Here is a 57,671-nt window from a genome sequence, read left to right as displayed (position 1 = left end):
TTACCGATGATGCTCTCTTCCACCGCCGCGTGGGCCGCAGCCGTGTTAGCCAGTTCAAAGCGATGCAGCGGCAGGCCTGCAGCTTCTCCGACCGGAATGGCACCGTCGGCGATGGCCGCATTGATGTCCTTGGCGGCGTCGTGCACCGCCGCCATGCCAACGGTGTAGAGCAACACAAACTGGTAGCGGACGTTGAGGCTGAAGTGCCTGCGCACGTCCAGGGTCACCTGATCGCCGCCGTTGTTGGCGTAGACCGCGATGGAGCCGCGGTTGCGGATTACAGCCAGGTCGAGTTCCGCGTTCTGCGCGGGCGCCACCTCCACGATCTGGTCGACGCCCTCGGGAGCGATCCGACGGATCTCCGCGGCCGCGTGGCTTTCCCGGTAATTGATGACGTGATCAGCGCCGGCGGCCGTGACCAGCGCAGCCTTCGCCGGTCCACTCACGGTCGTGATCACAACAGCGCCGGCCCACTTGGCGAGCTGGATCGCCGCATGGCCCACGGCGCCGGCCCCTCCAGCAACGAGAACTACCTTGCCGTCCAAGGCTCCCGGGCGCAGCCGCCGCGGGCCGTCCTCGGCGATGGTCAGGGCCCTGTGGGCGGTGATCGCGGGAACGCCCAGGCTTGCGCCGAGATCGAACCCGGCATTCTCCGGCAGCGGAAAGACCCGCTCGGCCGGCAGGACGGCGAACTCCTGGGCTGTCCCGCCGTCGGAGCGCTGGTAGGCGGCCAAGGCCACCCAGACCCTGTCACCGACGTGGAGATGCTCGACGCCCGGCCCGACGGCGTCCACCACTCCGGCGCCGTCTTGGTTCGGCACGACCTCCGCGAAGGGCAAGGGCTCGCCCGGTCTGGCGCCGCGGCGCGACTTCCAGTCGGTGGGGTTCACCGCAGAGACCACGATCCGCACGCGCACCTCCCCACGCCCAGGGTCGCGGGTCTCGCGGTCGACGAGTTCGAGAACAGACGCATCACCCGTGGCACGGTACACGATTGCTTTCATACTCAGACCTAACGCCGTCCTGGACCGAAAATTCCCGCCGTGTCGAGATAAACTGGACCGATCATGATCGGTGCCCTGCTCCGTATTTTGGCCTGGTTCGTCATCCTAGCGACCTTCCTCTCGGCCTGCGCGCCAACGAACAGACTCGATGAGGCCACCGTCGATCAACCGATCCGGACCTCCTCGGCCCCGCCGGCCGCACGCGATGACGTCCCCGCTCCTCTCCGGCCCACGTCCCCCACCCCGACGCCGGTTCCCACGCCGCCCCCGGCGCCCCAGGCGTTCGCCCTCAACCTCTACCAGGAGGGGGACTTCGTGCCGCAGTACACCTTTGAGTGGTGTGTAGCGGCGAGCATCCAGATGATGCACAACCTCATCGACGACACCGGGGCCGGCACGTGGACAGATCGCGTCCAGCAGGGGGAGCTGTGGGAGATGGCGCGTGCACGGTCGTTCAACTCGTTCAACGGTGCCAACCCCTTGGGTTGGGCGGAGGTGCTGAACGAGGTCGGGATGGGGCCGTACGCCGTCGTGAGCGTCGCCGATTATGAGGAGGCGCTGCAGACGGCGGCGCGCGCCATTGCCGACACGGATCGGCCGGTCGGGCTGGTCATGTGGCGCGGCCGCCACGTATGGGTGATGAGCGGCTTCGAGTCACGCGGCGATCCCGACGAGTTCCCGGAGTTCCCGGTCACTGGCATCCGCGTCCAGGATCCGCTCTACCCGTACGGCGATGACCAGTGGGGGCCGTCCCCCGCGCCCGACGCCCTGCTCACCCCCGAACAGTTGGCGACGCAGTTCGTCGTACGCGAGCCGCGACGCTGGAGCAGCGACATTCCGGCTGGCTACATGCTGGTGTTGCCGATCGCCAAGGCCTGATCAGCCCCTGATAGCCCTAATTCCCTGATGCCGACCCATGAAGGTTCCAAGGACCTAGCGGCTGCTCTTGAAATCTGAAGGGCGCTGGCCACAAATGGTCGCAGACCAAACACCCGAGGAGGTCACCATGACGGTCACGTTCAACCACACCATCGTCTACTCAACGGACAAGCGCCATTCGGCGGAGTTCCTGGCCAACGTGCTCGGACTGCCGAAACCCCAAGCCATGTGGTCTTTCATGACCGTGCCCCTCGACCACGGAGTGGCCCTCGATTTCGCCACGGCAGTCGGGCCCATCTCCCCGCAGCACTACGCCTTCCTGGTCAGCGAGGAGGACTTTGACGGAATCTTCGCAAGGATTCAGTCCCAGGGCATCCCCTACTGGGCAGACCCGGGACGGTCTCGCCCGCAGCAGATCAACCACAACGACGGCGGACGTGGCGTCTACTTCGTGGATCCTGACGGGCATTTCCTCGAAGCGATCACGCGTCCATACGGTTCGGGTGCTGCGTGAAGTCCTGGCTGGGTACGCTGACAGCCGCCGTGGCAACTCGCCCTATGTGATTGGATCGGAGCGCCGTAGTTGCCACCAGGTCTGCCTGATTGGAACGGCCCGTAGAGCCCCATCTGTCGTCATTTGGGAAGGCTATGCGCCTGATGCCTGTGTGCAGCGAAACTCTTCCGCGCGGGTTGGTCTGAACATCGCCCAGCCCACGAGAAAGGAAGCACCGGACACACGAACGGCCAGCCATAACTGAACGGGGCTCCGGCGGAGCGGTTCGGACGTCCCCCACACCGGGTGTGGACAGTGTCCACAGGGCCATAGGGCCCCATAAGGCCCCTGAACAGGGAAAACGCGTGCCCGAGGTGGGACTCGAACCGGGTTCCAGCCCTTGAATTTCCGTCACTCCCCCGCAAACATCGCCAATCCGACCCAATCCGGCAACAGCACAGCCCAGTCCGACACCCAAAGTGTGGACACTGTCCACACCCCCAATTCTCCCCACCAGAGGCCTCCCCCAAACTGCCGAACGCCGCATCGACAGGGTGCGGCGCTTCTTTTGCCCTGAAAAACTTGATCTTGCTGGAGAAGTACAACCGCGGCTGCAACCGGGTCCTGCCCGCGCCCGTTACCGAGTCTCGGGCACGCAGCACCGCATGCTCAGCCTCTAGTCCCTCCATCACCACGTCACCTCCCTTCAAACCATTCATGATGTGTTTGTCGGACCGCTGCATGACCGGGCAGCGTCCCTTCAGACGCCGACCCCCAACGAGTCGTTCTCGGGCTGGACGAAGACCTTCACCGACCCGCGCCTGTGCGCAGCGATCGTGGACCGACTCACGTTCAACGGCGCGATCATCGAAACCGGCACAGACTCCTACCGCCTCGCCCACACCAAGCAACACCCCACGTGACGGGCGAGGAACCTTCACCTCCGTCAAGTCCTTAGCGGTGGTGTGCCGAGATTCGAGCAGCTTGAATAATGACAGGAATCAGATCGACCTGTAATGATGAGCCTGGCGCCGACTCTCTGGCCGGGCGTTCAAATAGCTGGCACTTCGCTAGCTGGGGGAGATTCACACATGTTTGAAGTCGAAGCGACCAAAGACGGCCACGAACACCGTGTCATCGATAGGGCCACCGACGTCTACCTGAAGTGGCTAGTCGCGGGCGGCCCCTATTTCACGGAAGTTTTCAAACTCGTGCACTCCGAAGGAAGTATTCCCTTTACCACGGTGCGTGCGGAAGGCGTGGACCCTGAATCAGGGCTGCCCTACTTCGTATTTAGGTTCTTAACCTTTGGTAGTGCGCCCAAGGCGCACAGAAATACTCAAGACCTGGTCAACCGCACCTTCGATAATGAAACCGAAAAGCGGCACTGGATGAATGTCGCAGCAGAAGCCCTTCTGGTTTTTGGATGGGCGTATAACGGACTGAAAGCTCCACATCCGAGCTACACCCGCGTTGACCTCGATGGGAAAATTTACATTCTTAAAGACTTCGGTTACACCCTCAACTCGAAATAGGGTTAGCGCCGTGGCCGTGGACAGGCTGACCTCCAACGGCGCCGCCATTGAAACCGGCACAGACTCCTGCGGCCTCGCCCGCACCATCGCCCACCAAACCGTGGGCTAGACGGCGGCCCTGGTCAACACGCGAGAACGCTGTATGCCCTCAGCTTTCTCGCGGGTGTGGTGGCCGCCGTGCCAGTGTTGAGCCTTGGGAAGGCTCGGCTGACGACGGACCTACCTAGTTGCCGTGGCCCCGCTGGCCGGAGTCCGTCCTTTGCTGCAGGAGCTCGATAAACAGGCTCAAGTCACTGCCGCTCTGCCCATAGTCGGCGAGGGTCGTTGCAAGCCGGGGGCGGCAAGCGGTGTAGACGTCAGTGCCTTCGCTTGTCTCGGAGAATCTAACTTCGATGACCTCACCCCAAGTCCAAATATTGCCTCGGACGTAGACATCTACTCCTCCGGGGACTTCCTCAGCTCGAGAATATCTCTTCTGGCTATGCACGATTGCATGAATCTCTTGGCGCAGGGCCTCCGATCCAATGCCCACTTTTAGGGACTTGGTCGCCTTCACGCCTTCAATACGGATTCCCTTGGCTGCAGCGGCTGTCCGAGAGCGCTGGTTGCGGACTACAGCTATCGGGCTCAGCACAATGAGTACTAATAGGCACACCCCAAGGAGTCCTAGGAGTGGTAAACCCCATTCGGGAACGAACCACTCTTGCCCCAAAAAGGCCTCCTTCGCGAGACCCTCATGCTACGCCCAGCGACGGATGTCGGGGACGTCATTATTTCGGGGTGAGTTTCCCGTGGCTGTCTTTACTGGTCCTGAAGCAGGCCGTCTCAGTGGTCCTGAAATAGGTTGACATGCCCACGTTGTCTTCTGCTTTGGTTTCGCCATCGCGAATAGGCGGAACCGCCCCGATTGCGGTTCATAAGTTAGGCCTTCACAAGCGCCGGCGTCTCATCGTTCGCGGTAGTGCCCGAACCGAGGTAGCGCTCGGTGCTGACTGGGCAGTGGCCAAGCCCGCCGCCCTGCCCCCGGCGGCGGAAGTTGATGACCTGGCCGGTTCTGCCGCACCCGCAGGTGCCGGTCTCGACGTCGCCCATGTCGTCGGTGAGGAGGAAACCGGGGTAGCTGGTGCTGAGGGCGTCCAGTACGGCGATGGTGCCGGTCTCCCCCGGGGCGATCTCCTTGGCGCTTTGGCCAGGGTCCCGGATGGAGATGTAGCACCATGGCGGAACGTGCTTGCGATGCAGGTGGCATTCGACAGCGAGCATGTTCGACTCGATCATCCCGTACATGTCGCGCACGTTCACCGTACGCACGCCGAGCAAGTCGTGGCACCGTTCCCGAAAACTCTCATTAGGGATGGCCTCGGCTGTGTGCCGCTTCCAGCCCCCGAGAGTGATGATCATGCTGAACGGGTCCAAGCGCACACTGATATTCTCCCGCTCAAGGAACTGGAGGAGCCGACCGATGAGGAACGGCGGACTGACGATGTGGCGTGTCATATGTCCCTCCCATCGGCGCAGGTGCTCCAGGGCCTCCCCGGCGTCGAAAGCCTGGTCGGCAACGAGATATGCGTGGTGGTCGAAGACGCTGTTTAGGATGTTTAAGTCCTTGAGCAGTCCCATCTCCGAGGCTTCCGGGTCCGACGGGTTCAAGAAAAGTCCCGCGCCCCCGGACAGGCTGAAGAACGCCCGGTAGGTGCCGAGCAGGGCGACCAGCGCCAGGGTCATTGTCTCGCTGTTGCGGGGGACGACGGAAGGGACACCGCGGGTTCCGCTGGAGCGGGTTTCGGTCTCGACGTCGGCCAGGGAGCAAGTAAGCAGCACCTTGGCGTCGGGACGCTTGAACATGCCGACCGGCAACAGTGGCAGGGATTGCAGGTCGTTGATGTCCTTGATCGTGGCGGGGTCGACTCCCAGAGCGTCACACTGGGCGCGGTAGAAGCCGTTTGCGGCCTGATGGTAGATCGCGGCGTCCCGCAGGACGTCGGTGACCGACCGGGCCCAGTCCTCAGGGGACTGGACGTAGGCCTTGGACACATTCCCCAGCATCTGCGGTAGGGAGAGCATTGCGTCACCCCTCGGTGAGTGCGAATCGATGAATGCGGTTTGCGCCGCAGGGTCAGCCGTACCGACGCAATTCGGAAAAGAAATCCTCGACCACCCGGAGCTGGCCACTGCCGGCAAGTTCGTCGTAGACGTACTTGCCGACTGCCAGGTCGAGCACGCCCAGTCCGAACGGCGAGAACACAATAGGGCGGTCGTCCGTCAGCGAGACCCTGCCTTCCATGACGTCGGCCAAGGTGCCGTCCACGAAGTCCCTGTTGCCGACCTTCTGCTCCGCGAGGTGGGCCGACGTCCCGGCTTTCAGGCAGTGGTCGACGTCGTCGAGGATGTTGGTGGACGCCAGCAGGATCTCAGGGGCCAGATCGCGCAGGGACACGTGCAGCACCAGCGGATTGTGCGCGAACCACTTCGTATCGTGCACGTGCGGCTGGCCGGCCACCGTGGCGAACACGACGAGGTCGCTGCTTCTGATCAGCTGCTCGGGGCCGTCGTGCACGGTCACCCGGGCACCTGTACCGCTGCGCTCGAGATAGCCCTTGAAGCCCTCCTCACTCTCACCTGAGAGGTCGAACACCCCGATCTCGTCGAAGGACCAGTCGGCGGCCTTCAGGAAGGTGTGGATGTAGCGGGCAATGAGGCCAACGCCCAAGAACCCTATGCGCCGGGGACGCCCGCGTCCCCGGCTGAGCCAGTCGGCAGCAGCGGCGGCAGATGCAGCGGTCCTGGAGGCGCTGATGATGGAGCCCTCCATGCAAGCCAAGGGGTACCCGGTTGCCTGGTCGTTGAGGATCAACACCGCAGAGGCGCGCGGAATTCCCGATGCCACATTGTCCGGGAAGCTGGAGACCCATTTGATGCCGTCAACCTCTACTTGTCCGCCGACCGAGGCCGGCAGGGCGATGATGCGCGAAGTAGGCCGGTCCGGGAACCGCAGGAAGTAAGACGGGGGGTTCACCGAATCTCCGGCTGCATGCACGCGGTAGGTCTGCTCGACCAGCTCGATGACCTCCTTTTCCCGTCCCTGGAGCACCTGCTGCACCTGGGCCCCTGAGATGACCGCGAAGGGCGGAACCGTCTTCGGCTCTGCGGCCGCTGCGGCAGGGGAACTGGCAAGCTCTGTCATCGTGCACCGTCCTGGTTGTGGTTGTCGAGATCGAAAATGTTGCGCGGCTCGGCCATGCCCACAAGAATCTCCCGAGGCCCCTCATAGGCCTCGCGGCTATGCGCCATGCGGATGTTGTCGACCAGCATGAGGTCCCCCGTCTCCCAGGGGGTGCGGAGGGTATGGGCCTCATAGACCTCGTTCAGGAGGGCAACGATTTCCTCACCGATCGGCTCTCCGTTGCCGAAGCGGGTGTTAAACGGCAGCCCATCAGGACCGTAGACGTCCACCAGGTATTCCCGCACCTCGGGTGCGGTCGTCCATTCGCTCAGGAACGCAACCTGGTTGAACCAACAACGTTGGCCGGTCGCCGGGTGCCGAACCACGGCAGGGCGCCGTTGCCGGGTGCGCAGCTCCCCATCGGGCTGCCACTCGAGCTCGATCACGTGCGCCCGGCAGTAGCTCTCGACATCCGCGCGGTCTGAGACCCCGAACGCCTCCTCATAGGAGGCACCGATGTCCCCGTTGTAGCTGCGGGCGAGCAGCCACCCCTGGCTTTCGAACCGACGGACGATGTCCGGCGGCAGGGCATCGAGCACGACACTGGCGTCAGCCACACCGGTCACCCCACCGACACTGGGTGCCTGAAGGCAGGCGAAGAGCATCAGGCCGGGGAACTCGAGCGCGTAGCTGAGCTCGTGGTGCATGCACATCGGCTGGTTCGCGGGCCATGCCAGGGATGAGTACACGCCGTCCAAGTAGGGCTGCCTGGCGGCGAAAGCCTCCCGGTCCGGCATGAGGCCGCCTGAAACCAGCCGTTGGAAGGTATCGGCCACTTCGGCTGGATCACGGAGGCCCAGACCGCGGACCAGGACGGCGCCGTGCTCATCCACCGCCGCACGCAGCGCCTCTCGGTTCTCTTCGGCCCACAGCACGGGGTCGTGGCCGTTCTCGACGATGAGCAGCGGCACCCGGCCGGCTTGGCGTTCCACGTCGAACTGGATCCTGGGTGTAGGAGACGACATCAGAGGTCCTTTCGTTTCATGGGTAGCGGGTGGGAGAGGCCAACCGGTCCTCCTGCCGGGGCAATGGAGTCGGGCTCCGCGACGGCTCCCGCCGTCCGCGGGTCCGGCGGAACGGCTGTGTCCGCGGGGGACGAGGCTTCGAGCAGGGTCGCCAGGTCTGCCAGGATGGGCGTCTGCATGATGTCCTTGATCGACACTGCGCGCTTGAGCAGTACCGCGAGCTTCACCGCGGACAGCGAGGTCCCGCCCAGTGCAAAGAACGAGTCCTGCGCGCCGATCCGGCCCATCGGCAGGCCGAGCACCGTCGCCCATGCTTCCGCAAGCCGCTGCTCGGCCGCCGAGAGGGCGTCCGTGGCAGTGCCGGCCTCGGGAATGACCTCGCGCGCCATGCGGGTCAAAGCCTTCCGGTCGATCTTCCCGTTGCCGGTCAGGGGCAGGCTCTCCTGCCACCTGTACGTCGAAGGAACCATGTAGCCCGGTACCCGGGCAGCCATCTCGCTGCGGATTTCGTCGACCTCGAGCGGCCCGTTGCCGGAGTAGAACGCCACCAGGAACTTGGACTGCCCGGCGCCCTCACCGACGACGACGGCGCCGTCGCGGACGGCGGGAACCCGCAGCAGCGCGTTTTCGATGTCGCCGATCTCGATGCGGAACCCGGAGATCTTGACTTGGTTGTCCCGCCGCCCCAGGTACTCCAGCTTGCCGTCCGGGGACCAACGGCCGTAGTCGCCGGCCCGATAGAGTCGCGCGCCGTCCACGTAGGGATCGGTGGAGTAGGCCTGCGCGGTGCGCTCCGGGTCGTTGATGTAGCCGCGGCCCACGCACACTCCGGAGAAGGCTATCTCGCCCGGTGCTCCAAGCGGCACAAGGCGCTGCCGCTCGTCGAGGATGTGGATCCGGACGTTCGGGATTGGCGGGCCAAGTGGCACGGAGCCGCCCGGGGGCACTGCACTCAACACTTCGTGGTTCGTGTCGTCAGAGGTTTCCGTCAGCCCGTAGGCGTTGACCAGCTTGACGTCCGGCATCACGTCGAACCAGCGGCGGACCAGCTCGCGCTTTAGAGCCTCCCCTGTGGCCGAGACGCAGCGGAGGTGCGGCAAGGCGCGAGGCCTGCCGCCCAGGTACGCCACCACGGCGTCCAGATACGACGGAACGACTTGGAAGACCGCCACCGCGCCCCGTTCCACCGTGTCGATGAACCGCTCGACGTCGAGGATCCGGTCCTGCCCGACGATGAGCGTGCGGCCGCCGACGAGCAGCGCCGAGACCAGTTGCCACAGCGAGATGTCGAAGCACTGGGGTGCGGTCTGGGCGACGACGTCCCCGGAGCGGATCCCCAGGTCCTCGATCTTGGCGTACAGGTGGTTCACCATGCCGTCGTGCTCGCACATCGCGCCTTTCGGCTCGCCAGTGGACCCGGAGGTGAAATAGACGTAAGCGAGCTGATCGGGACGAATCTCCATGCCGAGGTCGTCGGCGGGATGCCCCTCGGCCTCGATGTCCTCGAACAAGAGCTTCGTCACTGCAGGCATTCCTTCCAGTGCCTCATCGAGGGTGGTGGTGCTGCCGCCTTCGGTGAGCACCACCCGGGCCCCGGCCCGCGTGAGCGTTCTGGCGATTCGGTCGGCCGGGAAGTGCGGCTCGATCGGCAGATATGCGCCTCCGGCTTTGAGGATGCCGATCACAGCGGCCATCCACTCCAGATCCCGTTCGGCGACGACTGCCACGATGTCCTCCGCGCGCAGCCCGCGCGAGAGCAGACCACGGGCTATACGGTTGGCGCGGGCGTTTAGCTCCGCGTACGTCCACTCCCGCGCGTCCTGAACGGCCGCGATTCGTTCGGGACGCTGCCGGACACGCTCCTCGAACAGCTCGTGGAAGCGCCGCTGGGGCCGGGGCCGCTCGGGCCCGGCGAGCTGCTCAAGCTGGAAGCGCCGCTCCTCCTGGCCGACTAGGTCGGTGTCCAAGGGATCCGCCCCCGGGTCCGCTACCACGCCACGGAGCGCGGCGAGGTAGTAGCCGGCGATGCGGCGGGCGGCATCTGCGTCGAGAACATCCCCGCGGTACTTCAGGCGAAGCACCTCGCCGATGGCCGCGTGTCCGACCGAAATATCAAGCACGATGCCCTCCGGCAGCTCGAAATCGTCGTCCCGAAGACCGCCGAACACCACTTCGTAGCCCGGGGCGGCCGGCTCGTGACTAGCCTGCCCGGGGGTGGACTGCTCCGTACGGGCCCGGATTTGGCGGCCGTTCGCATCGGAGACGAGGGCTCGCCAGGACCGGTGCACCAGATCCAGGGTGCACTGCCAAGTCCCGAACGCGTCCTTGCAACCGGTCGTGACCTCTGTTTCGCCGGACAACGCATGGAGCACTCTCGAGTGTGCCGCCAGCCAGATCGAGCCGGGAGCCACCTGCAGGCTCTGGGCCAGCGTCCGCACGGCCTCGCACAGGTCCTGTGGCACAGCCACTTCGATCCGGCCCTGACCCGGCTGGCGCTCTTGCGTCCACCTGGGAATCGCCGTCAGCGCGGCACCCGCGGGCGCGGTTCGGTCTTTGCCCGGGCCCGACGAGCCGCCGGCGGTGCGGCAGGTCAACGCAGAGGTGGTGGTCATGATCAGGGCCTTTCCAGCGCGAGGGGGGACGTGGCGTCGGCTCGGGCCTCTTCGGCCGGGTTCCCGGCCCACAGGGATCCGCGGGTGAGCGTGGTCCCCTTCATGACGAAGGAGTCGGCGCCGACGACCGCGCCGTCTTCGACGGTCACGCCGTAGTGGACGAACGCGGAGACGCCGAGGGTGACATCGTCGCCAACAACGATGTGGTCCGACTTGAACATGCCGTCTTCCTGGGAATGGGATTGGAGGGTGGTGCCGGCGTTCAAGGTGCAACGGGAACCGACTGTGACCAAGGTCCGCTCGATAATGCCGCAGCCGTCGTCGAAGACCCGGCTTCCGATCCGTACGCCGAGCAAACGCCAGACCAGCGGCTTGAACGGCGTCCCGTTGAGGAGGCTTGCGTATCGGCTCTGCAGCGACATCTTCCAGTACCGCTCGTGCCGCCACATATAGGGGTTGTAGATGGAGCAGAGCTGGGGCTGAAGCGGTTTCAGTCCCCTGACGAGATTCTCGATGCCGATGGGGACCAACAAGCCAACCACGAGCATCAGGACAAAGGCCGCGCTGAGGGCAAGGAAACTGAACTGATCGGACAATTCGAGGGCGGCGAACATAATGATCGTGGCCAGTGAGATGTTGAGCCACCGCACCAGCATCAAGAGGGCCATCGTGCGCACGTTGTGCCTGTTCTTGGCTGCCAGGTTTCGACGGAAGTGCGCACGGTTTGAATACTCATCGGGGAGGGCGTCCCGGAGGACCGAGCGGGGGATCTCGAACGGCGGTGACCCGAGCAGACCTACGTCGTGGCGCAGCGGTCCGTCGAGGGGGACCATCACCTTGGTCGCGAGCAGGCAGTTGTCCCCGGTTCTGGCCCCGGCAGGGAAGAGCACGGCGTTGCCCAGGAAGTTGTGTGCGCCGATCGCCGCCCGGCTGACCTTGAACGACGTCGCCGAGAAATCGGTGTTCATAAACGACACCCCGTCGGCGATCATCGTGCCGCTGCCTATCGTCGAAAGGAACGGGCTGTCGTGTTTGAACCCCGTGCCCAGGTTCGCGCCGGTCTGCTGGACCTGCGGCTGCTTGTACCCGATGGCCCGCAAGTAGTGCACGACGTACGAGCTGTCGCCGAACAATCCCGTCAGCATGGGCTTGTTGGTCATTCTCAACACCGACCGCTCCGCCGCGTGCCGCAGGCCGAACAGCGGATACACCGTGTCCGGCTTGACGGCGAGTTGAACCACCCGCGGGACGGTGGTGACGATGAGCAACGATACGACCGTGCCACCGAAGACAGCAAGAGCGGCATAGGCAATGGCGTCGGCGTAGAAGACCCAGTCGGTGAACGCGAACGCCTGCGTCTCCAGGAGTGCCGCCACGTTGGGGTTCGCCATGACGACCAACACGACAACCTGGCCTAGCAGAATACGGCCAAAGCCAATCGTGCTGATCAGCTGGGAGGTGGCGAACCATCCCCGGCGCCAAGGCGAGTAGGGCCTGGCCTCGACTCCGCCATAATCCACCTCAGTGCGCCTGCCGGGCGACCCGTGCCACCGTTCGCCGGCGGGCACGGACTGGCCGGTGTACAGGGTGGACCGGTGGCCCAACTGCGACCCATCGCCCAATGCGGTGCCGATATCCAAAACGCTCCCCTCGCCGACGATTACGTCCCGGCCCAGCGTCAGCGCGCCGAGCTGGATGACGCCGCCGTGGGCGCGGTAGCCGTTCAAAACCGCGTCCTTGCGGATGACCGTCCCTTCCCCGATCGTGAGGAGGTCGGTGCAGACCGGCAGGCGGTTGGTCATGATCGTCACGTTGCGGCCCACCTTGGCGCCCATGGCCCGCAGGTAGAAGGTGGTCAGCGGAGACCCCCTCAGTAACACCAGCGGGGAAGTTCGCATCAGGGTCTTTACCAGCCAGAACCGGAAATAGGCCAAGCTCCACAGTCGGATTTCGCCGGGGCGGAAACGCCCAAGGATGATCCACTTTGCCGCCACGGGAAGGATGCACATCAGCACGAACACTGCCGCGGTATAGACGGTCGACCGGAGGTAGATCGCCCAGAATTCTGTCCCGGCGCCCGGCCCAGCTTCCGGGTACACCCACTGGTACCAACCGACCGTGAGCAGTCCGGCGATCACGCAGTAGCCGAGGTAGACGAGTACCTGCAGGGCGCCGCAGGTGACGTACTCCCAGGTCCGGGCGTCCATGGCCGCCGGAGCCTCCGGCACCGAAGCCACGGCCGGTGAGGACTCCTGCAAGCGGTCCTGCTGCGGGGGAACCTGCAGGGCCGCGGCGAGGGCAGAGACGCTCGGGTTACCGTAGACATCCTTCATCGAGACCGCCGGTAGGTCCGGCTGCTTACGCATGCGGGCGCAGAACTTCGCCATGACCAGCGAGTCCGCGCCCAGGTCCTGGAAGAAGTCGGCGTCCATCGGGACCTGCTGCCTGCCGAGTACGTCGGCGAGCACCTCGGCCAGCCGTTCCTGCACCTGAACCGTCGCCGATGCCTCCTCCGCCGGCGCCAGGGCCGCGGCCAGCGCGGAGATTGTCGGGTTCTGGTAGATGTCCTTGATGGACACGGCAGGCAGGTCCGGCTGCTTGCGCACGCGGGCGCAGAACTGCGCCATGGTTAGCGAATCCGCGCCCAGGTCCTGGAAGAAATCGGCCTCCACTGGCACATTCTCAATGTCCAGCACGCCGGAGAGCACCTCTGCCAACCGGTCCTGGACCAGGATCTGAACCGTCACCGACGCCACTTCCGCCGGTGCCAGAGCCGCGGCCAGCGCCGAGATCGTTGGATTCTGGTAGATGTCCTTGATCGACACCGCTGGCAAGTCCGGCTGCTTGCGCACGCGGGCGCAGAACTGTGCCATCAGCAACGAATCCGCGCCCAGGTCGTAGAAGAAGTTGGCGTCCACGGGGACGTCGTCCTTCTTTACCACCGACGCCAGAAGTTCCGCCAGCCGGCGCTCCAAGGCAACGGCCGTACCCGTGGCCGGAACGGCCGGAGAGCCGTTCCCGGCCGGAGCCGCGGTTGCATCAGGAATGGGGAGATCGATGGGAGATGTGGAACGCGGAGCGCCCTGCAAGTTATCGAGACGCATTTTCACTGCACGAAATTCCCTAAGGCCGCGGTTGCGGCGTAACCGGCCACCGCTTCACGTGACGGGTGCTGTGGCTCCGACACTGGGTCGGACCGTCGGCCCGGAGCCCCTGCCAAATCGTCGGGGGTTGCCAGCACTTCGGCGCCGAAATGATCGTGCACCCAGTCAGGGTTGTAGACAGTGTCCAGGTAGGGTCGGCCCATGTCCGGGGAAATGGCCACCGCCGTCAGGTCCTGGGCGTCGTGTTGGGTGAGCCAAGACGCGGCGCCGTGGACCACGGTCCCGGTGGAGCCACCGAGCGTGAAGCCGGCAGCGGCGAGGCGGTGGCAGGCGCGCACCGTGTCCAGTTCTTCGACCATCACCACGTCATCGATCAAGGCCTCGTCGAGCTGCGGCGGCCGCACACTCATGCCGAGTCCCGGGATCAGGCGGGGGGCGGGCTGGCCGCCGAACGAGACCGATCCTGCGGCATCGACCGCGACAATCCGGACATCCGGCCGGTGCTCACGGAAGTACCGCGCGCAACCCATCAAGGTCCCCGTTGTCCCTGCTCCCACGAACAGCACGTCCAGGTCGGGGAACTGATTGGAGATCTCGGGGGCAGTCCACCGGTAGTGCGCTCCCCAATTGCCGGGATTGGTGTACTGGTTGAGCCAGATGTACCGCTCGTCGGACGCACATAGGTCCCGCACGTGGTTGAGCCGGGCTCCGAGGAAGCCGTCGACGGGATCCGGTTCGGTGACCAGGTCCACCTGTGCCCCGAGCGACTCCATAAGTTGCTGGGTTGGCTGGTTACAGCGCGGATCGATCACACACACGAAGCGGTACCCCTTGCTGGCAGCGATCATGCTGAGCGCGACGCCGAGGTTGCCCGATGAGGACTCCACGAGGATGGAGCCAGGGCTGATCAACCCCTCCCGCTCGGCGCGCTCGACCATCTCCCGCGCGGGCTTGAGCTTGATGGAGCCAGCGAAATTGAACCCCTCAATCTTCAGAAAGAGGCGGCAGCCCAGCACCCCCTCCAGGTCGACGAACAGGCTCTGCTCGTTAAACAGGTGCGGATCCCTGATAATCGGCATGATCTCCCTCGTTCCCTTCCACGAGCGTGGTCAGGGATGGGGGAGGCTCCTGCCAGCTTGTGTGTGTGACGGGAGGCGGACATCTTCGTCCGGACCCTTCTACTTTTCAAGAAATGCCGCGCAGAGCGGCACAAGCGGAATACTGCGGCCGCCGCTATTTCCCCCAGCAGCAATACCCGGCTTCCCCACCGCGGATACTCCGAATTGCGGTTGAGGCTTCAAACCTCTGTTTCGACAGTAGCCAAGTTTCGTGGCCAACCGCAATGACTTCGAGCACCTGTATCCACCCCCCGAGTACCTGTATCCAAGCCCCCCGAGTACCTGCTTTCCCGCACTCGCGGCCCCGATGATAGCTAGCGTAGGCGCGCGCTCCTCGTCCTCAGATGGCGAACCTCCCAGTCTTCCGCCCGCCTTCTCAGTGAGCCCTACCAGCGCTAAACCGGGAGAAGCAGTAACGGTTACATCTTGCTAGATCCATAAGCGTCAGGAGCATCGTGAATTGCTTGTCCGCCAGTGGATCCCTTACCGCCCACCCTCGGGTCACAACGACTGCAGGAACGCCATGATGTCGCCAGCGAGGAGCGCGGGTTCTTCGTGGGGAGCGACCACGATAAGCCGTCCCTCGTCATTCCGGTACGGCCGGAAGGGTCCCCTGATCCCTTACCGCAGCCGGCCAAAGATATCTGAGGATGTCCTCGATTGTATGTCGGGTGCTTATCCGTCCGAGGCACTGGAGTGGGCTGATTTCGGCGAGCTGTTCTACTCATTTGGACGAGTTCTGCTGTGGGCCGCCATCCTCGGCTTCGCCAATGTGATGGGTCTCATGGTCGCTTCGGTTTGGCTAGGTCACCGGCGGCTGCAGCGCAAGAAACAGCAGGGAACAACAACGACGGGACAACGAGGACTGGGCCAAGCGCCGTCAGGGCGGTGTGTCGCCAAATACGACAGCTTCCCGCTCCGAGCACCCCCGGGGACCTCTAACCGTTCCGCACAGAAATTCCTCAGGCGATCCATACGGAGGACACAGTCGGCGAGCCCACCATTGTTCGAACCGGAGTAGCCGCGAACGCRACGGCGACCGCGACTTACCGGAGCGTCGGTGGCGAGCGGCGAKACCTTTAGCCGAAAGAGGACCGGCACTTATRCCGRCTAAAGATGTGAGGCTCAATGATCACTTTGCGCAAGCACCTACTCCCTCCAGTCCCCCAGACAGGCTGCTGTCGACGCAAGCCTGTACCTCTGAAACCGMGGCCTCCACGTCCGGCGGCGTGACCAGTAGATCCGCCGGTTCAAGCCCCGAACAGTGAGGTGCCCCCGATGTCCCCAAACGCGACCCACGCTTCTGGACCCGTGAACACGCTCCCTTAATCATGCTCGGCGTCGGACTCGTCCTGGTGATGATCGCCGCCGGGATAGTCCAACTGGATGTGAAATGACCAAATGCGACACGAGAGAGCTCCGGACGATGAAATGTTCCATCGCTGACAATTCACGAAGTACCTGCAAGAAAGGAACAATGGAAATGAATACTTCGAATCAGTGTCCCGTTGCTGGCTGCGGTGAGACAGGCGTGAAGTTATCGCCTCATCACGACCCGTTCGAACTAATTACCTTTGACACTGATTCCGTGGCAAGGGTTTCCTGGCGTCTGAACTCCCACAATGACCCCACATCAAAAGCAATCGCGTCCCTACTGGCACTGGAAGCGAGCGATGAATGCTCGTCACCCCTGGAGCAGTGAAACTGAGACAGACGCCCGGCGGAGAAGTGAGGGGAAAACCGAAATCCAAGGGTCCCGGTGTAGACCAAGCTGGACACATCGCCAGCCTTTAGTCGCCGGGATAATGCTTTTGCCGATGCCGGCCGCGCGGGCGGAGGGTTTGAGACCATTTCCTTGCTTGATCGAGGCCAGAAAGCGGATACCTGCTGGAGACGTCGAACTCAAATACATATCGAATCACCCTGAAATAGGTGTTGCTTCGATCGACAGAATCCCCCGGGGGCTAAACAGCACATCCAAGTCCATGACCGGGCCCCCATCGGATACGCCCTCGTATCCTCGAACGACCAAGACCTTACCGCCCGGAAGAATGCCCCTGGTTGCTCTTGGAGTGTCGTCGGAGAAGACGTTCACGGACCAGGGACTCGCCGGTGCAGACCGGGCACACCTCGGGCTCAAGGAAGCGCTAGCCGCTTGACCGTCAACAAGACGTATCAAGTTATGCGCTTACCTGCAACGTCGCCATGAACAGTCATGACATCAAGAAATGCAAACCAGCAAAGGCAGCACCGCTCCAGGTTCGAGGCGATGGTCGTCGTCTCCTCCTCCGTCGGCATGGCCGCCGCAATCCTTGCCAAACGCGCCGCTCGCCTCGATCAACGTCGACCACGTCCTGATCGACGACGGGAACCTGGCCTCCGCCGTGCGCCGCATTGTTCCCGGCGGCGTGGATGCCGCCCTCGAACTCGTCGGCACCCCGACCCTGCGAGACACGCTGCACGCCATCCGGGTCCACGGCATCGTCTGCTTCACCGGCATGCTCTCAAACCAGTGGACCATCCCCGACTTCTACCCCATCGACTACATTCCACGGGGCGTCCGACTCACCTCCTACACCGGCGGCGCCGCCGACCTCCCCGGCAGCGTGCTCCAGGAATTCCTGCAAGCCGTCAGCGACGGCACCGCAACCGTGCCCATCGGCAAGGTCTACGCCCTCGATGACATCGTCCAGGCCCACACCGACATGGAGGAAAACCGCGTCAGCGGAAAACTCGTCGTCACCACCTAAGACCCACCACTTGATCGCCACTGCCGAATCATTCGGACACCGCACTATCGCAAAATCACGGTGCGGTTGCCCATGACCAGGATCCTGCCCTCGCAGTGCCAGCGGACGGCGTTTCGAAGGGCAGCGCATTCAGCGTCCCGGCCAACCCGAACCAGGTCCTCGGCGGTGTACGTGTGGTCCACCTCGATGACCTGCTGGGAAATGATCGGGCCCTCATCCAGTTCGGCGTTGACGTAATGCGCCGTGGCGCCGACGGTCTTAACGCCTCGTTCATACGCCTGGTGATATGGTTTGGCGCCCTTGAAGCTGGGCAGGAACGAGTGGTGGATGTTGATGGTTTTGCCCGTCAGCTTGGCCGACAACTCATCGCTGAGGACCTGCATGTAGCGGGCCAGGACCACCAGTTCCACATCGAACTCGTCCACAAGTTCCAGCAGGCGTGCTTCCTGTACCGGCTTGGTTTCCTTGGTGACCGGCAGGTGGAAGAACGGGATGTTGTGCCACTTCACCAGTTCCTCGTGGTCCGTATGGTTGGAGACGACAGCCACGATTTCGACCGGAAGGTCGCCGGTGCGGGCTCGGAACAGCAGGTCGTTCAGGCAGTGTTCGAATTTGGACACCATCACCAATACCCGGCGCTTACGGCCGTGCGGCTCAAGCTGCCAGTTCATGGTCCACGTCTGGGCCAGCGGCGAGAAGTCCCGGCGCAGTTCCTCGGTGCTGAACGCCTCGGTCCCGGCGGCGAAGTGCACGCGCATGAAGAACTGCTGGGCCTGGCGGTCGCCGAAGTGCTTTGAGTCGATGATGTCGCAGTCGTGATCGAGCAGGTAGCCGGTGATCGCGTGGACGATTCCCGGGGACTCGGCACAGTTGACGGTCAGAATGTGTTCGGTTTCCATGGCTCAGATTCCCCGCTGAGCATTCTGCTCGGAAACGACATTTTGATCGGCTTCTACCCTCTCGCCGGCGAGGTCCTTCTGAAACTCCGCGTAGCGGGCCAGGTGGGACGGACGCTTGCGCAGGATGAACCAGGCGATGCCGAGGAGGATGAACCAGACCGGGGTGACCAGCAGGGCCAGCAGCGTGTCGGGTTGTGTGGTCAGCGCCCACAGTACGAAGGCAAAGAAGGCGAAGACGCTCCAGACCATCGGGATGCCACCGGGCATCTTGAACTTGGACGCGTCGTGGAGCTGAGGGCGGCGCTTTCGAAAGGCAATGTAGCTGGCCAGGATCATGGACCAGACGAAAACGAAGCAGACCGCGGCAACCGTGGTCACCATCTCGAAGGCCTTGCCGATGTCCTGCCCCGCGTACATCAGGATGACGCCGGACAGGAGCAGGACGCAGGAGAGGAACAGGGCGTTCTGCGGGACCTTGCGGCGGGACAGCCGACTGAAGACGCCGGGGGCATCGCCTTCCTGGGCCAGGCCGTAGACCATGCGTGAGGTGGAGTAGATGCCTGAGTTGGCCGAAGACATGGCCGAAGTGAGCACCACCAGGTTCACAATGGTGGCAGCAGCGCCGAGGCCCGCGAGGGAGAACATGGCGATGAAGGGGCTGTGCCCGGCACTGAACTGGGTCCAGGGGGTGACGGACATCAGGATGATGAGGGCGCCCACGTAGAAGAGCAGGACACGGATGGGGATGGAGTTGATGGCCTTGGGCAGGTTCTTCTCCGGATCCTTGGCCTCGGCAGCGGTGGTGCCAACCAGTTCAATGCCCACAAAAGCGAAGACGGCGATTTGGAAGCCGGCTACAAAGCCCATGAATTCGTTCGGGAAGAACCCGCCGTGGCTCCACAGGTTGGTGAAGGTGGCCGGGCCGGCGTCGGACTGGAACCCGCTGAAGATCATAAACAGGCCAACAATGATCAGCGCTGCAATGGCAATGATCTTGATCAGCGCAAACCAGAATTCGGTTTCCCCGAACGCCCTCACAGTAGCCAAATTCAAAAGCAGCAGGATGCCGATGGTCACCAGACCGGGGATCCACAGCGGCAGCCCGGGCCAGAGTTCCTCCGAGTAGGCGGCGATGGCGATGACGTCCGCGATGCCCGTGATCACCCAGCAGAACCAGTAGGTCCAGCCGGTGAAGAATCCGGCCCAAGGGCCGAGCAGGTCCGCGGCGAAGTCGCTGAAGGACTTGTAATTCAAGTTGGAGAGCAGGAGTTCGCCCATGGCCCGCATGACGAAGAACAGCATGAAGCCGATGATCATGTAGACGAAGATGACGGACGGGCCGGCGGCCGAGATGGTTTTGCCGGAGCCCATGAAGAGGCCGGTGCCGATGGCGCCGCCAATCGCGATCAGCTGGATGTGCCTGTTGCTAAGCTGCCGCTCCAGGTGGGGCGTGCCCACGGTGGTGATGGTTTTAGTGCTCACGTGCTGCTCCTCGAATCGATGCTGGCTGGAGTGCCGTTGGGGAAGACGCGGGGCCCGCTTCATTGGGGACCGCATCGAGGTTGTTGAAGCTGTAGAGGTGGATGCCTGCGATGCCGGGCTGTCCTTCTAGCCCGGCCATCAGGGTGCTGGGTGAGTATCGGTCCCGGCTGAGGAGCTTGCGCGCCAGCGGGCCCTTGCGGCTCAGGAACTTCAGGGAACTTCCGACACCGATCTGGGCGGCCAGGTTGACCAGCCTGGTCCGCTGTACGGGCCCCGCCACGCCTGCCCAGAGGGGCAGGTCCAGACCTTCACGGCGCATGAGCGCCGCATAGTCAAGGATTTTTGGGGCGGAGAAACACATCTGGGTGACGATGTGTGCGGCCAGGTGCTGCTTGGCCACGAGCGCGTCCACCAGGTCAAGGGCGGTCACCGACGGGTGGCCTTCCGGGTAGCCTGCCACGCCTGCGCGCATAAGGCCGCCGGTGTATTGGGCGATGTCTTCGAGCAGCGGCAGGGCCGAGTCGTACGGACCGGCGGCCTCCTTCCGGTCGCCGCCGATCACAAACACCTCACCGATCCCCGCCATGTCGCAGTCTCGGAGAATTCCGGTCAGCTGAGACCGGCTCTGCACACTGCGGGCAGCCAGGTGTGGGATGACGTTGTAGCCGAGCATGCTCAGCTCCACCGACGCGCGCATAGTCCCTTCGACGCTGTGGTGCGGCAGGCAGGTCATGGTCAGCGTGGTGGTCAGCGGAACCATGGACTGGACCTGCTCAACGATCCCGGCCGATGGGATAATTTCGATTCTTATAGGGAACATCTTTGGTCCTTTCTAGGTATCGGGATGGTCAGCTGGCGTGCGCCGCGAGCAGTGAGCTGGCTTCCTGGCGGGTGCTGCCGGAGCTTTCGATGTGGGCAAGCTGGGCCGGGATTTCCCAGCCCTTCTTGCGCATCGCGGTGGCCCAGAGCCGTCCGGCCCGGTAGGAGGAACGCACCAGCGGCCCGCTCATGACGCCGAGGAAACCGATCTCGTCGGCTTCCTGCTGGAGGTCCACGAACTCCTGCGGCTTGACCCAGCGGTCAACCGGCAGGTGCCGTTCGGACGGGCGCAGGTACTGGGTGATGGTGATCAGGTCGCAGCCTGCCTCGTGCAGGTCCCGGAGAGCTTCGGAGATTTCCTCGCGGGTCTCGCCCATGCCCAGGATGAGGTTGGACTTTGTGACCATGCCGAGCTTGCGGCCCTGCGTGATGACATCCAGCGACCGTAAGTCAGGGATCAGGAGTTCGACGCCGGTGCCCGGGTTGAGTTCGTGGATCTTGCGGACCGTTTCGGCGTAGAGCCAGACGCCCTCGTCCGCGAGGTCATCGCGGGCCACCCCGGTGACAGTGGCGTAGCGGAGCTGCATCGCCTGGACCGACCGGGCCACCTTGGTGGGTTCGAAAACGTCCACGGGGGAGGGCTTACCGGTGTCGATCTGGCAGAAGTCGCAGCGGCGGGTGCATTCGGAGCCGCCAATCAGGAAGGTGGCTTCCTTGTCTTCCCAGCACTCGAAGATATTGGGGCAACCGGCCTCTTCACACACAGTGTGGAGGCCCTCTTTCTTGACGAGGTTCTTGAGTTGGACGAACTCTGGACCCATCTGGACCTTGGCCTTGATCCAATCCGGCTTGCGTTCCACCGGGGTGGCCGCATTGCGCTGCTCGATACGCAGCATTTTCCGGCCTTCTGGTGCCAGTGACATATGTGTTTCCTTTGCATGTGCGCCGCTCGTGGCGGCATCAGGGTTCTAGGCGTGCTGCTAATGGACGTGCTCAGGCGACCTGAGGCGGCTACCACTGCGTGTAGAGGCTGGAGGCATAGAGAATCACTACGAGACCGGCAAGGCCGATGGCACCAACGAGCCACGCCTCACCGAACCTGTGGCTCCGCCCGTTTCTGCGCTTGGCCGGCGCTGTGCCGGCCGGTTGATGCCCGTACTTTCTGGACTGCTTGGCTCTGTTCATGTCCGTCTCCGTCCTAGCACTCGACCACGTTCACGGCGAGGCCGCCCATCGCGGTCTCCTTGTACTTGGAGCTCATGTCCCGGCCGGTCTCCCGCATGGTCACGATGACCTCGTCGAGGGACACCCGGTGCGAGCCGTCGCCCCACAGCGCCATTTTGGCGGCGTTGATGGCCTTGGCTGCGGCGATGGCGTTGCGTTCGATGCAGGGGATCTGCACGAGGCCGCCGATCGGGTCGCAGGTCAGGCCCAGGTTGTGTTCCATCGCGATTTCCGCGGCGTTTTCCCGGTAGTCCGGATCGTGGTCACGGCCTTCTTTCATGAGGCGTTCGTGCCAGTCGGGCGCACGACGGCGGACCTTGAGTCCGCCGGGCAGCAGCCCCTCACGCTTGAGGCTGACCTCGACGCAGCCTTCCATCACCGAGTAAATGTGCAGAAGACCTTCACGGATTTCCTCTTCCGTCCGGCTGTCCTCTTCGTTGACCCTCATCACCTCGCTGATGCTCCACGAAGTCTTCCGGCAGTGTTCCAGCAGCTCCGCGGCCGTACGGAACGGCAGCGGCAGTTCCTTCTTGGATTCCTCGAGTTCTTTCTGCGCGGCGTCCTCCTCGCCCTCGCGCACGATGAAGCCGCCGCCCACGGAGAAGAAAGTGACGCTGTGCAGGACCTCGCCGTCAGCACCGGACACGGTAAATGTCATGCCGTTGGTGTGCCGCGGGAGAATGGTCAGGGGGCGCAGGATCATGTCCTTCACGCCATAGGGCAGCTGCACGGAGCCTGCCAGCTGCAGCTTCCCGGTCTCGGCGATCGCGGCGAGCCGTTCCTCCACTTCCTCGGGGAGGATCAGTTCGGGGTGGAAGCCTTCCAGCCCGAGCAGGATGGCAGTCATGGTTCCATGGCCGTGGCCGGTGGCGGCGAGGGAACCGAACAGGTCCACCCGCAGCGACGCCACCTCTGCCAGCTTGCCGAGGGCCTTGAGTTCTTCGGCAAACACCGCTGCGGCCCGCATCGGTCCCACCGTGTGGGAGCTCGAGGGCCCTATTCCGATGGAAAAAAGGTCAAAGACTCCAACAGCCATTGTAGGTTCCTTACTTGGTCATGCTTCGAATGTCGGTGGTTGGGCCCGCCGAACCCCCAATGCTTCGACGGGCTCAACCACCTGGACGGGCTATAAGGAGGGGTAGAGCGGGTGGGCGGCGGCGAGGGCCTCCACCCGGGATCGCAGACCGGAGAGGTCGGCGACGGCGTCGGCGATCAGGGCCTCCGCGATGATATCCGCAACCTCTGCGAAGGCCGCCTCGCCGAAGCCGCGGGTGGCCAGCGCGGGGGTGCCGATCCGCAGCCCTGAGGTGACCATCGGCGGGCGCGGGTCGAACGGGACGGCGTTGCGGTTGACCGTGATGTCGATTTCCGCGAGCCGGTCCTCGGCCTGCTGACCGTTCAGTTCGCAGTTGCGCAGGTCCACGAGGACCAGGTGAACGTCGGTGCCGCCGGAGATCACGTTGATCCCCTTCGCGGTGACGTCCGGCTGGACCAGCCGGTTGGAGAGGATGATGCCGCCGCGCGGACCGGCGAGGGTCTTGTGCGTGGTGGAGGTGGTGACGTGGGCGTGCGGCACCGGGGAGGGGTGCAGCCCGGCGGCGACGAGCCCGGCGAAGTGGGCCATGTCCACCATCAGGTAGGCGCCCACCGAGTCGGCGATCCGGCGGAACTCGGCGAAGTCCAGCTGCCGGGCATAGGCGGACCAGCCGGCCACGATCAGCTGCGGCTTGTGCTCCAGGGCCAGGCGCTCCACCTCGGCCATGTCGATCCGGTGGTCCTCTTCGCGGACCTGGTACGGGATGACGTTGTACAGGCGGCCGGAGAAGTTGATCTTCATGCCGTGCGTCAGGTGCCCGCCGTGGGCCAGGTTCAGGCCCATGATGGTGTCGCCCGGACGGATCAGGGCGTGCATGACCGAGGCGTTGGCCTGCGCGCCGGAGTGCGGCTGGACGTTGGCGTACTCGGCGCCGAACAGGGCCTTGACCCGGTCGATCGCCAGCTGCTCCACAACGTCCACGTGCTCGCAGCCGCCGTAGTAGCGCTTGCCCGGGTAGCCCTCGGCGTACTTGTTGGTCAGCACCGAACCCTGCGCCTGCATGACTGCCTTGGCGGTGTGGTTCTCCGAGGCGATCATTTCCAGGCCGTCCCGCTGGCGGGTGAGTTCGGCGTCGATCTTCGCGGCGATCTCCGGATCCAAAGCGGACAGGTCCGCGTCCAGGCGATCTTCGCGGCGATCTCCGGATCCAAAGCGGACAGCGGTGTGGTTCTCCGAGGCGATCATTTCCAGGCCGTCCCGCTGGCGGGTGAGTTCGGCGTCGATCTTCGCGGCGATCTCCGGATCCAAAGCGGACAGGTCCGCGTTCAGGCTCGGCGAGACCACCTGCTCGAAAACAGTGATCGTGCCTGCGCCCGCGCTCACAGTTCGCCACCGTTCTTGGACGCGTACTCCTCGGCCGACAGTAGCGGGCCCTCTTCGGTCACGGTGACCTTGAAGAGCCAGCCGGCACCGTACGGGTCCGAGTTGATCACTGCCGGATCGCTGACGACGCCGTCATTGACTTCCGTAACCTCGCCGGTGACCGGGGAGTACAGGTCCGAGACGGACTTGGTGGACTCGATCTCACCGCAGGTCTCCCCCGCGGTCACGGTGGAGCCAACCTCGGGCAGGTCCACGTAGACGATGTCGCCCAGGGCCTCGGCGGCAACAGCGGACACACCGATTACGGACGGACCAGAGCCATCAATGGCGATCCACTCGTGCTCGGCGGAGTATTTCAGTTCAGCGGCAACCTTGGCCATTTGTGTGTTTCCTTAAGTTTTGGAGTGCGATGGTGAGAGGGCGTGGGAGAGGTGGTCCCGGACTCAGTGAGGTCTTTACTTCTGTCGCTTGTAGAACGGCAGAGCGACGACTTCGAAGGGTTCTGCTTTGCCGCGCAGGTCGATGTCCAGGGCGGTGCCCAGTTCGGTGAACTCGACGTCGACGTAAGCCATGGCGACCGGGTAGCCCAGGGTCGGGCTGGGCTGGCCGGAGGTGACTTCTCCAACCACGTTGCCGTCCTTCAGGACTGGGTAGCCGCCACGGCCGGCACGGCGGCCGAGACCCTTCAAGCCGACCAGCTTGCGCTTTGAACCGGCCTCCCTGTCTGCTTCCAGGGCGGAGCGGCCCACGAAGTCGCCTTCCTTGCTCTTGAGTGCCACAACGGGGCCCAGACCGGCGTCGAACGGTGAGCGCTCGAGGGACAGCTCGTTGCCGTACAGCGGCATGCCGGCCTCGAGGCGGAGAGAGTCGCGTGAGGCGAGGCCGCACGGGACAATGCCGAACTCAGCCCCCGCTTCGGCGACGGATGCCCACAAGGGGGCAGCGGCGTTGTTGGCTACAAAGAGCTCGAAGCCGTCCTCGCCGGTATAACCGGTGCGCGCCAGAATGACGTCGTGGCCGGCCACGGTGAGCTCGTTGAACGCGTAATACTTCAGGTCGGTGACAAGCGCGTGCTGGGCCTCATCAGTCAGCTTGAGCAGGATGGCCTCAGCCTTGGGACCCTGCACGGCTACGAGGGACATCTCCGCGGAGACGTCCCCGACAATGACGTCGAAGCCACCGACTTTGCCGGAACGGGCCCGTTCTGCCAAGGCAGCAGCGACGGTGGGTGCGTTGCCCGCGTTGGGGACCACCAGGTACTTCTCGTCACCGAAACGGTAGGTGATGAGGTCATCGACGATGCCGCCGTCGGCGTTGCAGATGAGTGAGTACTTGGCTTTGCCATCGGCAATGGCGGAGAGCTTGCCTACCAGGGCGTAGTCGAGGAAGGCTGCGGCGTCGGGGCCGGTCACCCACACTTCACCCATGTGCGAGAGGTCGAACAGGCCAGCGGCGTTGCGGACGGCGTGGTGTTCGGCCAGCTCGGAGCTGTACTTCAGGGGCATCTGCCAGCCACCGAAATCGGTGAAGGAGGCGCCGAGTTGCTTGTGCTCTTCGTAGAGAGCCGTGTACTTCTCAGACATGTCGGGATCCTTAGTTTTCAAACTCGGAAAGCGGCGGGCAGGAGCAGATCAGGTTCCGGTCGCCACCGGCGCCGTCGATCCGGCCGACCGGGGGGAAGTACTTGTCCTGCTTGAGGTGGTGGACCGGGAAAGCGGCCTGCTCCCGTGGGTACTGGCGGGTCCAGTCAGAGGACACGACGGCGGACGCGGTGTGGGGTGCGTTGCGTAGCGGGCTGTCCTCGACGGTGAAGTCACCGGTGGCTACTTGGTCGATCTCGGCGCGGATGGCGATCATCGCGTCGATGAAACGGTCGATCTCCGCCAGGTCCTCGGACTCGGTGGGCTCCACCATTAGCGTCCCTGCCACCGGAAACGCCAAGGTGGGGGCGTGGAAGCCGAAGTCGATCAGGCGCTTGGCCACGTCTTCCGCGGTCACGCCGGTCTTGGCCGTCAGTTCGCGCAGGTCCAGGATGCACTCGTGCGCCACGAGGCCACCTTCGCCGGTATAGAGGATGGGGAAGTACTCGTTGAGACGGGCGGCAACGTAGTTAGCTGCCAGAAGCGCGGACCTGGTGGCCTCGGTCAGGCCTTCGGCGCCCATGAGCTTCACGTACGCCCAGGAGATCGGGAGGACGCCTGCGGAGCCGAAGTTAGAGGCCGAGATTGCCACACCGTGACCCTCTTCGTGCACTGCCTTGTTCGCGTCCCCTGGCATGAAAGGTGCCAGGTGGGCCTTGGCCGCGACCGGGCCGACGCCTGGCCCGCCGCCGCCGTGCGGGATGCAGAAGGTCTTGTGCAGGTTCAGGTGCGAGACGTCGCCGCCGAACTTACCCGGCTGCGCCAGGCCCACGAGGGCGTTGAGGTTGGCGCCGTCCACGTACACCTGGCCGCCGGCAGCGTGCACTGCCTCGCAGATTTCTGTAACGTCAGCGTCGTACACACCGTGGGTAGACGGGTAGGTGATCATGATCGCCGACAGATCGTCTTTGTGCAGCTCGATCTTGGCGTTCAGGTCAGCGTGGTCGATGGTGCCGTCCGGAGCGGTGGCCACCACAACAACCTTCATCCCGGCCAGGACAGCGGACGCGGCGTTGGTGCCGTGCGCGGAGGCCGGAATCAGGCAGACGTTGCGCTGGGCATCACCGCGGGAGCGGTGGTAGCCGCGGATGGCCAACAGGCCCGCGAGCTCGCCCTGGGAACCGGCATTCGGCTGCAGGGAGACCTGGTCATAGCCGGTGATCTCGGCAAGGTCAGCTTCCAGCCCGTTGATCAGTTCGCGCCACCCGACGGTCTGGGATTCCGGGGCGAACGGGTGAATGGAGGCGAACTCCGGCCAGGAGATCGCTTCCATCTCCGCCGTGGCATTCAGCTTCATGGTGCACGAACCCAGCGGGATCATGGTGCGGTCCAGCGCGAGGTCCCGGTCGCTCAGCCTGCGGATATAGCGCAACAGCTGGGTCTCCGAACGGTGCGTGTTGAACACTGGGTGCTGCAGGTACTCGGAGGTGCGAAGCACCGGTTCGGGCAGTTCAAAGCCCTTCGCTTCAGCGACCGGACCGGCACCGAAGGCGACGGCAATGGCGGAGAGGACCTCCGTCGTCGTGGTTTCATCAGCGGAGACGCCGATGGTATCCGCGTCGATCCGGCGCAGGTTGATCCCACGTGCCTCTGCGGCAGCGATGACCTTGCCAGCCTTGCCGGGGACGCGGACCGTGACGGTGTCGAAGAACGTCTCGGTGACCAGTTCGCGGCCTGCGATCTTCAGCGTGGTGGCCAGGCTGCGGGCGTTGTTGTGGACGCGCTCGGCAATGGCCTTCAGACCGTCCGGGCCGTGGTAGACGGCGTAGAAGGAGGACACGATCGCCAGCAGCGCCTGCGCGGTGCAGATGTTGGACGTGGCCTTCTCGCGGCGGATGTGCTGCTCGCGGGTCTGCAGGGCCAGGCGATACGCCGGGACTCCGGCGATGTCCTTGGAGACACCGACCAGGCGGCCGGGCATGGACCGCTCGAGGCCCTTCTGGACCGCCATGTAAGCGGCGTGCGGGCCGCCGAAGAACAACGGGACGCCGAAACGCTGGGTGGAGCCGACGGCGATGTCGGCGCCCTGCTCGCCGGGCGGGGTGATGAGGGTCAGCGCGAGCAGGTCAGCGGCGACGGTGACGAGGGCGCCGCGTTCCTTGGCCTCGGCAATCACGGCGGTGTGGTCGAACACGCGGCCAGAGACGCCGGGCTGCTGCAGGACCACGCCGTTGATGACGCCGTCGGGCAGTCCCTTGGAGAGGTCAGCGACCTCCACCTCGAAGCCAAGGGCCTCGGCGCGGCCCTTGACGATCGCGACGGTCTGCGGCAGGCAGTCGGCGTCGAGGACGGTCTTGCCGTCGTGGGCCGTCTTGTTTTTGTTGGCGCGGCGCATCATCAGCACGGCCTCGGCGACGGCGGTGGCTTCGTCCAGAAGCGACGCGTTGGCGATCGGCAGGCCGACGAGGTCCTGGACCATGGTCTGGAAGTTCAGCAGCGCCTCGAGCCGGCCCTGGGAGATCTCCGGCTGGTACGGGGTGTACGCCGTGTACCAGGCGGGGGCTTCGAGGATATTGCGGCGGATCACGGCCGGGGTGACGGTGTCGTAGTAGCCCTGCCCAATCATCTGGACCGCGGTCTTGTTCTTCGCGGCCAGCCGGCGGAGCTCGGCAAGGACCTCGACCTCGCTGAGGGCGTCCTTGAGGGCCAGCGGCTTGGCCTGACGGATGGAATCAGGGACGGCGACGTCCACGAGGCCGTCAACGCTGTCATAGCCCACGGCCTTGAGCATGGCGTCAATATCGGCCTGGCGCCGCGCACCAATATGCCGATCGGCAAAGGTTAAAGGGGACGACTGGATGGTCATGAAGGAACTCCATAATTCAGGTGGCGCATTGGGTGCGCCACATTGATTTGGGTTCCTCCCCGCTCTGTATTGGACCTGAGAGTTTCCGCGCCCCCTGCTGTTAGCAGGGTGACCCTTGCACCGTCGGTGAGTCCGAATATCCGGACTGCTTTCCAGAGTTGCCTTGCCGCGGCGGTACGTGGGCCTGAGAGATTCCTGGGGAGGATTTGCTCCTACGGCGCCTGCAGAACGTACCGGCAGGACTCTCCCGCCGCAGATCATAAGCACATGTCACTTGGTTGGTGACACGCCTCACACTTTAGCCTTTGCTCGGACAGGGACGCAAGAACCGACTCCGAATGTGTCTTTTGCCGAGCTGCGGTGAACCGCCACTAGGGAATTGCTGGCCACGTCAGAGAAATGGCATCGCCTCCCGCACCCTCGCCAGCCGCTGGAAGCACCTCGTGGATCCACCGGGCGCCCTGGCATTCACCGCCATGGGCCTTCAGCCCGTGGATTCATTCGGCGGTGCCCAACGCCAACAAGATCGCGCCCGCAGCGGAGATGGGCAGGATCGACGTGCTGCTCTCGCTGGACGACGAAGAGCGTAAAGACATCCGGCGCCAGATTCTCGGGAAGACACCCGTTGACCCGGATCACATTGTCGTCTCGCGGGCCGCGGCCGTGCAACTGCGAAAAAATCTCGCCACACAGCTCATCTTGCTGCCCGTGCTGCCGCTCATATTCATTCCCCAGGTCATACGCGGAGCCGGGTTCCTCTCCTGGCTCATGGCGGCTGGCGTGGCTATCTTGGTGATTGGGCTGATGCACGTTGTCCGGGACTTCCAGCGGGCTGGCAGGTTCCTTGACCGCACGGCAGAGCCGGGCGCCCCGGGCGCAAAGGGACCACCGGAGTGACCCGTTCGAGGATCCCTTCACCGGACGCTACTGAGCCGCCACGAGCACGTTCACGAGTCGCGAACGCCAGCATCGAGCCCACTCACCAGCGCACTACGCAGCCGACTGACCGCGTGCGACGAGGCCCCGTTACCGACATCCTGGAACGACCCCATGCCGCCTTGGTACAAGGTAAGAGCATTCCGCGTTGCTTCATGCAGATCGCGCGGGTCTGAGATACCGATGAACTGTTCGTCGAGCCAGTCGGCAACTTCTATTCGCTGCTTGTCCTGTTCTGCGCGGGCCACAGCACGTAGCTCTGCGGCTGCGGCGATTATCTCGTCTCGGAAAACTTCCACGTTGTGCTGATTGCGACTCATTCACAAATCCCATGTAGTTGCCAAGCCCTCACGCACAGCGACGGACCCTGGACCCACCGCCCGTAAGCCGGTCCCCCACCGCAACACCTTCCGGGCACTCCCCCGCTGCGAGAAATCCGATACAGATACTGAAAACCCGGATTCGCGCATATCCCGCCCGCAAAACTGTCCCGCTCGGTTTGGAGAATCGCGACAGTTCCAAGTTTCCCAGGTGTTCCGGCTGTCCACAGGGACGACCTTCAGGGTCTGATCGCACCTCTCAGCAGGTCATGCAGTTCCGAGCGCTCCCGGCCATGAAGGAGTGAGCAGCAACACCGCTGTCTAAGCCAAGAGAAGGAGCCGCCAGACCAGCCGCCACTAACAAAAATGGGCCCGTAGGGGCCCACAAAAGGAGATTTGTACACACTCAGAGGCCCACAAGCCCCTGAACAGGGAAAACACGTGCCCGAGGTGGGACTCGAACCGGGTTCCAGCCCTTGAAATTCCGCCACTTCCCCGCAAACATCGCCAATCCGGGCCAGTCCGACAGCAGTACGACCCAATCCGAAGCCCAGGGTGTGCACATTGTGCACACCCTCTCTTTGCCCGGTTCGGCCACAGCCGGGCTGCTTAGACGGCGGTGACTATGGCAGTTTGAGTGGGGACCGGTTTTGCAGTCTGAGTTGGGCCCACTTCGCGGCTCGCCGGTTGATGAATCGCAGTTTCAGTTGCGCCCACCCCACGGTTGATTCCATCAGAGCTTTTCCCAACGGTGTAAGGCAGTGATGGAGTCGAGAGTGGAGCTATTCGCGAGGATCCGCCGGGATGCCAGGGTTAGGGCTTATCCATCCGCTGCCATGCCAGAGAGTACCGAGTCTCCCGAAGAACCGTTCGGCAGGCACTGGCCTCCGGCTGAACCACCTGAGCGAAGAACTCCCGCCGGGGAGGCCCCGAAGCTGGGCGGCGATCCCGTGCCGGAAGACACGCCGCACTGCGGCTGGACGATCCGCGGATCAGCTATTAAAATCTTTCGGTATCAAATGCAGGCAGACGGACACGAAGTCCGGGAAGGGGGCGCACATCACCGCTGACCAACACCACCAACCCACTGTTTCATCCGCGAAAGCCCCTCAGTCGAGGGGCTTTCCTATGTGCCGGGAGCATGCGCTCCGAGGCGGCGTTCACAGGCCGCCTGACCCCGTCCCTTTCCCCAGAAACAGGGACACAAAGGTATTCAGCGCGACAATGGGGTCGCTGTCAGTCTCGTGAAGACTCGCTGGATGGGCCCTCATCGTTGTCTGCGGGCTTCTGCATCCCGAGGATGAGGAACGTGATGCCCATCGTGAACAACGCCATCCAGGCCGTGGTTCCCAGAAATATCATTGCGATCGCAACGGCAACGAAAACGATCCGATCGGCAGGAAAGCCGCGCCCCTGCTTCTCTTCGCTCGGCCGTTCGACGCCGACATGGGCTTTCCTTCGCCGTTCACCTGGCCGAGGCTACGTCGGCGAAAGGAGACCCGCAACGTTCCCGCGAGGACAATTTGCCGCGTCTCATTAGCTCGACAGTCCTGACCCGCCCTGAAAACCGCCCGACGGTCTCAGTAATCGATCGTTTGTGAGACCGATCCCTGCCGTGCCCTATTCCTTGCGCATCCCGCCGGTGGAGGTTTGCGTAACTGGCTGTTTGCTTTTAGGGCTTGCCTCGGGAGTGGCCGCTTGGGTGGTTTCCTTTTGGCGGCCGGCGTTGATGATCAGCGCGGTTATAAGCGCCGATGCCCCGAGAAGGATGGCCGCGATGAAAAGCGCCGTCGTGTAGCCACTCGTGAGTGCAGCGCTGGCTGTTGCGTTTGCTGCAGCGTCTCTAGAGGCGCGTGAGGTGTACAGCGCTGTCAGTGCGTCGGGGAGCCTGTATTCGGTGATGCTTACGGAGATTGTGGTGAGCACTGCAACGCCAAGGGCGACGCCGATCTGCTGGGCGGAGTTCAGTTGCGCTGACGCGATGCCGGATTCCTGGGCTGGGATGCCGGGCAAGCTTATTGCCTTCACTCACTTTTCCCGCGACAGGAGGTCGGGAAGGCTTAGAGGGACGTGGCCACGGAGGACCGGAACCGGTCGATGGCCGCCTCGTTGCGGGCGAAGTACGTCCACTGTCCAATGCGGGTGGTCTGCACGAGGTCCGCGTCTGCGAGGGTAGCCATGAACTGCGAGGCGGTGGACTGGGAGACCTCGCAACGCTTCCTGATGCTCGAGACGCACACCCCGTAACGTGTGGCGTCGACTTTCTGTTCTTCGAAATTCTTCACGGGGTCGCGGAGCCACTGCAAAATCGCCAGGCGGTGTGGGTTAGAGAGCGCGCGCAATGCTGCAAGCAGCTCATCCTGCTGGAGCTGGGTTCCGGGGTTCTCATCTGTAGGCACTCCATAAGGCTACCCCAAGATCGTTATATCGTAATTTACCGATGAATGTGCTAAAACTTAAACCAACCCCCTCGAAAGGAACGAACATGCCTATCACCACAGAGGTTTCCACCGCTGTTCACAACTGGAGCTCCAGCCTGGCCGCCCTTCCCCCACTGCTCCGCGGAGAACCGTCGGACACGACCCTCGATGAACTGCGCACCGCATACGACGCGATGCTGGCCGCCCATCCCACCCCGGAAGGGGTCACCATCGAAGAGGTGGACATGGGAGGGATCCCAGGGATCGTGGTGACGCCCGAGACCGTGGAGGACAACCGGGCCCTTTTCTACATCCACGGCGGTGCTTACATCGTCGGCAGCCCGGCGGGCTACCACGGCCTCGCCGGAAACTTTGCAGTTCGACTAAACGCCCGGGTGTTCCTGCCGCACTACCGGCTGGCTCCGGAACACCCCTTCCCCACGCCGATCAACGACACCGTCGACGCGTACCGTTGGCTGCTGGAGCAGGGTCAGGACCCGAAGCGTCTGATGGTCGCCGGTGATTCGGCCGGCGGCGCCATGACAGTCACGGTGATGATCAAGGCTCGCAATCTGGGGTTGCCGCTGCCGGCAGCCGGGGTTGCCCTGTCACCCTGGGCGAACCTGGAGCACACAGGCGCGTCGATGACCAACCGGGAAGGCCTCGACCCGCTGAACAGCAAGGCCGTCCTGGACCTGCTGGCACGCAGCTTCCTAGGCGGGGCACTGCCGAATGACCCGGACGCATCCCCGGTCTTCGCCGACGTCCGCGGACTGCCCCCGATCCTGGTCACAATCGGGGAGAATGAACTCATGCTCAGCGACGCAGTCCGGCTGGCCGGGCACCTAGCCGAGAATCGCGTGCGAGTGAGCCTGGACGTCTGGCCCGAGATGTTCCACGTCTGGCACATGCACCAAGACCGGCTCCCCGAGGGGCGCAAGGCCCTCGACGACGCGGCCCGGTTCCTGCTCGAGGCGCTGCCCGCCCGGTAGGGACCTCAACCGGGCGCCGTTGAGGCGCCCCGCAAGATGAGCAACCCCAGATCGTCAGCCCGATCCAATAAAGGGTCGGGCTGACGTGTTCGACGTCGTGAGCGACGACGTGCCCCACCTGCCCATGCAGGAATGGATAGCAGCACGATGTCCACGCCTCCAAGATCGACCAACTACTGGCCTTCCAGCCCCTGCTGCTTCCATCCGGAGGGTCGGAGGAAGCCCGAAAGTAAGTCCTAGCGGTTACCTCCAGCCCCACTTCCGCGAGCCGCCAGAGGGGTCCTTTGGATTAAACGAAACACGTCCGCCAGCGACACGAGAGTCCGCCGTCTTCCTCGAGTGAGTGCTCGCCGCCGCCAGGGTGCGGCTGAGTTTGTGGGCCCACCGGTCGCCCAGGAGGTCCGCGCCCAGGGCTTGCCGCAGGGGGATTCTTTGATGAGATGGCAGCCGACGATTTGTTGTACGCGGAGTCCTAACTCGGCAACGGGCTAGCAGGTGGCCGGCTTCCGTGGAGAGGAAAGCCGCATCGGCGCTCACCTCATGAGAAACGGCTAAATGGCTAAGCGCGGCCGAAGGAGAAAGCGCGACGCTCGAATCTTCTTAAACGGATAAGCTTTCGTTTATGGTGACGGAAGAGCGTTCAGGCCCAGATAAGAGCGTGCGAGTCACCATCCGCGACGTTGCACAGCGGGTGGGTGTTTCATCCGCGTCAGTGTCCTATGCAATGAGCGGGCGGCCCGGGGTTAGTGAGGATTTACGTGATCGTGTCCTCACTGCTGCGGAAGACCTGGGGTACCGCCCCAACAAAGTAGCCCAGCAATTGCGCCGCGGGCGGACAGATGCCGTCGGCCTGCTTTTCGCCGACATAGCAAACCCGTTTTACCCTGATCTTGCCAGCGGAGTGATCGCCGCGGCCACTCTGGAGGGCTTCGAGGTATTCGTCTCCAACGTCGGCATTAATGGGGAGCGACAGACCGAAGCGGCAATGGCACAGCTTGACCGGAATTCAGCCGGCCTGCTCTTCACTTCTGTAGCCGATCAGGACCGCGACTTGCTTGAAAGCCTCACCCGACGCGGTGTTCCCTTCGTGCAGTTGCACCGAGTGCTCGAGGGAGCTGCTGCCGATTCGGTAGTAGTCGACAATCTGGCTGCGGCCCGGGAGCTGGCACAACATGTGGCAGGGACAGGTCGAAAAAGGGTCGCGGTGCTCGGCGGCGCCGGCGCGTCCAGTGTTTCCCGAGACCGTGAGCGGGGCTTCCGGGAAGGCCTGGCGATGGAGGGCGCGACCGTTGTGAACGAGGACGGGCTCTGGGGTGCGCTGACCCGGGAATCCGGGGCCGCCCGGGCCCGGACGCTCTTGAGCGCCGGGCAGCAGGTTGAGGCCGTGTTGTGCGGCAACGACATGATCGCGGTGGGCGTCCTCGACGTCTGCCGGGAACGGGGGCTCCGGGTGCCGGAGGATTTGGCGGTCGCCGGATTCGACGACATGAGCTTCTCCAGCGCCGGCCCGCTGCAGCTGACCACAGTGACGGTCCCCCGCGAAATGATGGGACGGCGCGGCTTCGAACTGCTGCTCCGCAGAATCCAGGGATACGACGGGCCCCCCGAGCGCATAGTGCTCCCCCACATCCTTCAAGTCAGGGAGACAACGGGCTAAGCAACCCCCGAATGTGACTCGGACAACAAAAAATCCTCCAAAGCTCTTGCGCACCGGCCCGACGGCATGAATACTTAACTTAATCGATTCAGGAACCCTGGTTTTGGCCACGTTCGAACTTAATCGATTCAGTTCCGCAAATGATGTGACATCCACATCGGTTCCTAAACTTCGAAGGAGAAGAATGACTGCGAATGCTGCTGAAGCAACCATGGATGAGGCTGCCGTTCCTTACCGCGGCGAGCAGCCCTATGGCATCATCGATGACGTCATCGTGCCCGGCGCTCTCGACCTGGACGCGGACGAGCGCCTGTGGGTGCCCCAGTCCAAGGACGTGTCCTTCCGCCCGCTGATTCTCTCGGCGAGCCAGGGATATTTCGTGAACATCCTGCGCGTGCGCAAATCCGGGATCCTCTCCCGCCACAGGCACGCCGGGCCGGTTCACGCGATCACCCTTAAGGGCCGCTGGCACTACCTGGAGCACGAGTGGTGGGCCGAAGAAGGGACTTACGCCTTCGAAACACCGGGCGATATCCACACGCTCGTCGTCCCTGACGGGGTCGAGGAAATGGCCACCCTGTTCCACGTCACCGGCACCTACATCTACGTGGATCCCGACGGCAACCCCACCGGCATTGAGGATGTCTTCACCAAGATTGCCCTTGCCCGGGCACACTACGAAGCAGTAGGCCTTGGCGCCGACTACGTCGATCAATTCATCCGCTAAGAGGCCTCCTCTCCCCTCGGGGGCCGGACCGCGATTCCCGGAATCGCCACAAGCTGGCCGCAACCCGGGGCCGAGTCCGGTGCTGCTCCTGCGACCACTGCAGCCAGGAGCGGCACCGGGCGGCATCCGGATACACCAATGACGCTGTCAACCTGCCCCGGCACTGCCGGCGCCGACGGACCAGCCGTTACCACAGACTGCGGAACTTCGAAGGAGAAGAACCGATGAACAAATTCGTACAGGGCTGACCGTGAAAGCCCTTAGAAAACAAAGCACCTCACCGAAAGACGTGCGGGTGCAGGAGCATCCCAAGCCCGACCCGGCTCCCGGAGAGCTCCTTGTCCAGACACTGGCCTGCGGCCTCTGCGGCAGCGATGTGCATGCATGGCGTCAGGACACGGGTTACGAATGGGTCCATTGCCCGGTGACACTGGGTCATGAAGCGGTCGGCGTCGTTGTAGGTACCGGAGCGGGAACGGGCAGCCAATGGATCGGTCAACGCATTGTGCCCATTGCCATCGATGGCTGCGGATCCTGCGATCTGTGCCGTCGAGGAACTCGTCAACTTTGCCTGGACCGAACCGTGCTGGGGCTCTCCTTTGACGGAGCCGCCGCAGATCTCTTCTCCATCCCTGAATACCGCGCCGTGCCGGTGAACAATGAGCTGCCCGCTGCGGTTCTCGCCCTCACGGAGCCGCTGTCCGTGGCCCTGCGCGCGGTGACACGCCTGGAGCAATCGATACCGGCCCAGGCCCGTGTCATCGTCAGCGGTCCCGGGCCGATCGGCCTCATGGCCGCGTTGCTCCTGAAACAGCGCGGGCATCGGGTTACGCTCCTCGGCGCAGCACGCGACGAAGAGCATCGCCTGCCCCTGGCCCGGCTACTTGGTCTGGAAACCATCCAGGCAGAGGACGTGACCCCGGCAGGGCTGCACGGGTGGCTGGAAGCATCGGGCGCGGCCCAGGCATTGTCATCTGCGGTGGCAAATATCGGCCCGGGCGGAACCATCGTCGTCGCCGGCCTGTTCCCGTCGATCCCGGCCGTAGACATCAATGTGCTGGCCAGGAACGAGATCCAACTTGTCGGGAGCTACGGCTCAGTCGCCCTCGACTACCGCAACGCGCTGACAGCGCTGGAGGCAGCGCCTGACATGTGGGCGTCGCTGGTGACTACCTTCCCTCTGACCGAAGGCACTCGCGCACTCCAAGCGGCAGCCGACGCCGAAGCCGTCAAGGTCGTGCTCCTTCCCTAAAGCGCCTGCAGGTCAACGCTGACCGTAACCAGACGCCATCATCAAGCATCGTGACACATCCAACGGAGACCCCCATGGTTAACGCACACACCCAGACGTCCGTCACCCTCGCACGGACACCGATCCGCAAGGTCGTATTTGCCAGCCTCATCGGCACGGCCATCGAATGGTATGACTTCTTCCTCTACGGATCAGCCGCAGCGCTGGTCTTCGGAGCGGTATTCTTTCCCAGCCAGGACCCGGCAACCGGAGTGCTTCTGGCCTTCGGCACCTATGCTGTCGGCTTCGTCGCCCGGCCCCTGGGCGGCATCATCTTCGGTCACTTCGGAGATCGTGTAAGCCGCAAGAAGATGCTCGTCATCAGCCTGGTGCTCATGGGAGCGGCCACTTTCGCCATCGGCCTGCTGCCCACCTACGCCATGATCGGAGTTGCCGCTCCACTGCTTCTCGTCTTCTGCCGGTTGCTCCAAGGCTTCGCAGTGGGCGGTGAATGGGGCGGCGCTGTCCTCATGGCCGCCGAACACGGCGACGACCGGCACCGCGGATTCTGGTCCTCATGGGTCCAGGCCGGCGTACCGCTGGGCAACCTGATGGCCGCAGTCGTGCTGTGGGTGCTGGCCGCAGTGCAGTCAGACAGCGATTTCTTGGCGTGGGGCTGGCGCATCCCCTTCCTCCTGAGCGCCTTGCTGGTGCTTGTCGGGCTCTGGGTTCGCCTGAGTATCGAGGAGTCCCCCGTCTTTGCCGAAGCCAAGAAGGCCGCATCCATGCGCGAGAAGGCCAAGGCCCCAATCTTCGAGGTCCTGCGCAAATACCCGCGTGAGGTTGCCATTGCCATGGGCATGCGTTTGGCCGAAAACATCGCCTACTACATTTTCAGTATTGTCGTCATTACCTACATGGTCACGTATCTGGGAATGCGCAAGGACGTCGCTATCGCCGGCGTGCTGATCGGCTCTGTGGCCCAGTTCGTGCTCACTCCGATCATCGGATCCTTCTCCGACCGCGTGGGCCGCCGGCCCCTCTACCTGGCCGGCGCGGCAGGCACGGGTCTTTGGGGTTTCGTCTTTTTCCCGCTCATCGACACCCGTAATGACGGACTTATTATCCTTGCCATCGTCGTCGGCCTCGTCTGCACCACGTTCATGTACGCTCCCCAGGCAGCGTTCTTCTCTGAACTGTTCGGCACCAGCGTCCGCTACAGCGGCGCCTCCCTCGGCTACCAGCTGGCATCGGTCTTCGCCGGCGGGCTTGCACCCCTCATCTCCATCGCCATTCTCGGCAGCGTGGACCAGAAAAACACCCTCGGTGTCAGCATCTACCTCGGCATAGCGGCAACGATCACCTTTATTGCAGCACTTGTGGCAAAGGAAACCGCCAAATCATCACTGCGGCACGACCGCGTACTCGAACAGGAGACCACGAAATGAAGCCCGCCGGAACCGGTTCAGCAACGGGAAACACCGCAACCCTTGCGGCCGGACAGCCACTCGCGACGAACCCCTTCTCCCTACACGGCAAAACCGCACTCGTCACAGGCGCCGGCAGAGGACTGGGCCGTGCGGTCGCCACTGCCCTGGGACTTGCCGGAGCAGAAGTCATAGCGCTGGACCTCTCGCCTCTGAACGACTTCAAGGACGAACTGGAAGCGCACGGCGTGAAATGCCGGATACGGTCGCAGAATCTCGCCGCTCTCTCACCGGAACAGGCCGCTGAAATCATCACCTGGGCCAAGGAAACCGGAAGAGGGCCCGACATTCTCGTCAACAACGCCGGGCTGATCCGGCGCGGACCTGCGCTCACGACAACCCTCGAAGACTGGGAATCCGTGATCGGTTTGAACCTGACTACACCTTTCGTGCTCTCCCAAGCGTTCACCCGCTCCCTGCTCGGCGATGACCAGCCTGGCAGCATCATCAACATCCTCTCCATCAATGCCTTCCAAGGAGGCGTCGAAGTACCCTCCTACGCGGCATCCAAACACGGACTCCTGGGAGTGACCCGTGCCCTCGCCAACGAGTGGGCCCCCCATGGAATCAGAGTCAACGGAATTGCGCCCGGATACATGGAAACAGAACTCACTGCAGCCCACCGCGAAGACCCCGCAAGGTACCAAGCCATGCGCAGCCGCATGCCTATAGGCCGCTGGGGACAACCCGACGAAATCGGCGGCGCCGCGGTCTACCTCGCGTCCGCGGCCTCCACCTATCTATCGGGAACCGTCATTAACGTCGACGGGGGATGGCTCTCCCGCTAAGTCTGCCGCCAAGCTGTCCACCACGATACCGCCGGCTCGATTCGACCCTCCGGCCAGGCCCGCTGATAGGCCTCCAGATGGCCAGCTTTTGTGCCGGTGGCAAAACGGGCTACGGGGGTCCCATGCCCCTGGTCAGCGACACGGCGCCCTATCTGTGAACCAACTTCCAAGAAGGGGCAAGCGACACCCCATTGGTTCCGCTTAGTGTTGGACCGTGAACAATGCAACGGAATTTGGATCAGGCCAAGAGGCTGCCAACGATCATCGCATCTTGGTCTTCGGGCGCCTACTGGGTGCGGCGAACCGGCTGGAGTTTCTCCTCGGCCGCGCCCTGGAACAGGAGTTCGGGCTCAGTCATTCACTCTTTGAACTTCTCCTCCTGGCCGCAAGGGGCGGCAACGAGGGAATTCCAGTACGTGACATCGCGCAGGCGCGGGTATTGACGTCCGGCGGAGCCACCCGACTGGTGCAGAGGGCGTCAGCGCTGGGCCTTATTGAACGAGAGAGCTCTGCTGTCGATGGCCGGGTCCAGCTCATCCGCCTCACCACACATGGCGAAGACGTCCTCCTCCGGGCAAGCACCCGCCACGTGGAAAAAATTGAACGGTACATGCTCGACCTGCTCTCACCCGCAGAAGCCGAGGTGCTCTCGGAGGCCGTGAAGAAGATCAGCAAAAACGCTGCACAGCACCTGCCGATCATGCCATGATCGAACGGGTTACACCCCTAGGGAATAGCTGACTAGTCAGCTATTGTTGGATTTGAGTGAGCGTACTGCGCGACTCGCTTCGGACACTCCGGGGCATCCGAGAAAGGTTCACGAGCATGTCGCTGCATTTTGAGGTCTTTGATCTCGACTTTCCCGCAGGTTCACCCAACAAGTCAGCAACATTGATCACCGGCCCGTCAAAGGCCCTCCTCGTGGACGCCGGCTTCACCCGGGCCGACGGTCATCGTCTCGTCGCGGCCATCCTGGACTCCGGTAAAGAACTGGACACCGTTTTCATCAGCCACGCTGACCCTGACTACTACTTCGGCCTGGAAGTCATCGTCGATGCGTTCCCAAATGCCACAGTCCTGGCGACACCGATCGTCATCGAGCACATCCAGGCAACCTACGAAGGCAAACTCCAGGCGTGGGCAGCACTGGGTGCCAACCTTCCGACCCGCTTGGCAACGATCGCGCCCCTGAGTGCAGACGCGATCGAACTCGACGGGTGCCGCTTCGAACTCCGAGGCGGCTCTGACCTGCTACCTGACAGGCACTACCTCTACAACGTCGATCAGAATGCAGTCGTCGGTGGAGTCCTTGTCTTCCAGGAAGAACACGTCTGGACCGCAGACACGGCCACCCCCGAACAGCGCTCGGCTTGGATCGAACTCCTTGACCAGATGCGGGCCCTCAACCCGGATCTCGTCATCGCAGGCCACCGGCTGCCGGGAACGGCCAACGATTCCACAGCCATCGACTACACACGGTCCTACCTCCAGGAATTCGAACGGATCCTCGCCCGCTCAGCAAATGCCGCGGCTGTTACGGCTGCCCTGATCGAAAGCTACCCAAACTCCGGGATGTTGATCGCGGCACAAATCGGACCCAAGGTCGCCAAGGGGGAAATGACATGGGGCTGAGTGACTACACCGAACTTGCCCGCTCAACCTCGCCGCGCGATGTCGTCCGCCGGCAGTATCTGGCATCAGCAGCAGGTGACCTCGAAGCGCTCCGCGCCACGATGGCCCCGGATGTTGAATGGACTGAGATGGCCGGCTTCCCCCTCGCAGGGACCTACCGCACCCCCGACGGGGTCACGTCCAATGTCATGGAAATTCTCGGCCGGGACTGGGACGGCTGGGCAGCCCACGACGACACATACATCGTCGAAGGTGAAAACGTAGTGGTCCTCGCCAGGTACACCGCCACGCACCGGGCAACCGGGAACCCATTGAACGTCCGGGTGGCCCACCATTTCATCGTCCGCGGCGGACTCATCGTCCGCTTCGAACAATTCGTCGACACCGCGAAAGTCGTCGAAGCAAGCCTGTTGGTATAAGTCTGCGACGACTTTCGTTTCACCCTCAAGGCCGGCTGAAGGGAGCCCCCACGAATCCCGCATATGAAGCCTGCGGCGTCCGCCTGCTTCTGCTGGGTTCAAACTTCCGTGACACCTTTAAAGGTTCGCGGGCAACTCACCAATGAGCGCATCTTCGCGCGTGAAGACTCATCGCCGCAAAATCCCGCGGCTGATTGCAGTCCGTCATCCACCGCCGCGCGATCCTTCCTGTTCAGCCCCAGCTCCGTCGATGAGCGCTGCGAACTGAGAGTTGCTGAGCACCTTCAGTCCGAACTCCTCCGCCTTGTCGCGGACTGCCGCGTCCCCAGTGACGACGAACCACTCCGGGGCCATGAGGTATTGGGTGTCGTGCTCTTGGCCCTCGAGGGCGCATGCGACGACCAGCGGGTCGGCGTTACCTAGGTTGGCGTAGAGGTTGACGAGCCGGGTGTCAGTGTCCGGCACTGTGGCCATGACCTCGACCAGCAGCTGGAGCACCCTTGGCGTCGTCGGGTGGACGTTGTCGCGCAGCGATGTGATGTCTGGAAAGCCCTTGGCCTCGTGCAGTACAGCCTCCGGTATGACGGCGCTCTCCAGAAAGTACTCGCTCGCTCGTCGCCTTCTTCCAAGCTGACTGAGCGCGTTTGTGTCGACGACGTACCGTCGCCCGAAGTCGCTCATCCGAGAGCCCGCCTGAGGTCATCGATCTGAGTTGGCTTGAGGTGGTTCAAACAGACTGCACGGCAGAACTCGCCTGGTGAGATGCTCTGGTTATCAAGCGCGTGCAGCATCCTCCGGCTGAGTTCCCTCCCGTTGTACTTCCGAACGGCATTCTCAGGGTGAATCGGGCTCCGAGGACCGCCCTTGGGGCGGCTCCGGAACTCCTCCCGCAACTGCGCGAGGTAGTTGCTCGTGGTCTCAGCATTGATCATTCCCAGCCTCATCGCGCGCACCGTTACGGCGCTCGCAGTGACCTTGAATGCGTCCGACGCGATCCTCATGTCATCGAGCGACGTGGGTCGGATCGCCTTAAACCGGTCGCATGGCATCAGCATTGCACCAGCGATATCGTACTCCCGCCCGGGATCCGTCTGAACGCTGCCGCCGTCCCAGGTCATTGGAGCGAATATTCTTCGGGCCACGAGCACCGTCATCAGCGCCAGCGTGAAGATGGTCCGACCGGCCGGCTCCTGGTCGTCCCCGTGGTCTCCTCCTGCCAGAAAGATAAACGGGACCTTGTTGTCTCGGATCGTCATGCCACTGAACTTCACGTGCGTCAAGCGCTGCGGCATGTAGTGCTGGACACTTCGCGACACCAAAACCTGGTTGGCTTCGAGACGATCAATCATGAGATCGAGCGCCTTCTCCTTGGTCTTGCACGCACGGACCGCCTCGTGCGAAAGGCCTATGGCCGACATGAGCCGTGCTGCGTCGGCATCGATGGATGACCCGTCATCACGGAGCACGCCCACAATCTTGTTCCGCTGGAGCGACTTATCGTGCTTCCGGACGAGGTGCTGTTTTCGGATCAGGTCCTTGACGATAAGTTCGACGTCCCGCAGCTCCACCTTCGAGCGCGACCCTATCGAGAACGTGTCTTTGCCGAGTCCCGCAAGCAACTTCTCATTCTTCTTCTTTACCTGCTCCTGCACCAGCGCAAACGGTGCGAAGAACAGGGAGTATGGGATGTCGCCTTTCTCCGCAAGCGACACGAGGTCGGAGAACTTTATTCGGTGCGATCCGAGCGCATTCTCATAGCCCTTATAGGTTCCCGCCACGGAATTGTCGAGCAGCAACCTGAACACCGCCTCGTCAACCGGGACGGTCTCTCCATCCAAAACAACCTCAATCGCCAAATAAGCTCCCCCTTACCACTCACGATGTCGTGCCTGCACTCTCGATCCACCCGAGTGCATACCCTTCGTCGCCCATCATCGCGCGTCACCTCTGAATATTCTGCGCGAGCACTTCCTCTTCCTTGAAGACTTCCCGACCTGACACATGCCGCCAGATCACGTGGTCTAGCCGGCGTGGCTCCGTGGGGTACAGCTCCGCAACCCCCTTGATCAGGGCCGCAGCATCTTCCTCGCTGAGCCGCCGGTTCTCCAGCTCGACGTTCTCCTTGATGAACCGAATCACCATACGGTCCGGCTTCACCGACTGGAAGCCGGCCAGGATAAGTAGGTAGTTGTACGTCACGCCGGAACGCTGGCTTGGCAGGTCCAGCCAGACGTTCTTCAACTTGGTGAGATGCTCGTCCTCGGCGTAAGCCCGGTGCAGGTCATCCCGTGTTCTGTAGTTCAGCTCGTGGAGTCTCTCAGCCGCCTGCCGGATCTCCTCGGCTTTCAGAGGGGCGTTTTTCTTGGTATGCGCCGGCTTGCGGTTATCCACGACTTCGTCTGCCCAGACAGCCGCACTGTTGCCCACGGCGGCAAAGGTCGCCAGGAGCTCCTTGGTGCCGTCCTGGTCCGCGTCACCGTTCTCGGCGCGCCGGTAGGCCCGGTACTCATTCACGACATTGATGACGCTGTTGTAGTGAGAGCCCGTCGAGAAGATGGAGTCAATGATGCAGAGCGCCAGGCTGTGCGGGTAGCCATCGGCGGCAATCCACTTGCTCTCGTCCTTAAAGATGCCTCGGCATACCGCTGTCAGCTTTTCCGCTTCGGCGGTGAAGTCAGTCGTCACTCTCGGACTCTAGCAAGCATCATCAAGATCTTCGGGATTCAGGTAGACGTAGTAGCGAACCTGGTCGGGGGTGGATGGATTTAGTGTGAATCCTGTCTCTGGATCGAACGAGCAAAATTGCCTCCCCTGTCGTTCGACATAGGAGGCACGGCCGTCGGTTGGCTCGTAGTCAGCGCTTGACTGCCAGCTTGTTTCGCAACCACAGCTACCACTGGGCCCAGCGATGAACGGAACGGGATCACGAACGCATGGAATACCACCGGCCACATCGTGCTATCCGGGTAGCCGTCGGCTGTTATCCACGTCGCTGGGTCACCGAAGATGGCATGGCACGCCTCCGTAAGCCTTACCGCTTCGGCAGCGAAGCCGGTTGTCATGGTGGACCTCTAGCTCGGCACCCCGTCAGGACTTTGGGACTGTCCCCCGGGAAGGCAATCCACGTGCAGTGGGCTCGAATCGATCGATTCGCCCGATCCCAAGTTAACTTTCGCCACCAAGGTCTCAATCCCTAGCTTCCTGTCCCGCATGAACGCCACCAGATTGATGACTTCGGGGAGGAAATACAGCCAGCGTGCTGACTGACCCGACTCGAGGCGGTGAGGTAACTTCGGGTTGTCGTACGGGAAGTAGTTGTCCCCGGCACGGGCAATCCCACAGGGACGGTAATAGAGCATATGCCCGTCCCAATAGGCCGGCAGTGTCCCCGTGTTCCGCACTGTGAGTAGCAGGACTTGATTCCCGAGGTTGTTGTACTGCTCGATACCAATGAATTTTTTAGCTGTGGCGGTCGGGAACTCCACCAAGCCCTGCGCCCCAAAATAACCCAACCCCAATTCTGCTACCACCGTGCGTTGAGGTGGGGCGGCTGAGATGGCTGTTAGTATGGCGTCAATCAGGGCGTCTTCATCGATGCCGGACAGATTCTGCCGCTCGATGCCCATGGAGCCTTCCCGCTCGGACTTCCACTCCACCAGTCTCTCGACGGAGTAGCGGTCCGGGTGGCGCTTGTCTACGAGGTCATGGTGAGGCTTACAAAGCAGGATCAGGTTTGCAAAGGCTCTGCGCTCGTCATCCGTCATGTTTGGGTCATTGCGAGGACCGTCCGGGCTTGCAGCTCGGATGTGTGCAATTTGAACCTCAGTAAAAGGCTCTTCATCGATGAAGGTGACCACCGAGCGTGGGCAGTCGGGGTAGTAGCACGTCGTCCCTGAAAGGGCGTAGAGCGCACGCACAGTGGCACTGGTGTATCGACGAGGACCGGGGCTGCTCTTACTCACACAGGGAGCCTAACAGTGGCTTGGCCCAGGTCTGGGCTTGGACTAGCGCAGGGTGTTAGCCTTGACAGCCTCGTCAAGGAACAGCACTTAGCGTGCCGGGTTGTGAACGCCGTCGAGGTCGAGCAGGATGATCGGCTTCATGGGTGCGACCCTTTCACGACCGCCCGTCATCGCCAACTGCCAGCCGGGTTGCTGCCGCCACGCGCCAGACACTTGGCGTTCGCGTGGATGCCCTCGTTGTCGTCTTCGAAAGTTCCGCCGCAGTCACTGCACTGGATCCTGAATCCGTTGGCGCTGCCGATGTAGCGTGGGTTCTCGCTGATCTCCCGCAGTCGTGCCGCCCTGGCATCTTTGGCCGCCTGGCGTGCGGCGATCTCGGTCGCGTCCCTGGCCTCAGACATCCAGAGGGTCCGGGGCCGCGGGCCGATGAACTCCGGGTGGCCTTCCTCAATGCGCGCCGGCCGGTGCACCGTCTTAGGCCTGAAGGTTTGCTCCCTTGGCGGCCCAGGGCGCGCGCCCGGTTCCGGCGGCTTGGGAACGTCAACCTCCGCCTGGCTACGTTCGGCAATTGCTGACCACTTCGAATTTGGTATCGAAGACACCCACCGCCCCTGGACCAGGTCGTTGCATGTAGGGCATGCGAACCCCAGAGGCTTACCGGGTCGGTTCACGGTGACCAATTTGCCTCGGACCAGCGAGCCGCCAGCGGCCTGAAGCCAGGCCTCGACCGGGACAAGGACACGGTCAAGGCTTTCAGGGCCCGGCCGGTATGGGCGAAGATCAATCCTCGCCGGCGGCTCCAGCAGCCGCCAGATGAGGAAAGGGTGGCCGGAGCCAGAACAGCTGACGATGCTCGCCCACACATTCATCCCCGCCCTAACTGCGGGTACAGCCCCGACGTCCGGTGCCACAGCTTGAACCGCGAACAGCGAGTCCCTTTCCACCTTGCGTTCCACCTCCTCCTGGCCCACGAGCTGTCTCGCTTTGGCCTCCTGAGCAGCCTTCACCCTGGCGGCCTCCGCGGCTTCGGCGCGCTCAGCCTCCAGTCGCTGGATGGTGTCCCACTGGTGCCGTGGCGTCCCGTGAGGCCACTTGAATCTTGGTTGCAGGACCGCGTCCACTATCGCCCCGGACCGGGCCATCTTTCCGATGAGCGGCTGGTGGTCGAGCAGCTCCATCAATTCAGCAGGATTCCCGGGCAGGTCGCTGGCCTTGCCGAAGCCCGTTACGATCATCGGCAGCTGCACCCGGAACCAATCGAAGTCTTTGGGGACAACCCACACCGGGCCGATGCGATCGTCCACGTAACGCTGGGACCGGCGCACGAACTCTTCCTCGGTCTGCTGCGAGAGCTGGACTTCGAACGCAAGCCGCCGGCCGTCCGTGTTAGTGGCCAAGACGTCGGCAGTCCAGGCCCGCTCGGGATGAGCGGCCTCCACCTCCGCGGTCCACCCCGGGGCCGCGTTGATCCTGTCCTTCAGCGCCTGCTTCATGGCCAGGTGCTGGGGCGACTCCGACTTGTGCACGACGGGGCACTCAAGGCTCGGGTAATGGGCGAAGTACTGGCGGCCCATGTGGGAGGTCACCCGTTTGGCCCGCAGCCCGCATTCAATCAGCACCAGCTCCGCATAGCGCGGATGTTTCACCAGATCACGCCACGGCCGATGAGCCATCTCAGTCGCATCGACTCGCTCACCATTGATGTACGCCACCAGCTGCAACGAAGATCCCCCCACCACCACGCCCATTGTCACCTGGCGGTCAATCTACCTGCCGTCCGCCGACGGCGCCATCAGGAACCGTTGACGATTCGAGCCCGCTGCTACGACAGAGCAGGGCACCCCGGTTGGCGCAGACCCTTTGCAGGATCCTCAGGCGCCCTTGCGTTTTCCGGTATGAATAGGGCATGACCAGTTCAACGAAGGACACGCGATCACCGTCCCTGTCGGTCCTGCCACTAATTTCTGGTGGGCATTCCAGTCCCAGAACTTCCGGCATGTCTATCTCGACGGCACCTTGTGGGCACCTTTAGCCGAGTTTCATCAAATGCCCCTGTCGTCGCAGTCCGGGTTTCCTTGAGGACTTCTGAGACAACAACTTGTACCGCCGTTTCGCAGCTGTGAATTTCTACGATAAATGGCGGTCTTTTTGCAGCGCTAAATGTCACCCTCACTGACTTCGGCTGCCGGTGGGAACGCGGCCCGCACCGGCAGTCACGTCCGTTGTCGACTCCTGCCGACTGTCTTGAAACGCTAGGGTTTCGAGGCACTGAGGTTATGAGACACAGGGGATCCAGATGCGGCGACCCCTTCAGGTGTCCGTAAGGGGATCGGCTTGCGGGCATCCCAGTCACTCGAGCCGCGATGAAGGAAGCAGCATTGATGGACGACGCCGAGTCCTCAGCGCCCATCAGGCAGCCTTGATCTAAGTTCTTCTGCAAAGGAAGCGATGGTCCCACTCATACGGATTGCTTGGCCCGCTGTACGCATAAGCGACAGGTGGGGTTGAACCATCTCTCTGGGCCACGGATACCTGGCGAACCAGTTTCTCGAAATCGTCCAATGTAGAATTATCGCCGAGATTGGCGAACACCTCGAGCGCACCCGCAAGATTTAAATCAGTCAATTTCCCCCCACCTTTGACCTAAATAGCTCTATTTATGGAGTAGCGTATATCCGAAATCCTCAAGCGTGTAGATATGATTATTCAATTCAACTCGCGTGAACCCTTTGTAAGGCGCATCCAAGCCATTGAAAGCAGTTCCAAAGACTAGCAGAGCCTCCACTGCATTTTTCATCCAATATTGCTTTTCGTTCTCGTCGCTGAATGTGCGATTGACTAGGTGCGCGGCTCTACTTTGAGATCGAGGGGCACTTCCAAAGGTGTTAAATTTGAAAAGCGTGAACTTAAGTCCAGTTTCAGCGTCAACGACGGATTCTCGCGACGTGGTGAAAGGAATTCCGCCGCTTTCAGTTAGCAGCTCGAAAACTTCCGTGGTGTAGCGGCTGCCGGTTACTAACCATTCGAGATATACGCCGGCGTCGGCATCTGCGACTCGAGGCACCAGATTGTCCTCGGTTTTTTCGACTCTAAACATGCAAATCTCCCCCAGGCTTGCAAAGAGCCCGCCCTATTGAACTCCACCCAGTGGGGCAGAGCCGCGACTATTATCACAGCAAGGAGTGCTTTCTGTCATTACTCCAATCGATGTTTTTTGCGATTCTTTTTCGGTTTCGTTTCCCCGATCTGAGCCGGAGGGGTCCCGCAAGGGGTTATTGGGCTTTCGACAAGAAGCGAAGGACTCCACTCCTCAACGTTTTACAAAGGTGCGAGCAGCACCTTGTCTGCAAAACGCTCCCTGAAGGAGGCGGTCACTTCGGCGTGTAGTCAGGGCGAGATGTCCAACTGGACGAAACTTCTCCTAGTCGTGGTCGTCGGCAAAATTTCTTAGTCAAAAATGCCGCCCTCGGGCGGTCTGTGAGGGAGCGACACGGGAAGTTGGGACCGGGGTGGTTTGTGTCCGTCGTAGGCGCATTTCTTGAACGGGCCTTCTTTGTCTATGAGGACGCGCATGTGGATGTCGGCGTGGGTTAGCCACCAGGTGCTGATGCCGAGGGCCGGCTCCGTGCGGAGGTGCTCCCAGGGACGCCAGATTGCTTCCATCCGGATGAGGGCTTCGGGGTGTTTGTACCACTCGGGGCCCACAGCGTATCGCCGCGGGTCAAGGACCGGCCGGGGCCGCACCGTAAGGGGCGTCCCGTATAGAGCCCTCAAACCGTCCCGTTAGCCGGTCCCTCACCGGAGCAACCACAACCCAAAATTTCCGGATCACGATCGCCGCGTTGTGGGGCCAGTCGATTCCCGTAAGACCTTCCCGCAAAATGCCCGGTGATGGGGGGCTAAACGGTACATCCAAAACTATGACCGGGCTCCTCATCGGATGCGCCCGCGTATCCACGAACGACCAAGACCTACCGCCCGGAAGAATGCCCTCGTTGCTCTTGGACTGTCATCGGAGAAGAGGTTCACCGACCAGGGACTCGCCCGTGCCGACCGGGCACGCGCCGAGCTCAAGGAAGCGCTAGCCGCCTGACCGTCAACAAGTCGCACCAAGTCATGCACATGCCTGGCAACGTCGCCATGAACAGTCATGACATCAAGAAATGCAAACCAGCAAAGGCAGCACATCTCCCCCAGCCAGCGTTCAGTCATGCAGTTAGCGGCACTCCGGGCCATGAACGAGTAGGCAGCATCACCGCTGCCGGAAATCAAGAAAAGGAGCCACCCGGCTACAGAAACGGCCACCAACGAAAAAGGGCCCCCGCAGGGGCCCATCAGTGAACAGTTTGTGCACACTCAGAGGCTCACAAGCCCCTGAACAGGGAAAACACGTGCCCGAGGTGGGACTCGAACCGGGTTCCAGCCCTTGCAAACACTGGACTCCCGCCGAAACATACGGAATCCGGCCCAGTCCGGCACCGGTACGGCGCAGTCCGTGACCCAAAGTGTGGACACTGTCCACACCCCACTTCGCCCACCAAAGACCTCCCCAAACAGCCGCGCCCTGCATCGACAGGGTGCGGCGCTTCTTTGCCCTGAAAAACATGATCCTGCTGGAGAAGTCCGACCGTGGTCTTATTTTGACGAAGTAAGCACGGTCTGCACGGCAATTGCTTGTCCGCCAGTGGATCCCTTACCGCCCACCCTCGGGTCACAACGACTGCAGGAACGCCATGATGTCGCCAGCGAGGAGAGCGGGTTCTTCGTGGGGAGCGACCACGATAAGCCGTCCCTCGTCATTCCGGTAGGGCCGGAAGGGTCCCCTGATCCCTTACCGCAGCCGCCCAAAGATATCGGAGGATGTCCTCGATTGTATGTCGGGTGTTTAACCGTCCGAGGCACTGGAGGTGGCTGATTTCGGCGAGCTGTTCTACTCATTTGGACGAGTTCTGCTGTGGGCAGCCATCCTCGGCTTCGCCGATGTGATGGGTCTCATGGTCGCTTCGGTTTGGCTAGGTCACCGGCGGCTGCAGCGCAAGAAACAGCAGGGAACAACAACGACGACGGGACAACGAGGACTGGGCCAAGCGCCGTCAGGGCGGTGTGTCGCCAAATGCGACAGCTTCCCTCTCCGTGCACCCCCGGGGACCTCTAACCGTTCCGCACAGAAATTCCTCAGGCGATCCATACGGAGGACACAGTCGGCGAGCCCACCATTGTTCGAACCGGAGTAGCCATACGGAGGACACAGTCGGCGTTCCCGCTCCGAGCACCCCCGGGGACCTCTAACCGTTCCGCACAGAAATTCCTCAGGCGATCCATACGGAGGACACAGTCGGCGAGCCCACCATTGTTCGAACCGGAGTAGCCGCGAACGCRACGGCGACCGCGACTTACCGGAGCGTCGGTGGCGAGCGGCGAKACCTTTAGCCGAAAGAGGACCGGCACTTATRCCGRCTAAAGATGTGAGGCTCAATGATCACTTTGCGCAAGCACCTACTCCCTCCAGTCCCCCAGACAGGCTGCTGTCGACGCAAGCCTGTACCTCTGAAACCGMGGCCTCCACGTCCGGCGGCGTGACCAGTAGATCCGCCGGTTCAAGCCCCGAACAGTGAGGTGCCCCCGATGTCACCAAAACGCGACCCACGCTTCTGGACCCGTGAACACGCTCCCTTAATCATGCTCGGCGTCGGACTCGTCCTGGTGATGATCGCCGCCGGGATAGTCCAACTGGATGTGRAATGACCAAATGCGACACGAGAGAGCKCCGGRCGATGAAATGTTCCATCGCTGACAATTCACGAAGTACCTGCAAGAAAGGAACAATGGAAATGAATACTTCGAATCAGTGTCCCGTTGCTGGCTGCGGTGAGACAGGCGTGAAGTTATCGCCTCATCACGACCCGTTYGAACTAATTACCTTTGACCGGCTAGCGGCTCGACCGATGGAACTTGCCTGTCCGCTTCATAGTGAAATCCTGTGGGAGCGATATAGGAAGGAAGCAAGTGCAGCCATGATGAGTGCCTCCCGAMGTGGAACTGCTGCTGCGCCYACTGATTCCGTGGCAAGGGTTTCCTGGCGTCTGAACTCCCACAATGACCCCACATCAAAAGCAATCGCGTCCCTATTGGCACTGGGAGAGAGCGATGAATGCTCGTCACCCCTGGAGCAGTGAAACTGAGACAGACGCCCGGCGGAGAAGTGAGGGGAAAACCGAAATCCAAGGGTCCCGGTGTAGACCAAGCTGGACACATCGCCAGCCTTTAGTCGCCGGGATAATGCTTTTGCCGATGCCGGCCGCCGAGGGGAAAACCGAAATCCAAGGGTCCCGGTGTAGACCAAGCTGGACACATCGCCAGCCTTTAGTCGCCGGGATAATGCTTTTGCCGATGCCGGCCGCACGGGCGGAGGGTTTGAGACCATTTCCTTGCTTGATCGAGGCCAGAAAGCGGATACCTGCTGGAGACGTCGAACTCAAATACACCTTGAAATAGGTGTTGCTTCGATCGACAGAATCCCCCGGGGGCTAAGCAGCACATCCAAGTCCATGACCGGGCCCCCATCGGATACGCCCTCGTATCCTCGAACGACCAAGACCTTACCGCCCGGAAGAATGCCCCTGGTTGCTCTCCAGCACATCCAAGTCCATGACCGGGCCCCCATCGGATACGCCCTCGTATCCTCGAACGACCAAGACCTTACCGCCCGGAAGAATGCCCCTGGTTGCTCTTGGAGTGTCGTCGGAGAAGACGTTCACGGACCAGGGACTCGCCGGTGCCGACCGGGCACACCTCGGGCTCAAGGAAGCGCTAGCCGCTTGACCGTCAACAAGACGTATCAAGTCATGCGCTTAGGAATAGCACCAGGACGGCGATCGCAATCCACTTTCGGTGACTTTCACTTGGAATGACGCTCACGAGTCGCCTCTCGTCCGTTTCTGGTCCTTCTCTCGCCTGACACCCCTACTAGGCGCAATGCCAGAGCAACCAGAGCGCCACCAGTTCCGTGCCCGCAAAAGGATCGGCTTACGGGCACCTATGCGGACGTAATCCTCCTTATCATTTCGTGCACGAGATGACGTTAGATTCTCCATGACGCGGGACACATTCATGGAATTGCCTACTACATAGAGACTCCGCCAGCTGAGCTGTCCGCGGTGCGCGCTCGTCGCTACTGAGCGTGGTGAACGTAGAGGTCGCGGAGCAGTGCGATCTCGGCTCCGTGGTGCAGAATCTCCTGGTTCTCCCACCACACGATCGACGGAAACGTCTCCTCGGCATCGCTGCCGTACGGGTAGCTGCTTAGTCCGGTCCGGTCATAGTCGGACTCATCGACACTGAGCAGTACCCGGCGCCAATCGGCTGCGGCCTGACGGAACCTCTCGATAGCGCCGGCTGCATCTGGTCGTGATTCGTACGTCGCTCGATCGAACGTTCGGTCACCCCCGAGGTGGTTGGATCGGCCCAACAGCGTCTCGGAGATGTGGTCAAGCCGCCAGGCGATCGTCGTGAGGGGCGGAGGCCACGGACTTTCGGGGGCGCCGTCTCGCCCCCACTCACCCGCGCCGATGAGCTTGATGGCGCCCGGTCCGGGCCCATCGGCACGCCTCCGTACCGACCAGCACGCGGCGACCGGTTCCCAGAGGTACTCGGCGTCCGTCAGTACCGGTACGTCGACGTCGCTGTCATCACCCGAGTTGCTGGTGGGCCCGGCGAGGCGAGTGAGAAGTCGTTCCGTCGCCCAGTCGTACTGCTCGAGCAGTGGCTTGAGGCGCTGGTTGGTCATCATGGCACGTAGCCTATACCCCACGAGATACCGTTAGGCGGCATCTGCTGGCTGTCCACGACCAAGTGCCCGCCAATCCCTCAGCGGGACAACTCGAGTCAGGCAGTGACTCGGGCATACACGGCCGCGTTGACTCTGTGAAATGAGGCCTAGCTCGGCAATGAAGACAAGCGTCGACCGGCAGCGAGGCTAACTAACGAGCTGCTGAATCGCGCCGGGAATGAACATCAGCGTGTTAATCAATGCGAATGTGGCGATGCCGTAACCAATGGCCAGGGCCGCAATAGCCAGACCGCGGCTGCCGCGGGTCCGCTGCGCTCATCCGTACCTCTGACGGCGGGTTGCGGCGGCGCCCGTAAGCGGTCCTCCACCGGTCCTCCACGACGTGTGACTGTTAATCCAGAATGGCGGCTTTTCACAGCTCGGCTTGGCGGTTCGGGTGCCCTCAGGCGGAACCGACGGCGGCTGGAAGGCCCACGCCGGTCAGGTAGTTGGTGATGACGGTGTTGAACACTTCTTCTGGTCTCTCGGGGTCGTGTTGCCCGGTGAGTGCGCCCGCCAGGAGCGGGTAATTCCCGGACTGGACTACCCCGGAGAGGTACTGCAGGCGCGCGTTCGCCCCGTCGAGGCCCGTCCCGGAGCTGTCGGCTGATGCCAGCTCATTTTGTACAAATGCGGAGGCGATGGCCGTCATCATGGCCACGGTCTGCAGCTTGGCGGGCCCCGGCATGTCCACCGGCTCCATTGCGGACAAGGCACGCTCCAGATATCGGAGAGCATTGGGGCCCATTGAGGGCCGGGTCAGCAGCAGCGGAGCCAGCCACGGGTGCCGGTGCATAATGGCCCGGCCTTGCCGGGCCAGATTCAGCAGCTGGATCGGCGCTGGTTCATCGGAGGGGTCAAGGTCGTATTCACCACTGACCGTGTCAACGATGAGTTCGATGAGCTCGTCGTGGGATTTCAGATACCGGTACAGGGACGCCCCGCCGGCTCCGATGCCGGCGGCCACGCGTCGGATGGACACCGCCGTCAGGCCGTCCCGGTCGGCAATATCGATCGCCGCCGCAGCGATCCCCGCGCGTGAGTGCTCCGGTTTCGGCCCGACACCGTAACGCTCCGGCCGCAGCCAGATATCAACGCGGTCATGAGAGGGCATACCTGTTCCGCCTTTCGCCTAGCCGCCTGGGTTAGGTTCCGTACCTATTCCACTATATTCTTGATTGCGAACAGTGATCGCAATCAAGTGGAATGGGGAATGTCATGCGGGTACTCATGATTACGCCAGGGACCCGAGGGGATGTCGCCCCGATGGCCGGGCTCGGCAGCAGACTTCAAGCCCTGGGCTTTGACGTCGCAATCGCGGCGAATGCCGCCTATGCCCGCTGGTCACCGCAGCCGGGTGTGAGCACCGCGAACTGCCCGGTGATATGAGCCACCGGGTCAGCCCCGCCGCGCCGGGGAAGAAGGCCACGGGCGCGGACCTGCGCAGGTACATGCGCGAACTCGGTGACTACATGGACCTGGCCGCGACCGGCACCCTTGCCTCGGCCGAGGCCGGCACCGACGTGATCCTGGCCAACGCGATCGCCCCCTATGCCTACGATGTTGCGGAGGCCCTCGGTGTCCCCGCCATCGGCGCCCACCTGCAGCCGACCGAACCCAGCACCGCCTATCCGCCCGTGGTTCTGGGGACCGCCCGCAGCCTCGGGCCGGTCGGAAACAAGCTGCTCGGTTCACTCATATCATCGGGAAAAGCACCCTACGACGCCCCGAGCGCCCGCATCCGCCAGATGCTCGGCCTACCCAAAAAGGCCCGGTCCGCGTCCGACCGCACGCGAAGGAAAACCAACAGTCCCGTTCTCCACGGCATCAGCCCCACCGTATTCCCGCGCCCGGCGGACTGGCGGTCCGGGCTCACCATGACCGGCTACTGGTGGCCGGAAGTTGAGCCGGGCTGGCAGCCACCTGCGGAGCTGGTCCAATTCCTCGCGGACGGCCCGCCCCCGGTGTTCATCGGCTTTGGTAGCAGTGCGGCCCTGGACGCAGAATTCATGCTCGACGCCGCGCACCGTGCGGGGGTTCGCGCGGTACTGGGCGTACAGGGTGTCGCCGGGCCCGATGCCATCAGCATCGGTGCTGTTCCGCACGAATGGCTGTTCCCCCAGATGGCCGCTGTCGTCCACCACGCCGGAGCGGGGACCGCCGCGGCGGGGCTGCGCGCCGGGGTGCCGACGGTCAGCGTGCCGATATATACGGACCAACCGTTCTGGGCCGCACGGATCACCTCCCTCGGCGCGGGCCCGCAACCGGTCCCCTACAAGGAACTCACCACCGAACGGCTGGCCGACGCCATCACGCAGGCCACCACGACGCCGGCCTACGCCGCACGAGCACGCCAACTGGCAGCAATGCTCGCAACGGAAGACGGAACCGCGCCCGTCGCGACAGCACTGCGGGCCGCTGCGAAGCAGATGTAGCGCGTTGCAAAAGCGACCGTTTCTGCTACAAACCACCAAGCGCATTCAATAGATGTGAGGAATTCGGCGTTTGATGGCGGCATTCTGTTAGCGCGTGGTGGCTTGAGTCCCGATAGGCGGTTCAAATGGCGGCACGCACTGCGGCGATCCAGACCCACTGGTCTAGTGAGTGAGGGTTAGCTCTGCTCTCACCGAGACGAATATTTGGACACGCGCTCTTAGCCTGACGCTGTCGCGTCGCTTGTGGAGTCGAGGGGTTGTGCGGTCCAGCTGCGGAGCAGGTTCATGGCGTCCGCGGACGGGGTGGCAGGTTCGGCGAGGTAGGTCATGAGGACCAGGCCGGGGGTTGATGTGATGTCGAGGGCTTCGTAGCCGAGGGTCATGTCACCCACGACGGGGTGGTGGATGTTTTTGGTTCCGGTGGAGTGGTCGTTAGCGTGTGTCCTCCCCACCAGGTGCGGAACTCGTTGCTGCGGGTGGCGAGCTCACCGACCAGTGCCATCAGGGCTTTGTCGCTGGGATCCTGGCCGGCGATGAGCCGTATCCCTGACACGGCCTCTAATGCGGTTGTCTCCCAGTCCGGGTAGAACACCCGGGAGCGTTCATCGAGGAACATGTAGCGGGCGCTGTTCAGCACGGGCTTTCCCGCCGGGAAGAGGTCGGGGAACAGTGCCCGGCCCAAGGGGTTGGAAGCGACCGGGTCCCCGAGCCGGGTCATCGCGATCGCGGGAACGTCGCTCATCGCGTCGATGGGAGATTCATTGCGTGGTGAGGCCTGACATTGTATTTGGTCTTTCCGGCCATCGCGTCTCAGTCGGCATGTGCAAAGCAGACCCTCAGGCTGGGTGCTTTATTGCGTGTTTGCTAAGTCATCATGCCTATGAAGCAGTCCTACATCGACCGGGAGGATTTTGATCGGTTCGTTTGCAGACGCAGACCTTGAGGCACACGCTGGTCGTGGGGAAGAAGCGTTCTCGACCAAGGCGGAGTGTCGCGAGTACTCGGCCGGTCTGAGCGTTCGCCCGACACGTTCCATGGTCGGCCGGGTGAAGCGTGGATCCTGGCTTCGTGTCTACTGAGGAGTTCCGCGCGCTTCTTGACGGCGTCGACGTACTCGGCGAAGGCCGGCTCAATATCGGGCAGGGTCTTCCACAGCAGGCCCAGCAGTGGGCCGGCAAGATCCTGCCTGACGTGCAAGAGCGTTTTTTCGCCGTGGGACGTGAGCGTGAACGTGCACACGCCCTTGAACAGGCCCAGGGCCAGGCCTCCGGTCCAGGTCATCGCTTCGCCCGGTATTTGCCGGACGCGCAGACGGAAAGTACGGTTCCCGCCGGTCCGGCTCCGGACTCGAATCGTGCCCCCGTTGCGCAGTCCGCCGGAGATGTGGGTAATGCCGGACTCCCAGACGGTGTAGTTGCCGCCGTCCGTGATGATTTCCCATACCGTGAACTTCCGGGCATTTATCAGTGTCTTGGCCTCATAGGATCTCATGGCGCTCTCAGACCAGTACTTTGCCCTTGATCATGTCGAACTCATCAGCACTGATGGTTCCAGAGTCCAGAAGAGCCCTGGCTTTGGAGATCTCCTCACTTGGACTCGCTGCAGCGACCCCGCGGATGTACGCATCCGAGGTTTCCTGGTTTTTTCGGGCCCGTTCCATGGACCTCTCAGTCATGCCCTTACCGCGGGCAATCAAGTACACCAGCAGGCCCAGAAAGGGCACGAAAGCCAAGAAGATAACCCAGATGGCCTTCCACCAGCCGCTGAGCTTGTCGTCGCGGAACAGGTCCCCAAAGACGACGAACAAGGCCCAGAGGAAGGCGAAGAAGGCCCACACATAGAACAGCCACCAGATAATGTTCCAA

The 57,671-nt window shown here is 62.8% G+C and carries 46 protein-coding genes, 2 pseudogenes and 2 riboswitches (2 of these 50 cut by a window edge); of the genes and pseudogenes, 17 read left to right on the top strand and 31 right to left on the bottom strand.

Translation table 11 applies throughout. From position 1 onward, the window contains the following. A protein-coding gene (locus ASE96_RS14720; protein WP_056431935.1) for an NADPH:quinone reductase crosses the window boundary here: on the bottom strand, positions 1-1,004 show its 5' portion. The gene continues 28 nt to the left of window position 1, outside the view; only the first 1,004 of its 1,032 coding nucleotides appear in the window; it begins with the start codon at positions 1,002-1,004; its stop codon lies off the left edge, out of view. Positions 1,005-1,067: 63 nt separating this feature from the next. Here ASE96_RS14720 and ASE96_RS14715 point away from each other — a divergent pair, with 63 nt between their 5' ends. The 4 genes and pseudogenes from ASE96_RS14715 (at position 1,068) to ASE96_RS14700 (ending at position 3,911) form a co-directional block, all read left to right on the top strand. Continuing rightward, positions 1,068-1,883: a hypothetical protein gene (locus ASE96_RS14715; protein WP_056431932.1), complete on the top strand. Its 816-nt coding sequence runs from the start codon at positions 1,068-1,070 to the stop codon at positions 1,881-1,883. Positions 1,884-1,977: 94 nt separating this feature from the next. After that, entirely contained in the window at positions 1,978-2,397 is a 420-nt protein-coding gene (locus tag ASE96_RS14710; protein ID WP_235500263.1) for a VOC family protein, read from the top strand. Positions 2,398-3,152: 755 nt separating this feature from the next. Continuing rightward, positions 3,153-3,299 (top strand): annotated as a pseudogene (locus tag ASE96_RS14705) (ATP-binding protein); the annotation flags it as partial. Between the two features lie 168 nt (positions 3,300-3,467). Next, positions 3,468-3,911 carry a hypothetical protein gene (locus ASE96_RS14700; protein WP_082492781.1) on the top strand — a complete coding sequence of 148 codons (444 nt, stop codon included), beginning with the start codon at positions 3,468-3,470 and terminating at the stop codon, positions 3,909-3,911. 921 nt (positions 3,912-4,832) lie between these two features. On the opposite strand, the gene ASE96_RS14690 is transcribed toward ASE96_RS14700, so the two are convergent. Genes ASE96_RS14690 through sbnA form a run of 6 tightly spaced genes read right to left on the bottom strand, consistent with a single transcriptional unit; the run spans position 4,833 to position 14,894 of the window. Further along, on the bottom strand, positions 4,833-5,975 hold the full coding sequence (locus tag ASE96_RS14690; protein WP_056431920.1) for a LuxE/PaaK family acyltransferase: 1,143 nt from the start codon (positions 5,973-5,975) through the stop codon (positions 4,833-4,835). 52 nt (positions 5,976-6,027) lie between these two features. Beyond that, a complete protein-coding gene (gene sbnB, locus ASE96_RS14685; RefSeq protein ID WP_056431917.1) occupies positions 6,028-7,095 on the bottom strand; it encodes a 2,3-diaminopropionate biosynthesis protein SbnB in 1,068 nt (355 codons plus the stop codon). Beyond that, positions 7,092-8,099, bottom strand: a complete 1,008-nt coding sequence (locus ASE96_RS14680; protein WP_056431914.1) for a TauD/TfdA family dioxygenase — start codon at positions 8,097-8,099, stop codon at positions 7,092-7,094. Before ASE96_RS14680 ends, sbnB begins: the two co-directional genes overlap by 4 nt. Continuing rightward, complete coding sequence (locus ASE96_RS14675; RefSeq protein WP_056431911.1) at positions 8,099-10,711, bottom strand: non-ribosomal peptide synthetase; 2,613 nt, start codon at positions 10,709-10,711, stop codon at positions 8,099-8,101. The genes ASE96_RS14680 and ASE96_RS14675 overlap by 1 nt, the downstream gene beginning before the upstream one ends. Before the next feature lie 2 nt (positions 10,712-10,713). Continuing rightward, positions 10,714-13,815, bottom strand: a complete 3,102-nt coding sequence (locus ASE96_RS14670) for a Pls/PosA family non-ribosomal peptide synthetase (protein WP_082492766.1) — start codon at positions 13,813-13,815, stop codon at positions 10,714-10,716. Between the two features lie 2 nt (positions 13,816-13,817). Continuing rightward, entirely contained in the window at positions 13,818-14,894 is a 1,077-nt protein-coding gene (gene sbnA, locus ASE96_RS14665) for a 2,3-diaminopropionate biosynthesis protein SbnA (protein ID WP_056431905.1), read from the bottom strand. Positions 14,895-17,245: 2,351 nt separating this feature from the next. Here sbnA and ASE96_RS14660 point away from each other — a divergent pair. Next, the gene (locus tag ASE96_RS14660) at positions 17,246-17,683 is read left to right on the top strand and encodes a zinc-binding dehydrogenase (protein ID WP_056431902.1); all 438 of its coding nucleotides are present in this window, start codon (positions 17,246-17,248) and stop codon (positions 17,681-17,683) included. Positions 17,684-17,727: 44 nt separating this feature from the next. Here the strand turns inward: ASE96_RS14660 and purU are convergent, their stop codons facing one another. The 9 genes from purU to gcvP form a co-directional block, all read right to left on the bottom strand. Next, positions 17,728-18,582, bottom strand: coding sequence for a formyltetrahydrofolate deformylase (gene purU / locus ASE96_RS14655; protein ID WP_056431898.1), 855 nt, complete (start codon positions 18,580-18,582; stop codon positions 17,728-17,730). A gap of 3 nt (positions 18,583-18,585) precedes the next feature. Beyond that, positions 18,586-20,064, bottom strand: a complete 1,479-nt coding sequence (cycA, locus tag ASE96_RS14650) for a D-serine/D-alanine/glycine transporter (protein WP_056431895.1) — start codon at positions 20,062-20,064, stop codon at positions 18,586-18,588. Continuing rightward, positions 20,054-20,884, bottom strand: coding sequence for a methylenetetrahydrofolate reductase (locus ASE96_RS14645; protein WP_082492764.1), 831 nt, complete (start codon positions 20,882-20,884; stop codon positions 20,054-20,056). The genes cycA and ASE96_RS14645 overlap by 11 nt, the downstream gene beginning before the upstream one ends. Before the next feature lie 28 nt (positions 20,885-20,912). Further along, the gene (locus ASE96_RS14640) at positions 20,913-21,806 is read right to left on the bottom strand and encodes a lipoyl synthase (protein ID WP_056431892.1); all 894 of its coding nucleotides are present in this window, start codon (positions 21,804-21,806) and stop codon (positions 20,913-20,915) included. A 275-nt stretch (positions 21,807-22,081) separates the two neighbouring features. After that, positions 22,082-23,143, bottom strand: coding sequence for a serine dehydratase beta chain (locus ASE96_RS14635; RefSeq protein WP_056431889.1), 1,062 nt, complete (start codon positions 23,141-23,143; stop codon positions 22,082-22,084). Positions 23,144-23,233: 90 nt separating this feature from the next. Next, on the bottom strand, positions 23,234-24,526 hold the full coding sequence (gene glyA / locus ASE96_RS14630; protein ID WP_235500262.1) for a serine hydroxymethyltransferase: 1,293 nt from the start codon (positions 24,524-24,526) through the stop codon (positions 23,234-23,236). Then, on the bottom strand, positions 24,523-24,906 hold the full coding sequence (gene gcvH, locus ASE96_RS14625; RefSeq protein ID WP_056431886.1) for a glycine cleavage system protein GcvH: 384 nt from the start codon (positions 24,904-24,906) through the stop codon (positions 24,523-24,525). Before gcvH ends, glyA begins: the two co-directional genes overlap by 4 nt. A gap of 75 nt (positions 24,907-24,981) precedes the next feature. Then, positions 24,982-26,109, bottom strand: a complete 1,128-nt coding sequence (gene gcvT / locus ASE96_RS14620; protein WP_056431882.1) for a glycine cleavage system aminomethyltransferase GcvT — start codon at positions 26,107-26,109, stop codon at positions 24,982-24,984. Positions 26,110-26,119: 10 nt separating this feature from the next. Then, positions 26,120-28,972 (bottom strand): aminomethyl-transferring glycine dehydrogenase, encoded by a 2,853-nt coding sequence (gcvP, locus tag ASE96_RS14615; RefSeq protein WP_056431879.1) that lies wholly within the window; start codon positions 28,970-28,972, stop codon positions 26,120-26,122. Positions 28,973-29,026: 54 nt separating this feature from the next. Next, positions 29,027-29,133, bottom strand: a riboswitch (glycine riboswitch). Between the two features lies 1 nt (position 29,134). Next, positions 29,135-29,232, bottom strand: a riboswitch (glycine riboswitch). Between the two features lie 247 nt (positions 29,233-29,479). Here gcvP and ASE96_RS14610 point away from each other — a divergent pair. Next, the gene (locus tag ASE96_RS14610; RefSeq protein WP_056431877.1) at positions 29,480-29,869 is read left to right on the top strand and encodes a hypothetical protein; all 390 of its coding nucleotides are present in this window, start codon (positions 29,480-29,482) and stop codon (positions 29,867-29,869) included. 50 nt (positions 29,870-29,919) lie between these two features. Here the strand turns inward: ASE96_RS14610 and ASE96_RS14605 are convergent, their stop codons facing one another. From ASE96_RS14605 to ASE96_RS14595, 3 genes are all read right to left on the bottom strand, one after another. Continuing rightward, a complete protein-coding gene (locus tag ASE96_RS14605; protein WP_056431874.1) occupies positions 29,920-30,228 on the bottom strand; it encodes a hypothetical protein in 309 nt (102 codons plus the stop codon). A gap of 1,620 nt (positions 30,229-31,848) precedes the next feature. Continuing rightward, positions 31,849-32,241, bottom strand: a complete 393-nt coding sequence (locus ASE96_RS14600; RefSeq protein ID WP_156367619.1) for a hypothetical protein — start codon at positions 32,239-32,241, stop codon at positions 31,849-31,851. 47 nt (positions 32,242-32,288) lie between these two features. Continuing rightward, positions 32,289-32,627, bottom strand: a complete 339-nt coding sequence (locus ASE96_RS14595) for an ArsR/SmtB family transcription factor (RefSeq protein WP_186329212.1) — start codon at positions 32,625-32,627, stop codon at positions 32,289-32,291. A gap of 86 nt (positions 32,628-32,713) precedes the next feature. On the opposite strand from ASE96_RS14595, the gene ASE96_RS14590 reads away from it, so the two are divergent. The 9 genes from ASE96_RS14590 (at position 32,714) to ASE96_RS14550 (ending at position 41,581) form a co-directional block, all read left to right on the top strand. Further along, on the top strand, positions 32,714-33,640 hold the full coding sequence (locus tag ASE96_RS14590; protein ID WP_056431869.1) for an alpha/beta hydrolase: 927 nt from the start codon (positions 32,714-32,716) through the stop codon (positions 33,638-33,640). Positions 33,641-34,262: 622 nt separating this feature from the next. After that, entirely contained in the window at positions 34,263-35,297 is a 1,035-nt protein-coding gene (locus ASE96_RS14585) for a LacI family DNA-binding transcriptional regulator (protein ID WP_200913062.1), read from the top strand. A 184-nt stretch (positions 35,298-35,481) separates the two neighbouring features. Beyond that, positions 35,482-36,024, top strand: a complete 543-nt coding sequence (locus ASE96_RS14580; RefSeq protein WP_082492763.1) for a 2,4'-dihydroxyacetophenone dioxygenase family protein — start codon at positions 35,482-35,484, stop codon at positions 36,022-36,024. 250 nt (positions 36,025-36,274) lie between these two features. Continuing rightward, complete coding sequence (locus ASE96_RS14575) at positions 36,275-37,276, top strand: alcohol dehydrogenase catalytic domain-containing protein (protein WP_056431863.1); 1,002 nt, start codon at positions 36,275-36,277, stop codon at positions 37,274-37,276. Positions 37,277-37,350: 74 nt separating this feature from the next. Further along, on the top strand, positions 37,351-38,703 hold the full coding sequence (locus tag ASE96_RS14570) for an MFS transporter (RefSeq protein WP_056431860.1): 1,353 nt from the start codon (positions 37,351-37,353) through the stop codon (positions 38,701-38,703). After that, positions 38,700-39,530, top strand: a complete 831-nt coding sequence (locus ASE96_RS14565) for an SDR family oxidoreductase (RefSeq protein ID WP_056431857.1) — start codon at positions 38,700-38,702, stop codon at positions 39,528-39,530. The genes ASE96_RS14570 and ASE96_RS14565 overlap by 4 nt, the downstream gene beginning before the upstream one ends. A 214-nt stretch (positions 39,531-39,744) precedes the next feature. Beyond that, complete coding sequence (locus ASE96_RS14560) at positions 39,745-40,239, top strand: MarR family winged helix-turn-helix transcriptional regulator (protein WP_056431854.1); 495 nt, start codon at positions 39,745-39,747, stop codon at positions 40,237-40,239. Between the two features lie 116 nt (positions 40,240-40,355). Beyond that, entirely contained in the window at positions 40,356-41,162 is an 807-nt protein-coding gene (locus ASE96_RS14555) for an MBL fold metallo-hydrolase (RefSeq protein WP_056431851.1), read from the top strand. Then, positions 41,153-41,581 carry a nuclear transport factor 2 family protein gene (locus tag ASE96_RS14550; protein WP_056431847.1) on the top strand — a complete coding sequence of 143 codons (429 nt, stop codon included), beginning with the start codon at positions 41,153-41,155 and terminating at the stop codon, positions 41,579-41,581. Before ASE96_RS14555 ends, ASE96_RS14550 begins: the two co-directional genes overlap by 10 nt. A gap of 204 nt (positions 41,582-41,785) precedes the next feature. Here ASE96_RS14550 and ASE96_RS14545 read toward each other — a convergent pair whose 3' ends face one another. From ASE96_RS14545 to ASE96_RS14510, 9 genes are all read right to left on the bottom strand, one after another. After that, a complete protein-coding gene (locus ASE96_RS14545; RefSeq protein ID WP_056431844.1) occupies positions 41,786-42,262 on the bottom strand; it encodes a PIN domain-containing protein in 477 nt (158 codons plus the stop codon). Then, the gene (locus tag ASE96_RS14540; protein ID WP_056431842.1) at positions 42,259-43,437 is read right to left on the bottom strand and encodes a hypothetical protein; all 1,179 of its coding nucleotides are present in this window, start codon (positions 43,435-43,437) and stop codon (positions 42,259-42,261) included. The genes ASE96_RS14545 and ASE96_RS14540 overlap by 4 nt, the downstream gene beginning before the upstream one ends. An 85-nt stretch (positions 43,438-43,522) precedes the next feature. Continuing rightward, the gene (locus tag ASE96_RS14535) at positions 43,523-44,266 is read right to left on the bottom strand and encodes a hypothetical protein (RefSeq protein ID WP_056431840.1); all 744 of its coding nucleotides are present in this window, start codon (positions 44,264-44,266) and stop codon (positions 43,523-43,525) included. Positions 44,267-44,652: 386 nt separating this feature from the next. Beyond that, positions 44,653-45,543, bottom strand: a complete 891-nt coding sequence (locus ASE96_RS14530) for a hypothetical protein (RefSeq protein ID WP_162238834.1) — start codon at positions 45,541-45,543, stop codon at positions 44,653-44,655. Between the two features lie 167 nt (positions 45,544-45,710). Beyond that, entirely contained in the window at positions 45,711-47,291 is a 1,581-nt protein-coding gene (locus tag ASE96_RS14525) for a competence protein CoiA (RefSeq protein ID WP_442853902.1), read from the bottom strand. 905 nt (positions 47,292-48,196) lie between these two features. After that, positions 48,197-48,640, bottom strand: a complete 444-nt coding sequence (locus ASE96_RS18940) for a hypothetical protein (protein ID WP_082492762.1) — start codon at positions 48,638-48,640, stop codon at positions 48,197-48,199. Between the two features lie 350 nt (positions 48,641-48,990). Next, the gene (locus ASE96_RS14520; RefSeq protein ID WP_056431832.1) at positions 48,991-49,248 is read right to left on the bottom strand and encodes a DUF4913 domain-containing protein; all 258 of its coding nucleotides are present in this window, start codon (positions 49,246-49,248) and stop codon (positions 48,991-48,993) included. Between the two features lie 3,466 nt (positions 49,249-52,714). Beyond that, positions 52,715-53,332, bottom strand: coding sequence for a DinB family protein (locus ASE96_RS14515; RefSeq protein WP_056431829.1), 618 nt, complete (start codon positions 53,330-53,332; stop codon positions 52,715-52,717). A gap of 442 nt (positions 53,333-53,774) precedes the next feature. Beyond that, positions 53,775-54,485, bottom strand: coding sequence for a TetR/AcrR family transcriptional regulator C-terminal domain-containing protein (locus tag ASE96_RS14510; protein WP_056431826.1), 711 nt, complete (start codon positions 54,483-54,485; stop codon positions 53,775-53,777). A gap of 92 nt (positions 54,486-54,577) precedes the next feature. Here ASE96_RS14510 and ASE96_RS19615 point away from each other — a divergent pair, with 92 nt between their 5' ends. Beyond that, positions 54,578-54,760, top strand: a complete 183-nt coding sequence (locus ASE96_RS19615) for a glycosyltransferase (protein ID WP_326952507.1) — start codon at positions 54,578-54,580, stop codon at positions 54,758-54,760. Continuing rightward, positions 54,757-55,806 (top strand): glycosyltransferase, encoded by a 1,050-nt coding sequence (locus tag ASE96_RS14505; RefSeq protein ID WP_235500261.1) that lies wholly within the window; start codon positions 54,757-54,759, stop codon positions 55,804-55,806. Before ASE96_RS19615 ends, ASE96_RS14505 begins: the two co-directional genes overlap by 4 nt. A 218-nt stretch (positions 55,807-56,024) precedes the next feature. Here the strand turns inward: ASE96_RS14505 and ASE96_RS14500 are convergent. The 3 genes and pseudogenes from ASE96_RS14500 to ASE96_RS14490 form a co-directional block, all read right to left on the bottom strand. Beyond that, positions 56,025-56,524: pseudogene (locus ASE96_RS14500) on the bottom strand (MmyB family transcriptional regulator). Between the two features lie 173 nt (positions 56,525-56,697). Further along, positions 56,698-57,297 (bottom strand): SRPBCC family protein, encoded by a 600-nt coding sequence (locus ASE96_RS14495; RefSeq protein ID WP_056431820.1) that lies wholly within the window; start codon positions 57,295-57,297, stop codon positions 56,698-56,700. Positions 57,298-57,304: 7 nt separating this feature from the next. Next, on the bottom strand, positions 57,305-57,671 hold the 3' portion of the coding sequence (locus tag ASE96_RS14490) for an SHOCT domain-containing protein (protein ID WP_056431817.1). It continues 20 nt past the right edge of the window; the window shows 367 of its 387 coding nt (coding positions 21-387); its start codon lies beyond the right edge, outside the window — the gene reads right to left on this strand; its stop codon occupies positions 57,305-57,307.

Source organism: Arthrobacter sp. Leaf69 (assembly GCF_001422645.1).
In the GTDB taxonomy this organism is placed as follows: Bacteria; Actinomycetota; Actinomycetes; order Actinomycetales; family Micrococcaceae; genus Arthrobacter.
This window is presented reverse-complemented; position numbering and strand designations above follow the sequence as displayed.

What these genes read in the sequence shown, in the direction of transcription:
- ASE96_RS14715 (WP_056431932.1), top strand. Translation starts at nt 1,068, where the DNA reads ATGATCGGTGCCCTGCTCCGTATTTTGGCCTGGTTCGTCATCCTAGCG.
- ASE96_RS14710 (WP_235500263.1), top strand. Translation starts at nt 1,978, where the DNA reads ATGGTCGCAGACCAAACACCCGAGGAGGTCACCATGACGGTCACGTTC.
- ASE96_RS14700 (WP_082492781.1), top strand. Translation starts at nt 3,468, where the DNA reads ATGTTTGAAGTCGAAGCGACCAAAGACGGCCACGAACACCGTGTCATC.
- ASE96_RS14690 (WP_056431920.1), bottom strand. Translation starts at nt 5,975, where the DNA reads ATGCTCTCCCTACCGCAGATGCTGGGGAATGTGTCCAAGGCCTACGTC.
- sbnB (WP_056431917.1), bottom strand. Translation starts at nt 7,095, where the DNA reads ATGACAGAGCTTGCCAGTTCCCCTGCCGCAGCGGCCGCAGAGCCGAAG.
- ASE96_RS14680 (WP_056431914.1), bottom strand. Translation starts at nt 8,099, where the DNA reads ATGTCGTCTCCTACACCCAGGATCCAGTTCGACGTGGAACGCCAAGCC.
- ASE96_RS14675 (WP_056431911.1), bottom strand. Translation starts at nt 10,711, where the DNA reads ATGACCACCACCTCTGCGTTGACCTGCCGCACCGCCGGCGGCTCGTCG.
- ASE96_RS14670 (WP_082492766.1), bottom strand. Translation starts at nt 13,815, where the DNA reads ATGCGTCTCGATAACTTGCAGGGCGCTCCGCGTTCCACATCTCCCATC.
- sbnA (WP_056431905.1), bottom strand. Translation starts at nt 14,894, where the DNA reads ATGCCGATTATCAGGGATCCGCACCTGTTTAACGAGCAGAGCCTGTTC.
- purU (WP_056431898.1), bottom strand. Translation starts at nt 18,582, where the DNA reads ATGGAAACCGAACACATTCTGACCGTCAACTGTGCCGAGTCCCCGGGA.
- ASE96_RS14645 (WP_082492764.1), bottom strand. Translation starts at nt 20,884, where the DNA reads ATGTTCCCTATAAGAATCGAAATTATCCCATCGGCCGGGATCGTTGAG.
- ASE96_RS14640 (WP_056431892.1), bottom strand. Translation starts at nt 21,806, where the DNA reads ATGTCACTGGCACCAGAAGGCCGGAAAATGCTGCGTATCGAGCAGCGC.
- ASE96_RS14635 (WP_056431889.1), bottom strand. Translation starts at nt 23,143, where the DNA reads ATGGCTGTTGGAGTCTTTGACCTTTTTTCCATCGGAATAGGGCCCTCG.
- gcvH (WP_056431886.1), bottom strand. Translation starts at nt 24,906, where the DNA reads ATGGCCAAGGTTGCCGCTGAACTGAAATACTCCGCCGAGCACGAGTGG.
- gcvT (WP_056431882.1), bottom strand. Translation starts at nt 26,109, where the DNA reads ATGTCTGAGAAGTACACGGCTCTCTACGAAGAGCACAAGCAACTCGGC.
- gcvP (WP_056431879.1), bottom strand. Translation starts at nt 28,972, where the DNA reads ATGACCATCCAGTCGTCCCCTTTAACCTTTGCCGATCGGCATATTGGT.
- ASE96_RS14605 (WP_056431874.1), bottom strand. Translation starts at nt 30,228, where the DNA reads ATGAGTCGCAATCAGCACAACGTGGAAGTTTTCCGAGACGAGATAATC.
- ASE96_RS14590 (WP_056431869.1), top strand. Translation starts at nt 32,714, where the DNA reads ATGCCTATCACCACAGAGGTTTCCACCGCTGTTCACAACTGGAGCTCC.
- ASE96_RS14585 (WP_200913062.1), top strand. Translation starts at nt 34,263, where the DNA reads ATGGTGACGGAAGAGCGTTCAGGCCCAGATAAGAGCGTGCGAGTCACC.
- ASE96_RS14580 (WP_082492763.1), top strand. Translation starts at nt 35,482, where the DNA reads ATGACTGCGAATGCTGCTGAAGCAACCATGGATGAGGCTGCCGTTCCT.
- ASE96_RS14570 (WP_056431860.1), top strand. Translation starts at nt 37,351, where the DNA reads ATGGTTAACGCACACACCCAGACGTCCGTCACCCTCGCACGGACACCG.
- ASE96_RS14565 (WP_056431857.1), top strand. Translation starts at nt 38,700, where the DNA reads ATGAAGCCCGCCGGAACCGGTTCAGCAACGGGAAACACCGCAACCCTT.
- ASE96_RS14555 (WP_056431851.1), top strand. Translation starts at nt 40,356, where the DNA reads ATGTCGCTGCATTTTGAGGTCTTTGATCTCGACTTTCCCGCAGGTTCA.
- ASE96_RS14550 (WP_056431847.1), top strand. Translation starts at nt 41,153, where the DNA reads ATGGGGCTGAGTGACTACACCGAACTTGCCCGCTCAACCTCGCCGCGC.
- ASE96_RS14545 (WP_056431844.1), bottom strand. Translation starts at nt 42,262, where the DNA reads ATGAGCGACTTCGGGCGACGGTACGTCGTCGACACAAACGCGCTCAGT.
- ASE96_RS14525 (WP_442853902.1), bottom strand. Translation starts at nt 47,291, where the DNA reads ATGGGCGTGGTGGTGGGGGGATCTTCGTTGCAGCTGGTGGCGTACATC.
- ASE96_RS18940 (WP_082492762.1), bottom strand. Translation starts at nt 48,640, where the DNA reads ATGTTTAGAGTCGAAAAAACCGAGGACAATCTGGTGCCTCGAGTCGCA.
- ASE96_RS14515 (WP_056431829.1), bottom strand. Translation starts at nt 53,332, where the DNA reads ATGATGACCAACCAGCGCCTCAAGCCACTGCTCGAGCAGTACGACTGG.
- ASE96_RS14510 (WP_056431826.1), bottom strand. Translation starts at nt 54,485, where the DNA reads ATGCCCTCTCATGACCGCGTTGATATCTGGCTGCGGCCGGAGCGTTAC.
- ASE96_RS19615 (WP_326952507.1), top strand. Translation starts at nt 54,578, where the DNA reads ATGGGGAATGTCATGCGGGTACTCATGATTACGCCAGGGACCCGAGGG.
- ASE96_RS14505 (WP_235500261.1), top strand. Translation starts at nt 54,757, where the DNA reads ATGAGCCACCGGGTCAGCCCCGCCGCGCCGGGGAAGAAGGCCACGGGC.
- ASE96_RS14495 (WP_056431820.1), bottom strand. Translation starts at nt 57,297, where the DNA reads ATGAGATCCTATGAGGCCAAGACACTGATAAATGCCCGGAAGTTCACG.